51 protein-coding genes are annotated in these 52,127 nt (G+C 72.4%); 28 read left to right on the top strand and 23 right to left on the bottom strand.

Features of this window, described 5'->3' with window-relative positions:
• From ABEB28_RS35195 to ABEB28_RS35180, 4 genes are all read right to left on the bottom strand, one after another.
• Window positions 1–644: cellulase family glycosylhydrolase (locus ABEB28_RS35195; RefSeq protein WP_345732599.1), on the bottom strand; the 644-nt coding region annotated here is incomplete at its 3' end.
• A 163-nt stretch (window positions 645–807) separates the two neighbouring features.
• Window positions 808–933 carry a hypothetical protein gene (locus ABEB28_RS35190; RefSeq protein WP_345732598.1) on the bottom strand — a complete coding sequence of 42 codons (126 nt, stop codon included), beginning with the start codon at window positions 931–933 and terminating at the stop codon, window positions 808–810.
• A gap of 171 nt (window positions 934–1,104) precedes the next feature.
• Window positions 1,105–1,989, bottom strand: a complete 885-nt coding sequence (locus ABEB28_RS35185; protein ID WP_345732597.1) for an alpha/beta fold hydrolase — start codon at window positions 1,987–1,989, stop codon at window positions 1,105–1,107.
• Between the two features lie 54 nt (window positions 1,990–2,043).
• Window positions 2,044–3,462 carry an MFS transporter gene (locus ABEB28_RS35180; RefSeq protein WP_345732602.1) on the bottom strand — a complete coding sequence of 473 codons (1,419 nt, stop codon included), beginning with the start codon at window positions 3,460–3,462 and terminating at the stop codon, window positions 2,044–2,046.
• 98 nt (window positions 3,463–3,560) lie between these two features.
• Here ABEB28_RS35180 and ABEB28_RS35175 point away from each other — a divergent pair, with 98 nt between their 5' ends.
• From ABEB28_RS35175 to ABEB28_RS35160, 4 genes are all read left to right on the top strand, one after another.
• Window positions 3,561–4,058, top strand: coding sequence for a winged helix-turn-helix transcriptional regulator (locus ABEB28_RS35175; RefSeq protein ID WP_345732596.1), 498 nt, complete (start codon window positions 3,561–3,563; stop codon window positions 4,056–4,058).
• Window positions 4,059–4,103: 45 nt separating this feature from the next.
• Window positions 4,104–5,558: an alpha/beta hydrolase domain-containing protein gene (locus ABEB28_RS35170; protein WP_345732595.1), complete on the top strand. Its 1,455-nt coding sequence runs from the start codon at window positions 4,104–4,106 to the stop codon at window positions 5,556–5,558.
• 93 nt (window positions 5,559–5,651) lie between these two features.
• Entirely contained in the window at window positions 5,652–6,032 is a 381-nt protein-coding gene (locus tag ABEB28_RS35165) for a DUF1330 domain-containing protein (protein ID WP_345732594.1), read from the top strand.
• 69 nt (window positions 6,033–6,101) lie between these two features.
• Window positions 6,102–7,697, top strand: coding sequence for an FAD-dependent oxidoreductase (locus tag ABEB28_RS35160; protein WP_345732593.1), 1,596 nt, complete (start codon window positions 6,102–6,104; stop codon window positions 7,695–7,697).
• Here ABEB28_RS35160 and ABEB28_RS35155 read toward each other — a convergent pair.
• Entirely contained in the window at window positions 7,654–9,093 is a 1,440-nt protein-coding gene (locus tag ABEB28_RS35155) for an aldehyde dehydrogenase family protein (protein ID WP_345732592.1), read from the bottom strand. The two genes, ABEB28_RS35160 and ABEB28_RS35155, sit on opposite strands and share 44 nt — an antisense overlap.
• 255 nt (window positions 9,094–9,348) lie before the next feature.
• On the opposite strand from ABEB28_RS35155, the gene ABEB28_RS35150 reads away from it, so the two are divergent.
• From ABEB28_RS35150 to ABEB28_RS35135, 4 genes are all read left to right on the top strand, one after another.
• Complete coding sequence (locus ABEB28_RS35150) at window positions 9,349–10,539, top strand: hypothetical protein (RefSeq protein WP_345732591.1); 1,191 nt, start codon at window positions 9,349–9,351, stop codon at window positions 10,537–10,539.
• 85 nt (window positions 10,540–10,624) lie between these two features.
• Complete coding sequence (locus ABEB28_RS35145; protein ID WP_345732590.1) at window positions 10,625–11,728, top strand: peptidoglycan recognition protein family protein; 1,104 nt, start codon at window positions 10,625–10,627, stop codon at window positions 11,726–11,728.
• A 215-nt stretch (window positions 11,729–11,943) separates the two neighbouring features.
• Entirely contained in the window at window positions 11,944–12,840 is an 897-nt protein-coding gene (locus ABEB28_RS35140; protein ID WP_345732589.1) for an S-4TM family putative pore-forming effector, read from the top strand.
• On the top strand, window positions 12,837–16,355 hold the full coding sequence (locus ABEB28_RS35135; RefSeq protein WP_345732588.1) for an AAA family ATPase: 3,519 nt from the start codon (window positions 12,837–12,839) through the stop codon (window positions 16,353–16,355). Before ABEB28_RS35140 ends, ABEB28_RS35135 begins: the two co-directional genes overlap by 4 nt.
• Window positions 16,356–16,366: 11 nt before the next feature.
• On the opposite strand, the gene ABEB28_RS35130 is transcribed toward ABEB28_RS35135, so the two are convergent.
• Window positions 16,367–16,984 carry a LuxR C-terminal-related transcriptional regulator gene (locus ABEB28_RS35130; protein WP_345732587.1) on the bottom strand — a complete coding sequence of 206 codons (618 nt, stop codon included), beginning with the start codon at window positions 16,982–16,984 and terminating at the stop codon, window positions 16,367–16,369.
• A 180-nt stretch (window positions 16,985–17,164) separates the two neighbouring features.
• Here ABEB28_RS35130 and ABEB28_RS35125 point away from each other — a divergent pair, with 180 nt between their 5' ends.
• From ABEB28_RS35125 to ABEB28_RS35110, 4 genes are all read left to right on the top strand, one after another.
• Complete coding sequence (locus tag ABEB28_RS35125; protein WP_345732586.1) at window positions 17,165–17,461, top strand: hypothetical protein; 297 nt, start codon at window positions 17,165–17,167, stop codon at window positions 17,459–17,461.
• Window positions 17,462–17,614: 153 nt separating this feature from the next.
• The gene (gene glgX, locus ABEB28_RS35120; protein WP_345732585.1) at window positions 17,615–19,732 is read left to right on the top strand and encodes a glycogen debranching protein GlgX; all 2,118 of its coding nucleotides are present in this window, start codon (window positions 17,615–17,617) and stop codon (window positions 19,730–19,732) included.
• A gap of 86 nt (window positions 19,733–19,818) precedes the next feature.
• Entirely contained in the window at window positions 19,819–20,109 is a 291-nt protein-coding gene (locus tag ABEB28_RS35115) for a hypothetical protein (RefSeq protein ID WP_345732584.1), read from the top strand.
• Window positions 20,110–20,156: 47 nt separating this feature from the next.
• On the top strand, window positions 20,157–20,909 hold the full coding sequence (locus ABEB28_RS35110) for a DUF4184 family protein (protein WP_345732583.1): 753 nt from the start codon (window positions 20,157–20,159) through the stop codon (window positions 20,907–20,909).
• A gap of 5 nt (window positions 20,910–20,914) precedes the next feature.
• On the opposite strand, the gene ABEB28_RS35105 is transcribed toward ABEB28_RS35110, so the two are convergent.
• Window positions 20,915–21,508 carry a TetR/AcrR family transcriptional regulator gene (locus ABEB28_RS35105; protein ID WP_345732582.1) on the bottom strand — a complete coding sequence of 198 codons (594 nt, stop codon included), beginning with the start codon at window positions 21,506–21,508 and terminating at the stop codon, window positions 20,915–20,917.
• An 83-nt stretch (window positions 21,509–21,591) separates the two neighbouring features.
• On the opposite strand from ABEB28_RS35105, the gene ABEB28_RS35100 reads away from it, so the two are divergent.
• Complete coding sequence (locus tag ABEB28_RS35100) at window positions 21,592–22,608, top strand: oxygenase MpaB family protein (protein WP_345732581.1); 1,017 nt, start codon at window positions 21,592–21,594, stop codon at window positions 22,606–22,608.
• Between the two features lie 24 nt (window positions 22,609–22,632).
• On the opposite strand, the gene ABEB28_RS35095 is transcribed toward ABEB28_RS35100, so the two are convergent.
• Together ABEB28_RS35095 and ABEB28_RS35090 are read right to left on the bottom strand one after the other, a co-directional pair.
• Window positions 22,633–23,343, bottom strand: a complete 711-nt coding sequence (locus tag ABEB28_RS35095) for a GAF and ANTAR domain-containing protein (protein ID WP_345732580.1) — start codon at window positions 23,341–23,343, stop codon at window positions 22,633–22,635.
• A 38-nt stretch (window positions 23,344–23,381) separates the two neighbouring features.
• Window positions 23,382–23,744 (bottom strand): anti-sigma factor antagonist, encoded by a 363-nt coding sequence (locus tag ABEB28_RS35090; protein ID WP_345732579.1) that lies wholly within the window; start codon window positions 23,742–23,744, stop codon window positions 23,382–23,384.
• Between the two features lie 191 nt (window positions 23,745–23,935).
• Here ABEB28_RS35090 and ABEB28_RS35085 point away from each other — a divergent pair, with 191 nt between their 5' ends.
• Window positions 23,936–25,327 carry a M20/M25/M40 family metallo-hydrolase gene (locus ABEB28_RS35085; RefSeq protein WP_345732578.1) on the top strand — a complete coding sequence of 464 codons (1,392 nt, stop codon included), beginning with the start codon at window positions 23,936–23,938 and terminating at the stop codon, window positions 25,325–25,327.
• A 23-nt stretch (window positions 25,328–25,350) separates the two neighbouring features.
• Here ABEB28_RS35085 and ABEB28_RS35080 read toward each other — a convergent pair whose 3' ends face one another.
• The 4 genes from ABEB28_RS35080 to ABEB28_RS35065 are packed head-to-tail and all read right to left on the bottom strand — an operon-like array spanning window position 25,351 to window position 27,192.
• Window positions 25,351–26,226 (bottom strand): TIGR03619 family F420-dependent LLM class oxidoreductase, encoded by an 876-nt coding sequence (locus ABEB28_RS35080; RefSeq protein WP_345732577.1) that lies wholly within the window; start codon window positions 26,224–26,226, stop codon window positions 25,351–25,353.
• 50 nt (window positions 26,227–26,276) lie between these two features.
• Window positions 26,277–26,441, bottom strand: a complete 165-nt coding sequence (locus ABEB28_RS35075) for a hypothetical protein (RefSeq protein WP_345732576.1) — start codon at window positions 26,439–26,441, stop codon at window positions 26,277–26,279.
• A complete protein-coding gene (locus tag ABEB28_RS35070) occupies window positions 26,438–26,713 on the bottom strand; it encodes a helix-turn-helix domain-containing protein (protein WP_345732575.1) in 276 nt (91 codons plus the stop codon). Before ABEB28_RS35070 ends, ABEB28_RS35075 begins: the two co-directional genes overlap by 4 nt.
• The gene (locus tag ABEB28_RS35065) at window positions 26,713–27,192 is read right to left on the bottom strand and encodes a DUF2975 domain-containing protein (protein ID WP_345732574.1); all 480 of its coding nucleotides are present in this window, start codon (window positions 27,190–27,192) and stop codon (window positions 26,713–26,715) included. The genes ABEB28_RS35070 and ABEB28_RS35065 overlap by 1 nt, the downstream gene beginning before the upstream one ends.
• 98 nt (window positions 27,193–27,290) lie before the next feature.
• Here ABEB28_RS35065 and ABEB28_RS35060 point away from each other — a divergent pair, with 98 nt between their 5' ends.
• Window positions 27,291–28,367 (top strand): hypothetical protein, encoded by a 1,077-nt coding sequence (locus tag ABEB28_RS35060; protein WP_345732573.1) that lies wholly within the window; start codon window positions 27,291–27,293, stop codon window positions 28,365–28,367.
• 10 nt (window positions 28,368–28,377) lie between these two features.
• On the opposite strand, the gene ABEB28_RS35055 is transcribed toward ABEB28_RS35060, so the two are convergent.
• On the bottom strand, window positions 28,378–28,740 hold the full coding sequence (locus ABEB28_RS35055) for an MmcQ/YjbR family DNA-binding protein (protein WP_345732572.1): 363 nt from the start codon (window positions 28,738–28,740) through the stop codon (window positions 28,378–28,380).
• 159 nt (window positions 28,741–28,899) lie between these two features.
• Between ABEB28_RS35055 and ABEB28_RS35050 the strand changes: the two genes are divergently transcribed.
• Window positions 28,900–30,498 carry a methyl-accepting chemotaxis protein gene (locus ABEB28_RS35050; protein ID WP_345732571.1) on the top strand — a complete coding sequence of 533 codons (1,599 nt, stop codon included), beginning with the start codon at window positions 28,900–28,902 and terminating at the stop codon, window positions 30,496–30,498.
• A 71-nt stretch (window positions 30,499–30,569) separates the two neighbouring features.
• Window positions 30,570–31,214 (top strand): NUDIX hydrolase, encoded by a 645-nt coding sequence (locus ABEB28_RS35045; RefSeq protein ID WP_345732570.1) that lies wholly within the window; start codon window positions 30,570–30,572, stop codon window positions 31,212–31,214.
• Between the two features lie 63 nt (window positions 31,215–31,277).
• Here ABEB28_RS35045 and ABEB28_RS35040 read toward each other — a convergent pair whose 3' ends face one another.
• Window positions 31,278–31,994, bottom strand: coding sequence for a hypothetical protein (locus ABEB28_RS35040; RefSeq protein WP_345732569.1), 717 nt, complete (start codon window positions 31,992–31,994; stop codon window positions 31,278–31,280).
• A gap of 151 nt (window positions 31,995–32,145) precedes the next feature.
• Here ABEB28_RS35040 and ABEB28_RS35035 point away from each other — a divergent pair, with 151 nt between their 5' ends.
• Both ABEB28_RS35035 and ABEB28_RS35030 read left to right on the top strand, forming a co-directional pair.
• Entirely contained in the window at window positions 32,146–33,675 is a 1,530-nt protein-coding gene (locus tag ABEB28_RS35035; RefSeq protein ID WP_376981680.1) for an amidase, read from the top strand.
• Between the two features lie 315 nt (window positions 33,676–33,990).
• Complete coding sequence (locus tag ABEB28_RS35030) at window positions 33,991–34,938, top strand: aggregation-promoting factor C-terminal-like domain-containing protein (protein WP_345732568.1); 948 nt, start codon at window positions 33,991–33,993, stop codon at window positions 34,936–34,938.
• A gap of 33 nt (window positions 34,939–34,971) precedes the next feature.
• On the opposite strand, the gene ABEB28_RS35025 is transcribed toward ABEB28_RS35030, so the two are convergent.
• Together ABEB28_RS35025 and ABEB28_RS35020 are read right to left on the bottom strand one after the other, a co-directional pair.
• Complete coding sequence (locus tag ABEB28_RS35025; protein ID WP_345732567.1) at window positions 34,972–36,288, bottom strand: ATP-dependent 6-phosphofructokinase; 1,317 nt, start codon at window positions 36,286–36,288, stop codon at window positions 34,972–34,974.
• Window positions 36,289–36,356: 68 nt separating this feature from the next.
• Window positions 36,357–37,427, bottom strand: a complete 1,071-nt coding sequence (locus tag ABEB28_RS35020; protein ID WP_345732566.1) for an NADP-dependent oxidoreductase — start codon at window positions 37,425–37,427, stop codon at window positions 36,357–36,359.
• A 79-nt stretch (window positions 37,428–37,506) separates the two neighbouring features.
• On the opposite strand from ABEB28_RS35020, the gene ABEB28_RS35015 reads away from it, so the two are divergent.
• Window positions 37,507–38,343, top strand: a complete 837-nt coding sequence (locus ABEB28_RS35015; protein WP_345732565.1) for a helix-turn-helix domain-containing protein — start codon at window positions 37,507–37,509, stop codon at window positions 38,341–38,343.
• Here ABEB28_RS35015 and ABEB28_RS35010 read toward each other — a convergent pair.
• A complete protein-coding gene (locus ABEB28_RS35010; RefSeq protein WP_345732564.1) occupies window positions 38,340–39,017 on the bottom strand; it encodes a hypothetical protein in 678 nt (225 codons plus the stop codon). The two genes, ABEB28_RS35015 and ABEB28_RS35010, sit on opposite strands and share 4 nt — an antisense overlap.
• Window positions 39,018–39,082: 65 nt before the next feature.
• Between ABEB28_RS35010 and ABEB28_RS35005 the strand changes: the two genes are divergently transcribed.
• A complete protein-coding gene (locus ABEB28_RS35005) occupies window positions 39,083–39,781 on the top strand; it encodes an ArsR/SmtB family transcription factor (RefSeq protein ID WP_345732563.1) in 699 nt (232 codons plus the stop codon).
• Between the two features lie 38 nt (window positions 39,782–39,819).
• Here the strand turns inward: ABEB28_RS35005 and ABEB28_RS35000 are convergent, their stop codons facing one another.
• Window positions 39,820–40,704 (bottom strand): NAD-dependent epimerase/dehydratase family protein, encoded by an 885-nt coding sequence (locus ABEB28_RS35000; protein ID WP_345732562.1) that lies wholly within the window; start codon window positions 40,702–40,704, stop codon window positions 39,820–39,822.
• Window positions 40,705–40,754: 50 nt separating this feature from the next.
• Between ABEB28_RS35000 and ABEB28_RS34995 the strand changes: the two genes are divergently transcribed.
• Window positions 40,755–41,390, top strand: a complete 636-nt coding sequence (locus tag ABEB28_RS34995; RefSeq protein ID WP_345732561.1) for a TetR/AcrR family transcriptional regulator — start codon at window positions 40,755–40,757, stop codon at window positions 41,388–41,390.
• Between the two features lie 321 nt (window positions 41,391–41,711).
• Here ABEB28_RS34995 and ABEB28_RS34990 read toward each other — a convergent pair whose 3' ends face one another.
• Window positions 41,712–42,284, bottom strand: coding sequence for a TetR/AcrR family transcriptional regulator (locus ABEB28_RS34990; RefSeq protein WP_345732560.1), 573 nt, complete (start codon window positions 42,282–42,284; stop codon window positions 41,712–41,714).
• A gap of 85 nt (window positions 42,285–42,369) precedes the next feature.
• On the opposite strand from ABEB28_RS34990, the gene ABEB28_RS34985 reads away from it, so the two are divergent.
• Both ABEB28_RS34985 and ABEB28_RS34980 read left to right on the top strand, forming a co-directional pair.
• Window positions 42,370–42,966, top strand: a complete 597-nt coding sequence (locus ABEB28_RS34985) for a dihydrofolate reductase family protein (protein WP_345732559.1) — start codon at window positions 42,370–42,372, stop codon at window positions 42,964–42,966.
• A 132-nt stretch (window positions 42,967–43,098) separates the two neighbouring features.
• Entirely contained in the window at window positions 43,099–45,279 is a 2,181-nt protein-coding gene (locus ABEB28_RS34980) for an alpha-galactosidase (RefSeq protein WP_345732558.1), read from the top strand.
• Between the two features lie 2 nt (window positions 45,280–45,281).
• Here ABEB28_RS34980 and ABEB28_RS34975 read toward each other — a convergent pair whose 3' ends face one another.
• Window positions 45,282–46,490, bottom strand: coding sequence for a DUF418 domain-containing protein (locus ABEB28_RS34975; RefSeq protein WP_345732557.1), 1,209 nt, complete (start codon window positions 46,488–46,490; stop codon window positions 45,282–45,284).
• A 175-nt stretch (window positions 46,491–46,665) separates the two neighbouring features.
• Here ABEB28_RS34975 and ABEB28_RS34970 point away from each other — a divergent pair, with 175 nt between their 5' ends.
• Window positions 46,666–48,150, top strand: a complete 1,485-nt coding sequence (locus tag ABEB28_RS34970; protein WP_345732556.1) for a hypothetical protein — start codon at window positions 46,666–46,668, stop codon at window positions 48,148–48,150.
• A 21-nt stretch (window positions 48,151–48,171) separates the two neighbouring features.
• On the opposite strand, the gene ABEB28_RS34965 is transcribed toward ABEB28_RS34970, so the two are convergent.
• Complete coding sequence (locus tag ABEB28_RS34965; protein ID WP_345732555.1) at window positions 48,172–48,963, bottom strand: class I SAM-dependent methyltransferase; 792 nt, start codon at window positions 48,961–48,963, stop codon at window positions 48,172–48,174.
• Window positions 48,960–49,421 carry an Lrp/AsnC family transcriptional regulator gene (locus tag ABEB28_RS34960; RefSeq protein WP_345732554.1) on the bottom strand — a complete coding sequence of 154 codons (462 nt, stop codon included), beginning with the start codon at window positions 49,419–49,421 and terminating at the stop codon, window positions 48,960–48,962. Before ABEB28_RS34960 ends, ABEB28_RS34965 begins: the two co-directional genes overlap by 4 nt.
• Window positions 49,422–49,552: 131 nt before the next feature.
• Here ABEB28_RS34960 and ABEB28_RS34955 point away from each other — a divergent pair, with 131 nt between their 5' ends.
• The 3 genes from ABEB28_RS34955 to ABEB28_RS34945 all read left to right on the top strand — a co-directional run.
• Window positions 49,553–50,644: a thiamine pyrophosphate-dependent enzyme gene (locus tag ABEB28_RS34955; RefSeq protein ID WP_345732553.1), complete on the top strand. Its 1,092-nt coding sequence runs from the start codon at window positions 49,553–49,555 to the stop codon at window positions 50,642–50,644.
• The gene (locus ABEB28_RS34950; protein WP_345732552.1) at window positions 50,644–51,627 is read left to right on the top strand and encodes an alpha-ketoacid dehydrogenase subunit beta; all 984 of its coding nucleotides are present in this window, start codon (window positions 50,644–50,646) and stop codon (window positions 51,625–51,627) included. The genes ABEB28_RS34955 and ABEB28_RS34950 overlap by 1 nt, the downstream gene beginning before the upstream one ends.
• A gap of 23 nt (window positions 51,628–51,650) precedes the next feature.
• Window positions 51,651–52,127, top strand: a 477-nt coding sequence (locus ABEB28_RS34945) for a biotin/lipoyl-containing protein (RefSeq protein ID WP_345732600.1), incomplete at its 3' end; no start/stop codon positions are given.

Here is a 52,127-nt window from a genome sequence, read left to right as displayed (position 1 = left end):
TTCACCGCGCGCTGGTAGGCGTCCGCGATGCCGACGAACTCCCCGAGGTTCGGCTCGTTCCAGACCTCGATCGCGGCGATCTTCGCACCGTAGGTCCGGGCCAGGAACGTCAGCCACGGCTTGATCGCGTTCGGGTCGGTCGGGTACTGCTTCACGTCGCTGCCGGTGTTCGGGCGCGACCAGGCAGGCGACTGGTGCACGGTGAGGAAGATCTGCATGCCCCGCGCGCGGACCGCGTCGATCACGATCGACAGGCGCTGGTGGTACCACTGGCTCGTGCTCGGAGCCGCGTTCGTGGGCTGCGCCGACGACCAGCCGACGTCGCAACGGATCATCTGGATGCCCTGGGCGGCGAGCGTGTCGAGGTGCTTGTGGAACATCGAGTTCGGCGTCAGGCCGTTCCAGTACATCTCCCACGTGCCGTGGAACTGCGCGCCGACGACCGGGGGTGCCGGGTTGGTGGCCGGAACGACCAGCGCCTGAGACACGCCGACTTCCTCCGCGGAGCCGGAGACCGGCCGGGGATGGTCGTCCAGCGCAGTGCCCAGCCACGCCGCTCCGGCTACGGCGGGTACCGCGACCGCCGCGGTGCTCAGCAGCTTCCGGCGATTGATCGTCCGCGTCTCGTTCCTCGTGTTGCTCACGAACGGAACGTCGGCAGCCACGGCTGCCCGGGGCGGTGCGCCCCGGGTGCGGCTGGGGTGCGCGTCGACCGGGCCGCCGGGCGCTCCCGTCCGGATCCCGCCCGGTACGGCGAAGGGCCCGGAGTGCGGTGTGCACTCCGGGCCCGATGCGTTGTGCGGGGACTCAGCAGCCGTAGTTGTAGTCCCAGCAGTGGTCGTAGCGCTTCTTGTGGTGACGCCGCCGACGCCGCGGCTTGTAGCAGTCGTTGTAGTCGTAGTCGTGCTTGTAGCCGTAGTCGTAGTCGCTCATCTCGGTCAGCCTCCTGAGGTAGTTGGTCGTACCGGCTCGTTCCGGTGTGCCACTAGCGTGCGACCGGGGCGGCGTCGGCACGATCTCCGCGGGAACGGCCCGACCGTTCAGCTGCGGACACTCCAGGAGTTGCCCGGCTCGCGCCACGGCGCCCGGCACCCACCGATCGGCTCAGCTCGGCGGATGCACCCGGGCCAGGAAGCCCCGCATCAGCGACGCGACCTCGGCCAGGTGGGTCTCGAGCAGCCAGTGCCCGCCGTCGAGCAGGTGCAGCTCGGCGTCGGGCAGGTCGCGCAGGTAGGCGCGTGCGGCGCCGGCGGGCATGTACCCGTCGTGCACTCCCCAGACGACGAGGGTGGGCGGCCGGTGGGTGCGCAGGTACTCCTGCTGCCGGGCGAACCACGGCACCGTGCTGCCCTGATCGGTGAGCAGGTCGACGAGGCGGTCGCGGCGGTGCGGCTCGCGCTCGACCCCGGACCAGGACAGGCGCCACAGGTCCGGGCTGATCCGATCGGCCAGGTGGTCCGGCACCTCGCCGACGAACTCGCCGCGGAAGCCCTCCTCGGTCACGGCTGCGGCGATGCGGTCCCGGCCCTCCGGCGTGGGGTCGTGCCAGTACTCCTCGAGCGGGGCGTACTTGGGACCGTGCTGGTCTTCGTAGATGTCCCCGTTCTGGAGAACCAGGCCTGCGACCCGGTCCGGAGCGGCCATCGCCAGCCGCAGCCCGAATTGGGACCCGTAATCCTGCAGGTAGATGACGTAACGCTCGAGGCCCAGCTGGTCGGTGAACTCCCGGAGGAAGCGGGCGTAGCCGTCGAACGTGTAGGCGAACCGCTCCGGATCGGGTGTCTCGCTGTAGCCGAACCCGGGGTAGTCCGGCGCTACCAGCCGCCAGCGGTCCGCGAGGAGCGGCAGCAAGTGGCGGTACTGGAACGACGAGGACGGGTAACCGTGCGGGAGCAGGACGACGGGCGCGTCGGCCGCGCCCGCCTCCCGGTAGAACGTCCGGATGCCACCGACGTCGACGGTCCGGTGGCTGATCGAGCCAGGTGTCATGAGTCCATTCTCTCCGGTCCGCGGACGCCGGGCCGGCGTCCGCGGACCTCGTGGTCAGGCCGACGCCACGGCTTGCGGCTCCGGCGCGTCGGGCGCGTTCGGTGGCGTGCTGACGCGGCGGCGCAGGCTGAACGCCGTCACCAGGGCGGCGACGAGCACGGCGGCGATGGGGAGCAGCAGAGCGGTGCGGATGCCGTCCAGCGTGATCCGACCTGCCCCGCCCGCGACGACGCTGACCGCGGTCACGCCGGAGATGCCCAGCGCGGTGCCGAACTGGATCGCGGTGTAGAGCAGGCCGCCGGCCAGGCCGTGCTCGCGCTCGTCGACCTCGGCGGTGGACGCCATCGTCAGCGGCCCGTAGGCCAAGGCGAACGCCATGCCGACCAGCACGAAGCTCGGCAGCATCGCCGCGTAGGTCCAGTCCGGTGCGACCGGGAGGAACAGCAGGTAGGAGAGCGCCGCGGTGGCCAGGCCCGCGAACAGGACGCGGGTGTTGCCGAACCGGCCGACCAGCCACGGTGTCAGCGTCGGGGCCAGCACCGTGTCGAGCCCGACCACGAGCATCGCCAGACCGGTCTCCAGCGGGCTCCATCCCCGGATCTCCTGCAGGTAGAGCGTGACGAGGAACTGGAACCCGGCGAACGCGCCGATGAAGAGCAGCGCGGTGAGGTTCGTGCGCGCCAGCGCGGCGTTGCGCAGGATCTCCAGCCGGACGAGCGGGTCGGCCGCCCGACGCTCCACGGCCACGAAGACGCCGAGCAGCAGCAGACCCCCGGCGCCGACGAGCACCGTGGTGGCCAGTCCCGCGGTGCCGTGCTCGAGGCGGACCACGGCGTAGGCCAGCAGCAGCATCGCACCGGTGATGCTCAGCGCGCCGGCCAGGTCGAACCGGCCGGTGCGGGGAGCGCGCTGCTCCTCGTCGTCCTTCACCAGCACGAGCGCCGCCAGCAGGAGGACGGCCGCGAGGATCACCGGCGCGAAGAAGACCCAGCGCCAGCCGATCGTCACCAGCAGGCCGCCGGCGACCAGGCCGAGGGTGTAACCGCCGGCAGCGATTCCGGCGTAGATGCCGAGCGCCCGGGTGCGCAGCGGCCCGTCCGGGAATGCTGCGGTGACCAGCGCCAGCCCGGCGGGGGCGAGGAACGCGGCGGCGACGCCGGTGACGAACCGGGCGGTGAGCAGCATCCAGCCCTCGGTCGCCACTCCGCCGAGCCCGGAGAAGACCAGGAAGACCACGAGCCAGGTGAGGAACATCCGGCGCCTGCCCAGTAGGTCGGCGGCCCGGCCGCCGAGCAGCATGAAGCCGCCGTAGCCGAGGACGTAGGCGCTCACCAGACCGCTCAACGCCCCGGTCGAGAGGCCCAGATCCGTGCGGATCGCCGGCAGGGCCACGTTCAGCATCGCGACGTCGATGCCCTCCAGGAAGATCGCTCCGCACAGCACGAACAACACACTCAACGACCGGCCGTCCATGCGGCCGCTCGATGTCGCCACGACGATCTCCTCTAGTTCCGTTTCGTGAGTTGGTTCCTTCTTGTAACCGTGGGAATCGTCAGGCAGGCTCGGTAGGCATGGAAGACGGAACTTCTGAGACCCCTGGTTACTGCTCGGATACCGACACCGGTTACGACGTCTCGCAGTGGGACGCCCGGGCGGGCTGCGAGGTCCGGCAGATCCTCGATCGCATCGCCGACAAGTGGTCGCTGCTCGTCATCGCGCTGCTGGATCGGCGGAGCCTCCGCTTCACCGAGCTGCGGCGGGAGATCGACGGGATCAGCCAGCGGATGCTCGCCCGCACGCTGCGCCATCTGGAGCGCGACGGGCTGGTCAGCCGCACCGTCTACCCGAGCGTGCCGCCGCGCGTCGACTACGCGCTGACGCCGCTCGGCGTCACCCTGCACGCCACGATCCAGGCGCTGGTGACGTGGACCGAGGCGAACACCGACCAGATCGCGGCGGCCCGGGTCGCCTACGACCGGCGGGAGGCCGTCGACCGTCTGGACGCTGACCGGCGGGCGGCGGAGCGGGACGCGATCGCCCACGAGGTCCTCACCGGCGCGCGCGGCTGACACAACTCGTTGACGGGCGCGGCGCGGGCTGCGCACCATCGCCGGATGGAAACCGTGGCGGAGTTACTGGGTCCGAATGCCGGCCGGGTGTCGCTGATCACGACGTCGTTCCCGCTGGACGACGTCGGCTACCGGCAGGAGGAGTACGTGCTCGCGGGCCAGGCGACGGCGTACGAACCGGCCGGGAGCGCGGACGCCGACGGGCGGTGGTCGGTTCGCGAGTCCCGGTCGGCGCCGTTCCGCACCCGGATCGTCGTCTACCGTCCGTCCGACCCGGACCGGTTCACCGGCACCGTGCTGGTCGAGTGGCTGAACGTCTCGTCCGGCGCGGACGTGGCCGCCGAGTGGCTGACCACCCACCGGCACCTCGTCCGCGAGGGCTTCGCCTGGGTGGGCGTGTCCGCCCAGCGGGAGGGCGTCGACGGGCAGGGCACGTTCTCGCTCGCACGCAACGGAACCGGCGCGGACAGCGGCTGGTCACCGATGCTGCCGCCGCTGAAGCAGACCGACCCGGACCGCTACGGCGAGCTGGACCACCCCGGCGACCCGTTCGCGTTCGACGTCTTCACGTCCGCGGGGCGCGCGGTGCGGGACGGGCTGTTCCCGGGCGCGCGGGTGCTGGCCGCCGGTGCGTCGCAGTCGGCGTCCTACCTGGTCACCTACGTCAACGCGGTGGCGCCGCGATCCGGTGTGTTCGACGGGTACCTGATCCACGGGCGGCCGGGGAACCCCGCGTCGCTCACCGGCTGGGACGGCGTCCGCTCGGGCGCGGTGCGGATCCGGACCGACGGACCGGCGCCGGTGCTGGTCCTGCAGACCGAGACCGACGTGGTCGGCGTCCTGCAGTCGGCCGGGTCCCGGCAGCCGGACGCCGACCGGTTCCGGCTGTGGGAGATCGCCGGGGCCGCGCACGCGGACACCTATACGATCCGCGCCGCCTTCGGGGACTCCGGGGCGCTCGGCGCCGCCGAACTGGCGGCGCTGCTGGCGCCGACCCGTAACCCGTTCGGGCCCGAGTTCGCGGCTCCGATCAATTCCGGTCCGCAGCACCACTACGTCGCGCAGGCGGCGGTCGCCGCCCTGGACCGCTGGGTCCGCTCCGGCACGGCGCCGGCCGTGGCCCCCCGCCTGACGCTCCGCGCCGCCGACTCCGACGGTGCGGATCGCGCCCACCCACTGGAGCTGGACGCCGCCGGTCTGGCCCGCGGGGGCGTCCGCACGCCGTGGGTCGACGTGCCGACCGCGGTGCTGTCCGGGCTGGGGCAGGAGGCCTCCGGCGGCGGCGCGGTGCTCTTCGGCTCCACCTGGCCGTTCGCCGCCGACGTGCTCGCCGCCCGCTACCCCGGTGGCCACGACGAGTACCTGGCCGCGTTCGCGCGCAGCACCCGGGAGGCGATCGACCGGGGATTCCTGCTGGCCGAGGACGAGGACGAGATCGTCGCGGTGGCCGCGGCGTCCTACCCGGGCGACCGGGCCGGAGGCGGCGCCGCTCGAGCCTGACGAGCCTCCGAACACTGTTAGGAAACCGCCGGACCAGCGCGCCGGTGGTCAGTAGGGTGCGTCGGACGAGGCACCGAGCGGGAGGAGACATTCATGGCCGTCGACCCACGCGGCAGTGACCTGAAGGCGTTCCTGGCCGGCGACCCGGAGGAGCCGGTGGTCATGCTCAACCTGCTGCGGTTCGCCGAGGGTGGCCGGGAGTCCTACGCGCGGTACACCGAGGCGCTCCGCGGGACGTTCCTGGAGCGCTACGGCGCGCAGGTCCTCTACGCCGGTGACGGCGACACCGCGCTGGTCGCCGAGGACGGGCAGGAGTGGGACGCCGTGCTCCTGGTGCGGTACCCGAGCCGCCGGGCGTTCAGCGCGATGGTCGCCGACCCGGAGTACCAGCAGGTAACGCGCTGGCGTACCGAGGCGTTGACGGAGGCCGTGCTGCAGCCGACGCGTCCGTGGACGGCGGCCGGCGCGTCCTGAGTTTCCTTGCGCCGTAGCGGGCCGCGATGGGAGGGTAACTAGAACACGTTTCAGATTTGGGGTGGTCGTGTGACCGACGTGTTCGACGTGATCGTGGTGGGCTCCGGCGGCGGCGCGCTGACCGCAGCACACCTCGCCGCCAAAGCCGGGCTCTCGGTGGCCGTGGTGGAGAAGACCGACCTGCTCGGCGGCACCTCCGCGTACTCCGGTGGCGCGTGCTGGCTACCCGGCAGCGCGGTGCAGCAGCGGGCCGGTAACCCGGACTCCACCGAGTCCGCGCGTCGGTACCTGGAGGCACTGCTCGACGGCCGTGCGAAGGACAAGGTCGAGGCGTTCCTCGGCCACGCACCCGAGCTGGTCGACGCCCTGGAGGCCGACGACGGGTTCGCGTTCGAGTGGCTGCCGTTCCCCGAGTACTTCGACGCGCCCGGACGCGTTCCGGGTGGCCGCTCGATCCAACCCGTGAAGATCCGCCGGGATGCACTGCCCGTCGAGGTCGCGGGGCTCGTCCGGCCGCCGGTCGAGTCGGACCGGGCCGGTACGGCCGGACGCCGGACGCTGACCGGGGGACAGGCGCTGATCGGCCGGCTGCTCGCGATGATCGTCCGGGACGGCGGCACGGTGCGCACCGGACACCGGGTCACCGCGCTGCTGACCGACGGCGACCGGGTGGCCGGTGTCCGGGCCGAGACCGCCGCCGGGCCCGTCGAGCTGCGGGCGCGTCGGGGCGTGCTGCTCGCGTCCGGCGGTTTCGAGGGCGACCAGGTGCAGCGCGATCAGCACGGCGTGCCCGGCCGGGCGGCCTGGACGATGGCACCGAGCGGCACCAACACCGGCGAGCCGATCCGCGCTGCCGAGGCGATCGGCGCCGCCACCGACCTGCTCGACCAGGGCTGGTTCTGCCCCGGACCGGTGCAGCCCGACGGCCGGGGCTCGTTCGCGCTCGGCGTCCGCGGCGGGCTGATCGTCGACACGACCGGGAGCCGCTACGCCAACGAGTGCCTGCCCTACGACCGGTTCGGCCGGCAGATGGCGGCCGCGCCGGAGCGGATCCCGTCCTGGTTCGTCTTCGATTCGCGGGAGGGCGGACGCCTGCCGGCGATCGCGATGCCGGAGGGCGACCCGGAGGCCCACCTCGCGGCAGGCACCTGGGTGCGGGCCGCCACGGTGCCCGCGCTCGCCGCCGCGATCGGGGTGGATCCGGCGCGGCTCACCGCGACCGTCGACCGGTTCAACGGCTTCGCGGCCGCGGGCGTCGACGAGGACTTCGGCCGTGGTGCCGACGAGTACGACGGGTTCTTCGCCGGCGAGACCCGCTCGCTCACTCCGCTCGACGCGCCGCCGTACTACGCGGCCCGTTTCGTCCTCTCCGATCTCGGCACCAAGGGGGGCCTGGTCACCGACGCGAACGGACAGGTGCTCCGGGCCGACGGCACCGCGATCGACGGGCTCTACGCGACCGGCAACACCACCGCGAGCGTGATGGGGCCGGTCTACCCGGCGCCCGGCGTGCCGCTCGGCACCGCGATGGTCTTCGCGTCGCTGGCGGTCCGGCACCTGTGCGCCGCGACCGACGGCGGTGACCCGGGAACCGCCGACCGGCTCCCGGGTCCGCCTGCGCTCAGCGTCGGCGGGGAGGACCGGCGAGCACCTGGATCTCGGTGAACCCGTAGAGACCCCACGGGCCGTTCTCGACGCCGATGCCGCTGTGCTTGTGGCCGCCGAACGGCAGGTCCGGGGTGACCGCGCTGCCGTGGGCGTTCACGGTGACCTGGCCGGCGTCGATCTCGGCGGCGACGATCGCGGCCCGCTCCGGGTCGGCCGACCACACCGACGCGGTGAGCCCGTACGTGGTGCGGTTGGCGCGGGCAATCGCGTCCTCGAGGTCCTGGTAGGGGATGACCGGGAGCGCGGGACCGAACTGCTCCTCGTCCACGATCGCCAGGCCGTCGGAGACCCCGGACAGGATCGTGGGCTGGAAGAAGTAGCCGGGCCGATCGATCCGGTCGCCGCCGGCGGCGACCCGCGCGCCGCGGTCGACGGCGTCCCGCACCAGCCCGGTGACCCGCTCGAACTGCGGCGCGTTGTTGACCGGTCCGAGCTGGGCGCCCTCGGCCGTGCCCTCGTCGACCTGGACGTCGCGGGCGATCGCGGCGAGCGCGTCGACCAGTTCGTCGTGCCTGCTCTCGTGGACGTAGACCCGCTTGGCGGCCAGGCACGTCTGGCCGTTGTTGATGAACGCGCTCCAGAACAGCGTGTCGGCGATCTCGGCGATCGGAGCGTCGGGCAGGACGATCGCCGGGTCGTTCCCGCCGAGCTCGAGCGTGACCCGCTTGAGGTCGTCGGCCGCCGCGGCCGCGACCTTCTTCCCGGTCGCCGTGGAGCCGGTGAAGCTGATCTTGCGGACCAGCGGGTGGGTGGTGAGCGACGCGCCGAGCGGATCCGGCCCGGAGACGACGTTCAGGACGCCGGGCGGCAGCACGTCGCGCAGCGTCTCACCGAGGGCGAGCGTCGCGAGCGGGGTGAACGGGGACGGCTTGATCACGACGGTGTTCCCGGCTCGCAGCGCCGGGGCGATCTTCCACATGGCGAGCGTCAGCGGGAAGTTCCACGGGGTGATCGCCGCGACGACACCCACCGGCCGGCGATGGACCTCGGCGTAGCCCTTCTCGTCGTCCCGGACGATCTCCGGGGGCAGCTCGAGGCCGGCGTAGTAGCGCAGCCAGAGCGAGACCAGGAAGCACTCGGTGGCCGCGTCCCGCAGCGGCTTGCCCTGCTCCGCGGTGAGGATCGCGGCCAGGTCGCCTGCGGCCGCGTCGACGGCGTCCGCGGCAGCCAGCAGCGCCGCCCGCCGTGCGTCCTCGTCGCGGCGCCAGCTGCCGAACGCGGCGTCGGCGGCGCGGACCGCACTGTCCAGTTGGGCCGGTGCGATCGCGGGTGCGGTGGCGAACGGCTCGCCGGTCGCCGGGTTGACGACCGGGAACCGGTCCGCGGTCTCGACGGCCGCGCCGTCGATCGTCAGGGTGCGGAGAGAACTGAGGTGATCGACAGGGGTGGACATATCGGCTCCTGCTCCACGCTGGGCTGGGTCCGGACGCCCGGCCACGGTGGGGGTCGGCCGGACAGGTCGCTCACCGCGATCTTCGGCGACGACCGCGGTTCCCGGAACCGCCTGCGCCTCCGGAATCGATCCCGTGCGGCGGCGACGGGCGCGTCGGTTCGCCACTTCTGAACCGGTTTGGATGGTCGCTACGGCTGTCCTTCGTGGAGCGGCGCTGGCACACTCGCCACTCCAGTGCTCCCGAGGAGGTCACCGGTGCTGCTCCTGCGTCGTCCGAAGCGTGGTCCGGCTCGTGTGGGGACCGGAGCCGCGTGCGCGGTCCTCGCGGTCACCCTGATCGCACCGGCCGCCACCGCGGTCGCGGCACCGACCGTCACCGCCACCCGGCTGCCGGTGCCGGCGGGCGCGACGAGCTCCGAGGTCTCCGACATCAACAACGCGGGTGTCGCGGTCGGGTCGGCCGAGGTCGACGGCGTGTCCCGCGCGCTGCGCTGGCCCAGCACCGGCTACACCGAACTGCCGGGGACGCCCGACCACCCGGCGGCCGGGGCCTCCCGGATCACCGACGCCGGTCAGGTGGTCGGCTCCGCGAGCTCGGCCGACCTCACCAGCCGGGTGATCCTGCGGTGGCAGCCCGACGGTTCGTGCGGGGTCTCCGGTGCGTTCCCGCTCGGAGTCGCCGACCTGAACGAGCGCGGCGACGCGCTGGTGACCGCGGTGGCCGGGCCGCGCCGGTTCACCGCGGTGGTCTGCCACCCGGATGGCAGCAGCACGCCGACCGGCCTGCAGAGCGGGTACGGGATCGGAGCCGACGGCCGGGTCGCCGGTGCGTTCAGCGGCACCGTCGAGAACGGCTTCAACCACGTGCCTGCGGTGGTGTCCGCCGACGGCACCGCGACGCGGCTCCCGGTACCAGCGGGGCAGGCGGGCGTGGCCTACGACGTCGGGCCGCTCGGCGCGGTCGTCGGCGCGCTCGGCACCACCAGCCTGTCGACCGGCGTCCCGGTGTTCGTGCCGCGGGTCGCGGTGATCTGGGTCGGTGGTCGCACCGTCGAGCTGGGCACGCTCGGCGGCACCACGAGCCGCCCGGCCGACACCGGCCGGGCCGTCTCGCGGACCGGCGACGTGATCGGCACGAGCACCACCGCCACCGGCGAGACGCACGCGTTCCTGTGGCGGGCCGGCCGGATGATCGATCTGGGCACGCTGGGCGGCACGAGCAGCACGCCGACCGCCGTCAACGACCGGGGTCAGGTCGTCGGGTACAGCACGACGCGCTCCGGTGCCCAGCACGCGTTCCTGTGGAGCGGCGGACGGATGGTCGATCTCGGGGCACCCGGCGGCAACACGAGCCTCGCCCGGGACGTCAACAACGCCGGTCAGGTCGTCGGCTCCGTGACGACGCCCGGTGGTCAGCGGCACGCGGTGCGGTGGACGGTGCGGTAGGTACCACTGGGGAGTTTGACACGTCCTGTTGAGTGGGTGTCCGGAGTAGACACCCATGTCGTAGTCATACCGTGAAAGGGAAGCGATGCCGTCCCGTCGCACCGTTCTGACCGCCGCCGCCGGAGTGCTGGCCGGCTTACCCGTCGTCGGCTCGGCGACCGCCAGCCTGGCCGCACCGCCCGCCGGGGCCGGGAGCCCGATCCCGGACACGCTCGCCCGCCGGGTGGCGGTGAACGCGCGCGGAAGGGTCGACGAGTCGACGTTCCCGCTCACCCACCTCGCCGTGGGCTGGACCGGCGCGCCGGAGGGCGCCGCGGTCCGGCTGCGCACCCCGTCCGGCTGGAGCGACTGGCGGCCGCTGCACGGCTGCGACGGCGGCCGTGACGTCGGCGGGGACACCGGGCGGCGCGCGCTCCTGACCGTGCCCGGCGGCATCGGCTACGAGGTGACGCTGCCCGGCGCCGGAACCGTGACCGAGCTGAACACCGTCGACGGGCCGACCCGGACCACCGCCGCCGCGACCGGCTCGTCGCTCACGCTCTCCACCCGGAGGATCGGCCGGCCGTACCTGAGCCGCGCCGCCTGGGGTGCGGACGAATCGCTCCGGTTCACCGCGGACGGGACCGAGCGGTTCCCGGCCGCCTACTTCCCGGTCCAGACCGTCACCGTGCACCACTCCGCCGGCATCAACGACGACCCCGACCCGGCCGCGACGATGCGGGCCATCTACTACGACCAGACCATCACCCGGAACTTCGGCGACTTCGGGTATCACCTGGCGATCGACGAGGCCGGCCGGGTCTACGAGGGGCGCTGGTCGGGGAGCGACCGGGTGCCGATCTACGGCGGCCCGCTCGGCCCGGACCGCCGGCCGCAGATGAACAACGCGGCACACGTCGGAGGCTTCAACGCCGGAAACGTCGGCATCGTCCTGCTCGGCGACTTCACCAGCAGGCAGCCGACCGCAGCCGCGCGGCAGTCGCTCGTCTACGTGCTGGCGGCCGTCGTGGCGCTCGGCGGCCTCGACCCGCTGGGCACGACGAACTACGTCAACCCGATCAGCGGCGCGACCAGGACGGTGCCGACGATCCCGGGGCACCGCGACTGGCTCGCCACCCTCTGCCCTGGTGACCTGTTCTACCCGCAGCTGGCCGGCGTGCGGCAGGACGTGGCCGACCTACTGGGCTGACCGGGCGCCCCGAACGTACCCCGGACAAGCGCGAACACGGGCGCGGCGTCGTCGGCGTCACGCAGACAAGGAGCCCTGTACTGCCGCGAACCGGCTCGCGCTGGGTCCGCGCTCCCTCCGCTGACGATTGATGGGCTTTCCTGCGGCGCGGACCGCGCAACGCCTACGCTGGGTGTGTGGGGTAACTCGGACTGTGGGGATCCGAGGGGGCGAGAGTGGCGTCGCTCATCGAGCGTCAGAACGATCCGAGACTGCTGGACCTGCTTCGGGCCAGCGCGGTGGCGCATCGCCGGGTCCAACACATCGACCTGTTGCGACTGGCCGTCTCCGTGCTCGTCGCGGCCATCGGGCTGGTCTCTGCTTTCGTGAGCTCCCTCGCCGGGCTCGCCGCAGTCCTCGGTGGAGTGTGGGCGGCTCTCTACAGCCTGGGACTGGCGGGCTGGAGCAATCAGGAACTCCGGAAAGCCTCGGTCCTCCAGGAGATGTTCGACGTCGAGTTGTTCGATATGACGTGGAACGCGGTGGTCGCGGGGGATCCGGTCCAGCCGCACGAGGTCCGCCGGTTGAGCAAACAGTACCGGGGGCCGGACGAGCTGATCGTGGACTACTACGAGGTCCCCGACGTGCCGTCGCCCTACGACGTGGTCGCCTGCCAGCAGCAGAGCCTCGCCTGGGGGGCGCGCCTCCGCAGACGGTATGCCCACGCCGTGCTCACCGGGGCCGCGGCACTGGCCGTTGTCGGTCCGATCGTGGCGGTCGTGAACAGCCTGACGCTCGTCGCGATGGTCACCCGGTGGTACGTGCCCGCGCTGGGCGTCCTGTTGCTCTCGATCGACACGTGGCGCGCGCACCGTGCGGTCGCCGAAGACCGGGAACGGGTCCTCAAGCTGCTGAGCGAGTCCGTCCGGCGGTCCGTGCGGGACCGCGAGGTGGAGGCGGTGCTCCCGCAGCTCACCCGCGAAGTGCAGACCCTCCTGTTCTTGACGCGGGTCCGGGTACCGCGGGTGCCGAACCTGTTCTTCCTGCGGCACCGGGAGTCGGACCGCGAGGACTTCGGGTCGATCATGAGGGAGCTGGAGGCGGTTCTGCGGCAGAAGCCGGCGTCGTCATGACTGCGTCGGACGGGTTGGTTCGGGTGTTCGGCGCTGCGCGTGCCACGGTGCTGCGGGAGGCCTTGGAGGCGCGCAGCCTCTCGGCGAAGTGCGACGAGTCGTGGCAGGGGAAGGGGTACAGCAGGGCCATTCTCGCCGCGGTGATCCTCCGGGAGATCGATACCCTGGCGGAGAATCCGCGCTTGTGCATTGTCAAGTGGTGCCCAGCGTCCCGCACGCAGCGGGAGAGCCAGCGGCACCACCAGGCGTGGCTAGATGCTGCAAGCACCTTCCGAGAGCACCTGGTCCGGCCGTTGGACCGGATCCGGTGCGGAGACGGCTCCTTCCTGCTTCAGGCACTGGCCGGCACCAACCCGACCGACATGCGGCCGCTCGCTGGATTGCCGCGGACGACCTGGGCGGCGGCAGCAGCGGAGGTCCGGGCCGGCCTCTGGGAACGGTGGAACGGGGGGCCGCGCCGTCCGCAAGTCGGCGAGCCTCGCGGAACGATCGAGCTGCTGCGCGTCGAACTGTCGGCCAACGACGACACCGAGGTGCCGTCGGACAGGTGGGCAGGGCGCGTCGAAGGGCTCGCGTCCAGGATGGCGCCGGAGGAGCGCCCCTCTCTGCTGACGCTCGCGCACGCGCTGCGATCGACCATGTCGGAGCGCAAGGATCATGACGTGGTGGGGTACGCGCACGGAGATCTGCACGGAGGGAATGTGCTCGTGCCCGCCCGACCGGACGGCATGCCCGACCCCAGTGGCTTCCAGCTGATCGACCTGGCGAGTTTCGCACCGGATGCGCCGTTGAGTCGCGACCCGGCGACGCTGCTGATCTCACTCCTGGTCGAGGACGTGCGGTCGATGAGCGAAGCGGCGGGCGACGCGCTGATCGGCCAACTGCTACGCCGGGCCGGACCGGAGATCAGGCTTCTGCCGCCAGTCGTCGTCGACCTCGTCGATGCGCTGAGCGGGCCGTACACGAGAGACGGTCTCGGCAAGTACTGGGATCGCCAGTGGCGCGTCTCCCTGCTCGCGCAGGCGTTGCTCCACTCAACGTACGACTCGACCGGCGCGCGTGGACAGCGATGGTGCGCGCGGCTCGCCGCGGCGCTCACCCGCGAGCTCCTTCCGCGCTCCGGTCCTGCATCGGTGCGGTACCGCGTGGCGGCCGACGCTCAGGGCGAGCTGATCGGCCGGGACGACGAATGCCGGCTCCTCACCGAGGCGCTCCGGGACGAGGAACGTGCCGGCGTCATCCTCGTCACCGGAGAAGCGGGGATAGGGAAGTCACGCATCGTCGATGAGGTCCTCACGAACTTCCGGCCGGAGAGCAGTGCGGCTGTCCATGTCGTCACGCACGAGGCAAGCCCGTGGCGTCATCCGGACATCAAGACGCTCATCGACGCGATCGTGGAGAACCCCACGGCCGGCGTGCCGCGGGTCAACTGGCCACCGCTGCCCTGGTTGGCGGCGGCGATCGAGTCGCTAGGCGACACCCGCGTGGTCGTCGTTCTCGACGCCGCCGAGCACCTGATTGACGGTGGCACGATCGACGTGAGCCTGAACGCGGCACTCGAAGTGATCGAGAATCGAACACCGAAACGCGTGAAGGTTCTGCTAGTCGGGCCGCCGGAGCTGTTGTCGCTCTCGGACGCCCCCTGGCTGGGCGAGGCTGCACGTGTCGAGGTCGCCGGCCTCGACTTGACCGACTTCGAGGAGTACGTCGCACACCTCGCCCCGGGCGGTGATGGTCTCCGGGAGCTGGAGCCGTCCGCGCTACGGGCCGTGCATTCTCTGCTCGGCGGCAACCCGCGTCGCACTGCGCTGCTGCAGCTGGTCCTCGCCGACACCGAGATCGACTTCTGGCCCGACAACGTCGCGCAGCGCCTGTCCGGGCTGTCGACCAAGGAGATCGATCGGACGCTCATCGAAGACCTGGTGACTCCCTCCCGTGTCGTACGTCGACAAGTGCTGTGCGCACTCGCTGCGCTCGGCACGCCGGTGCCGATCGAGGACGTGCAGAAGCTGGTCGATCGGCCGGCCCGATCGACGCGCGAAACACTCAACTACTTGACGAAGCACCGCGTGGTCCGCCACGTCGACGGGCGATACCACCTGGCCCCCGCTGACGCAGCGAACATCCTGGATTACCTGCGGGACCGTCCACAGGACGACTTCCCGTTCGGCGAGCGCTCCTTGCACGATTACCTCGCGCGCGCCGCCCTGGTCCTCCTGGCGCGACGCACCCGGACCATCCCCACCGACGTACCCGGACTCCAGATCCATTTCGCCGAACTCTCGCTGCTCCTCCGCCTGGGACAGTTCGCGGAGGCGAAGAACCTGGTCGACGCCCTCGACGAGGTCTACCTGCAGGGCTGGAACCACCGCGAGTTGCTGCTCGCCCAGCGGCTGGCGCTCGTCGAGCACCTGGACGACTTCCACGAAATGTCCAACCACCTGGCGCTCGCCGACATCCACGGTTCCCGTGGTGACTTCGACAGCGCGCGGCCGGCGTACGCGGCCGCGCTCCGGCACAGCGAGCCCAAGTACCGGCAGTTCCAGGGAACGATCCTCGGCAACCAGGCGGCGATGGACTGGGACGAAGGGCAGACGAAGCGCGCCTGGGAGACGTACCAGCAGGCCCTTTTGCTCGCTCGAGAGAACGGCGATCGCCGGTGCGAGATGGCCGTCCTGTCCGGCCTGGCCGCCTGCGAGCGGCGGTGGGGACGGTACGGCGCGGCCGTGGACCTCGCGGAGCAGGCACTGGCCGTCGCCGGCGCCCTCCGAGAAGCGGGCTGGCCCGGTCCGCCGGAAGCGGTGGGCATCGCCGTGCGGGCGGCCCGTTGGAAGGCGGAACTCGGTGAGATCGATGCCGCCTGGAGCTACCTCGGCCGGGCTGAGGGCTACGCGCTCGACCAGGCGGACCGGTCCTCGCGCGCGCAGTGCTGGGATGCGCGCGCCGATCTGATCCTGGCGACGACGAAGGACGTCGAAAGGATAGCGAAGGCTGTTGACTACGCGACGCGTGCGATCGACTGGGTGCGGTCCCTCGGCGATCCGGTGGTCGCGCTGCAGGCGCGTACGACATTGTGCCTTGCCTACCTCTATCTGGATCGACCCGACGCCGCCAACCAGGAGATCACGCGCGCCGGGCGGCTGCGAGTGCCGGGCCGCGCGTTTCTCGTCCTCGCCTTGCAGGCGATTCTCGCGCGCGAGAACGACGAAGCGACGCGGGCGGACGAGCTGTTCGAGACGCTCTCCAAGGAAGCCGGTGCGCAACTCGTGCGGGACCCCGAGGACCTCGCCGCGTGGGACTACGCGGCTCTAGCGCGGTGCCGTGGCGGTGACCCCGCCGCGCTCGCCGAGGCGGCCGAGATGTTCTGGCGAGTGCGCGGCGAGAACGCTGTTCCGACGCCGGGAACCAACGCGCGGCTGAGTGTCCTCGTCACGCGGCTCGCCCAGATCTCGGCGAAGCCGGAAAGGTACTCCCCGGTGCTGGACGCGATCAACGGCGGTGCTGCCGCGTTCTGATCCGGCTATGGTCAGTCCGGATCGGCGAACCAGCCCTGCTCCTGCGCGCGGAGGATTGCCTGCGTCCGGTCGCGGACGCCCAGCTGCTGGTAGGTGTCGCGCAAGTGACGGAACATCGCTCGCTCCGAGTAGCCCACCCGTCGGGCCAGGCGAGCGACGGTCGTGCCGTCAGCGAGTTCGCTCAGCCACGACACCTGCTCGCGGCTGAGCGGCGATCCTGTTGACGTACGCGGCGCGGCACTCTCCCGTAATGCGGCCAGAACCTCGGCGGGCAGCACGGACTGTCCCGCGACGGCCGCGTCCACGGCGCGGGTCAACGCCTCGGCGGTCAGCTGCCGAGGCACGACGGACTGAGCGCCGGTGTGCACCGCACGCAGAGCGAGTTGCACAGCACCACCATCGACCACCGCAATGACCGATCGGATGGGGTGGAGCCGAGTCACCTCGCCGAGGAGGCGCCACGCGTCCTCACCGTCGAGCGTGAGTAGCACGACGCCGCGCTGCACGCGCCGGGCCCACGCCAACGCGTCGTCCGGCGTCTCCACGACGTAGCCGGCGGCAGACAGCAGCGCCTCGGCCCCCCGCCGGAACATCGGCAGCGGGTCGAGCACCGCGACCTGAACCCCCACGGCCGGTGTCGATCCCTTCCGAACGGCGCGGACGGACTGCTTTCGACCGGCGAAACAAAAGCACAGCCTAAGCACCGGCCGGATCGGGAGGTTCGGCGGCAGTACGGCAGGGTCCTGCCACCAACTCGGCGGGTGTCCGACGACCGGCGTCAGAGGCCTCCGGCGCGGTGGCTCCCTAGCGTGGAGCGAGGGGATGGACTCGGCCTGGGGGTGCTGATGGGCGACGAGCAGATGGGAAGCGCTATCCGGATGGCGATCTATGGCACGGATCGTCCGCTTCCCGCTCAGGAGGATCCCGGCCTCGAAGCTGAGGTCGCAGCGGCGGTGCCACTCGTCGAGAAGGCGTGCGGTGACTATTGGCACGGCGACTACCGCGCTGCGGCGAAGGAGCCGGACCGAGTACGGCGAGTGGTCGGGCAAGCGGTCTCGCTCGACGTCGTTCGGCTCGCGCTCCTCGCGCTCGAGCACGACTGCTAGCCGGACTCACCTCTTCCTCCGGTCGGTGTGTGCCGCGCGCCGGATCGGCAGGGTCGGCCTTCCAAGTGTCCCGCTGCGTCGTTTGACGCGCGTCTCGTGGGGAAGCCGTTCCCAGGCGCGGTCCACGCGCTTCTTGAGACGAGTAGGAGCACGATGACGATGTGGCCGGGCTCTCCTTATCCGCTCGGTGCCTCCTACGACGGCGGCGGCACGAACTTCGCGGTGTTCTCCGAGGTCGCGGAGCGGGTCGAACTGTGCCTGTTCGACGAGTCCGGCAAGGAGACCCGGATCGATCTTCCGGAGCGGGAAGCGCTGGTCTGGCACGGCTACCTCCCGAGGGTCGTGCCCGGCCAGCGCTACGGCTACCGGGTGCACGGGCCGTACGACCCGGCGGCCGGTGCTCGGTGCAACCCGAACAAGCTGCTGCTCGACCCGTACGCCAAGGCGATCGACGGGGAGTACGAGTGGGGCCAGGAACTCTTCTCCTACGACTTCGGCGACCCGACGTCGTTCAACGCGAGTGACTCCGCGCCCAAAGCCATGCGGTCGGTGGTGATCAACCCATTCTTCGACTGGGCCAACGACCGTCCGCTACGCATTCCGTACCACGAGTCCGTGATCTACGAAGCCCACGTCAAGGGCATGACGATCCAGCACCCGCGGATCCCCGAGGACGTCCGGGGCACCTACTCCGGCCTGGCGCACCCGGTGATGATCGACTACTTCCGGCGCCTGGGCGTGACCGCGGTCGAGCTGATGCCGGTCCACCAGTTCGTCCACGACAGCGGGCTGCGCGAGCGCGGGTTGTCGAACTACTGGGGTTACAACACGATCGGGTTCTTCGCGCCGCACAACGGCTACGCCTCGTTCCGAGGTCACGGCGGTCAGGTGCAGGAGTTCAAGTCGATGGTCAAGACCCTGCACCGGGCCGGCATCGAGGTGATCCTCGACGTCGTCTACAACCACACCGCGGAGGGCAACCATCTGGGTCCGACGCTGAGCTTCCGCGGCATCGACAACGCCGCGTACTACCGGCTCGTCGACGGCGACCGGCAGCACTACTACGACACGACCGGCACCGGGAACAGCCTCAACGTCCAGCATCCGGAGTCGCTGCGGCTGCTGATGGATTCGCTGCGGTACTGGGTCACCGAGATGCACGTCGACGGCTTCCGGTTCGACCTGGCCTCGGCGCTCGCCCGCGAGTTCCACGAGGTCGACCGGCTGGCGGCGTTCTTCGACCTGGTCAACCAGGACCCGGTCGTCAGCCAGGTCAAGCTGATCGCCGAGCCCTGGGACGTCGGTGACGGCGGCTACCAGGTCGGTGGCTTCCCGCCGCTGTGGACCGAGTGGAACGGCAAGTACCGCGACACCGTGCGGGACTTCTGGCGCGGGGAGCCCGGAACGCTCGGCGAGTTCGCGTCCCGGTTCGCCGGCTCCTCCGACCTCTACGAGATCGACGGGCGCCGCCCCGTCGCGTCGATCAACTTCGTCGTCGCCCATGACGGGTTCACCCTCACCGACCTGGTCTCCTACAACGAGAAGCACAACCAGGCCAACGGCGAGGACAACAACGACGGCGAAAGTCACAACCGTTCGTGGAACGGCGGCGTCGAGGGGCCGACCGACGACGCCGACATCCTTGCGCTCCGCGAGCAGCAGAAACGCAATTTCCTGGCCACGCTGCTGCTCTCCCAGGGCGTGCCGATGCTCGCCCACGGCGACGAGCTCGGCCGCACCCAGCGCGGCAACAACAACGTCTACTGCCAGGACAACGACCTGTCCTGGGTCAACTGGGACACCGCCCGTGACCACGAGGTGCTGACCCGCTTCACCGCCGCGCTGGTCCGGCTACGCGCCGACCACCCGCTGTTCCGGCGGCGGCGGTTCTTCCTCGGCGAACCGGTCGGCGACGGAGGGATCGCGGACATCGCCTGGCTGCGCCCGGACGGCGAGCCGATGACCTCGGCGGACTGGAGTGCGGACGGGACCAGGGCGATCGTCGTGTTCCTCAACGGAAACGGCATCCACGAATCGGACCCGCTCGGCGAGCCGATCACCGACGACTCGTTCCTGCTGCTGTTCAACCCGTCGGCGGAGACGACGCCGTGCCGGCTGCCCGGCGGTGCGTACGGGCGTGCGTGGGAGATCGTCGTGGACACCGCCGACCCGCTGCTGCTCGCGGCGCCGGACGTCGCGGCGGACCTGAAGGCCGGGGGAGAGCTCGAGCTCGGCGCGCACAGCGTCGCGGTGCTGCGCTGCAAGTACTGACCCGTTCCACCGAACCGGGCGTTCTTCTTACTGTCATACTTCTCGAACCGTTATGTCACTTGTCGGATTCGAGAGGACCAAACCCCGTGCTCCTCCGTGCCTCGGCGCAAGGCGTCATCCTCGACGCTGCGCGCGACTTCACCACGCTCTCGCTGATCCTCGAAGGGCCGGACGGCGAAGCCGCCGCCGCTACGGTCGGGACCTGGATCGACCGGGACCACCTCGTGGTGCCCGCGCAGACGCTCGTCGACCTCGCCGGTCCGGTCGTGACCGAGATCGGCTGGCGGTCGGGTTTCGACACGATGATGGCGCACGCCACCGAGAGGGGATTGGTCGACGAGACCGGCGGCGTGCGGATCCACGTCGAGCAGCGCTGATCCGGTAGCACGCGAGGCAGTGGCGGCGCTGTCGCATCATGACGTCCGTGCCGCTGACCTACCTCGCCTACCAGGTGCCCGCGTTCGCCCTCAAACTGGGGCGCCCCCGGTGGTTCGACGGCACGGCGCTGGCGCTGGGTTCGATGGCGCCCGACTGGGCCTACGTGCTGGTGGGCTCCCGGTTCGCCGTCGACGCGCACGCGCCGGCCGGTCTGCTGCTCCTGGCCGTACCGGCGGCGGCGGTCGCGGCGGTCGTCACCCGTCGGCTCGCACCGGCGGTCGCCGACTGTCTTCCCGAGCCGCTCGGGCTGCCGTTGCGGCGGCTGCGGGCGATCGGCGCGCGGCGTCCACCGCTCGTCCTCACCGGCGTCAGTGCCCTCTTCGGGGCGCTGACGCACGTCGGCTGGGACTCGTTCACCCACGCCGGTCGCTGGGGCGCACGGACGGTGCCGTGGCTCCGCGACTCGCACGAGATCCTCGGCGCCACGTTCACCGGCGCGAAGCTGGCGCAGCGCGGCAGCACCGTGCTCGGGCTCGTGCTCGGCCTCGTTCTGCTGGGCCTGGTGCTGCGGACGCTGCCGGACGTGCAGAGCACCGGCACCGCGCCGCGGGCCGCCGTCGGGCGCTTCTGGGCCGCGGTAGGAGTCGGTGGGCTCGTCGGCGTGCTCTGGGGCCTCGGCGCCGGGTCGTTCGTCGCCGGCGCGGTGATCCGCGTCAGTTTGGGCGTCGCGGCCGGGGTGGTGATCGGGGCCTTGCTCGTGCGGAGCGCGACGCCGGCCGAGGCGCCGACGGCGCGGTGAGGCCGCTACCGCCTCGTCGACTGCAGCGCCAGCGAGAGTTCGACGGCGCTGTCGACGACGGCGTCCAGGTCGTCGCCGAGCCGCCCGTCCGCCCACTGCCGGGCCAGTTCGGTCATGGCCCCGGTGAACATCGTCGCGGCGACCCGCATCGAGAGTGACGGGCTCCGCGCACCACTACTGGCGATGAGGCTCTCCAGCAGCGCCGTCTCCGCCTCCCGGCGCCGAGTGGAGACGGTGTCGGCGAACAGCACGCGGCCGCGGCGGGGATCGTCGCTGATGAATCGGAGCACGCTGCGGATGCCGGCGCGGACGCGGGACTCCGGGCCGAGGCCGGCCGTCGCCAGCGCGCCGGCGAGGACGTCGCCGAGTGCCGCCGCCTGCTGGTCGTAGACGGCCGCCAGGAGCGCTCCGGTGTCGGCGAAGCTCTCGTAGAAGTAGCGGGTGTGCAACTCCGCTTCCCGGCACACGGCGCGCACGGTCAACGCCGCTTCGCCGTCCGCGCCGAAGAGGCGAAATCCGGCCTGGACCAGCATCGTGCGGCGCTCGGCCTTGCGACCGGCCGCCGGAACGCCTGCCCATCGCGTCGAGAGATTCGCCATGCGGTCACGGTACCGGAGTCTGGACACGGTCGTAGCCAGCTGGCTAGTCTGGTTACGGTCGTATCCAGAACTGGAGGATGCCGATGTCGAACTTCGTCGCCGCCCGCGTCGCCACCCGCTTCGAGCGGAGCTTCGACACCGATATCCGGTCGAAGTTCTTCCGGGGCATGGAGTTCCGGGAGCCCGAGGGTGACCCGGGCTGGTTCGGCCCGGACAGCGCGGTCTGGTACGTGCACTCGCACCTCCCCACGGTCGTCCTCGGCCTGGTCGCCGCGGCCTACATCGAAGGGCTCGACCCGAGCATCAGCTGGATGGGGTACGACCACTCCCGTTTGGTCGAACGGGTCGACGGGGTGCCCACCGGCAACGTCGACCCGGAGGGGGCCGCCGTACGGCTCGGGCACTCGATCGCGTTCTTCATCGGCACGGCCTACGGCTCCACGCGCACCGCGGAGAACCTGGCGCGGACGGTGCGCGCGATGCACCACACGGTCAAGGGCGTCCGGCCCGACGGTCTGCGCTACGACGCCGACGACCCGGACTGGCTGCGCTGGAACTACGCCACGGTCGTCTGGGGCTTGGCGACCGCGCACGAGCGTTACCACCGCAGCCCGCTCCGCGGCCCGGCTCTCGACCGCTACTACGGCGAGTTCGTCCGGGTCGGCGAAGCGCTCGGCGGCACCGAGCTGCCGGCCACCAAGGCCGAGGTGGCCGAGTGCCTGGAGTCCTACCTGCCGAAGCTGGCGCTCACGCCGATCAAAGCCTTCGGCACCGGACCGAACCTCCGGGACAGCACCGTGCCGCCGTGGCAGCCCGGGAGCGCGTTCATGGACTGGGCGGCCCGCGACATGCTCCCGCGCTGGGCCCAGAAGCTGGCGCTGTACCAGCCGCCCAACCGGGCGACGCTCCACGCCCGCCGGACGTCGTTGTGGCTGGCGGTCAACGGCCTGCACCGGGCGACCGGTCCGTTACGCGAATTCCGGGAGGCGCAGGCCCGGGTCGCGGCGGGCACCGTGCCGCTCGCGGCACCGGTCGCGGTCACCCGACCGGCCGGGCCCGATCCGGTCCGGACGCGGAGCGAGATCGAAGCCGCGCTCTGACCGAACGGTCGGCGCGACCGGCGATCAGCCGCGGCCGGGCAGCGTGCCGGTGTCGACGACCTCCTGCGCCACCAGGCGAAGCTTGACGTTCCGGTGCTGGGAAGCGTCCCGGAGCAGCCCGAACGCGGCGTCCGCGGTGATCTTGCGCTGCGCCATCAGCACCCCCATCGCCTGGTCGATGACGCTGCGGGAGCGGATCGCCTCGCGCAGCTGCTCGGCGAGGTCGCGGTGGCGGAAGAACGCGGCGGCGACCAGGCTGGCGTGGCCGGCCTGGCCGGCGAGGACCTGGGCGAGCGCGACGGCCTCACCGGTGAACGCGTCCGGCGTCCGGGAGTAGAGGTTCATCGCGCCAAAGTTCCCGACCTCGGAGTGCAGCGGGATCGACACCGCGCTCCGGGCGCCGTGGCGGGTCGCCCGCTCGGTGTAGGCGGGCCAGCGCGTGTCCGCTTCCAGGTCCTGCATGCGGAAGAGGTTGCCGGTGCGGGTCGCGTCGAGACAGGGGCCTTCGCGCTCGTCGAACTGCAGCTCGTCGAGCTCTTTCGCCCACTCGTCGCTGAACGCGACGGCGGTGGGGCGGCCGTCCTGGAACGTCGTGATCGAGACGGCGTCGGTCCCCGGCACGATCCGGGCCGCGATCCGGGTGATCTCCTGCAGAGTGCCCACGAGGTCGTCCTGGCCGAGCACCGCCCCGGCCAATGCCGTGATCTCGCGCAGCTGGTTCTCGGTCAGCTCCATGCGACCATCCTGGCGCATGCTCGGTGCGCGGTGCGGCCCTACCCTTCGGCTGGTGCATCCCGCTGGATGTGGAAGTACCGGACGTCACCGGTCGCCCGAAGGACCGTGCGCGCGATGGGGGAGGGGGCGCACAGAACCAGCGGCGTCGCGGTGGACTCCACCGCCCGGCGGGCGAACAGCAGCGCCCGGACACCGGCGGCGGTCATGAACGTGACCCCCGAGAGGTCGAGGACGACGCGGCGCGGAGCGGACTCCTGCAGCACGCGTTCGACCAGCTCCGGAAGGCGGGGTGCGTTCCGCTCCTCGAGCTCGCCGCGGATCTCGATCACCGGCACGCTCTCGTGGCCACGGATCGTCAGCGACAACGGGCGGTCGGGCGGGAGCAGTTCGTCGATGGACACGGCCGTTCCCTCGAGGGCAGGGAGGAGCGCCGATCGAGGCACTCCAGGCTCATGTCCGAACCGCCGTTCACTCTACCCGCTGGTAGTCGGAGCTGCAGGGGGAGACGCGCCCTTCTGTGCTGTTAGTGACGTTTGGGTGCCGGTGGGGTGGGAATCGCGGCGGTCCCTCGCCGCACCGAACAGGAGCCCGGATGACCACCGCTTCGGACTATCTGGACGCCCACCGCGCGCGCTTGATCGAGGAGTTGATCGGCTGGGTGCGCCTCCGCTCCGTCGCCGGAGTCCCGGAATACGAGATCGACCTGCGCCGCTCCGCGAATTGGCTGGCCGGAGCGCTGCGCGACACCGGGTTCCCGCTCACCGAGGTCTGGGGCCCGCCGGACGCTCCTGCGGTGTACGCGGAGTGGTGCGCGGCGCCGGGGGCACCCACGGTGCTGGTCTACAGCCACCACGACGTCCGGGCGGCGAAGGACGGCGAGTGGGAGGAGACACCGCCGTTCGAACCCGCGCTGCGCGACGGCCGCCTCTACGGCCGCGGCACCTCCGACGCCAAGGGACAGGTGCTCGCCCACCTCTGGGGCATCCGCGCGCACCTGGCCACCACCGGACGCGACGCACCGGCCGTCAACCTCAAGTTCCTCGTCGAGGGCGAGGAGGAAGCCGGGAGCGCGCAGCTCGAGGGCCTGATCGGGGAGCACCGCGAGCGCCTCGACGTCGATCTGATCGTCTTCTCCGACACGATGCTCTGGCGGGCCGACCACCCGGCGGTCTGCACCAGCGTGCGCGGCCAGCTCCTGGCCCAGCTGCGGGTCTTCGGACCGCTCCGGGACATCCACGCCGGCGCGGTCTCCGGGCCGGCGCCGAACCCGATCCTGGCCCTCTCCGAGCTGCTGGCGAAGCTCCTGGACGACAAAGGTCGGATCGCGCTGCCCGGCTTCTACGACGACGTCACCGACCCGTCCGAGCAGGTCCGGGAGGCGTACGCCGCGCTGCCGTTCACGGTGGAGGACTGGCTGCAGCGGACGGAGAGCCGCGCGATCGCGGGCGAGGAGGGGTACACGGTCCTCGAGCGGCTCTGGGCGCGCCCGGCAGTCGAGGTCCTCAGCATCATCGGCGGCGACCCGATCGGAGTGCCCCGCGGCGCGATCCCGGCCGAAGCGACCGCGAGCCTGAGCTTCCGGACGGTCTCCGACCAAACCGGCGCGGCCGTGGCCGAGCAACTGCGCCGCTGGGTCGCCGACACGATCAGCGACGCCGTCGAGTACGAGCTCACGGTGGCCGAGGAGGCCGCCCAGGAGCCGTACCGGATCGCCGACGACCACCCCGCGGTCCGGGTACTGGCCGACGCGATGGAGGACGGGTTCGGAGCGGTTCCCGGCCGGATGGGCAACGCGGGCGGTGGCCCGACCGAGCTGCTGGGCCGCGCGCTGGACGCCCCGGTGATCCTGTTCGGCACCGGGCTGCCCGAGGACCGGTGGCACGACAGCGACGAGCGGGTGTCGATCGACGTCCTGCTGGCCGGTGCCGCCACCCTGGCCTCACTCTGGTCGCGGCTGGCGTCCGACCAGCCGGGCGGGGAGTGACCCGCCCGGCGCCGGGCGGGTCGTCAGTAGCGGGCGATCACCTCGTCGGCGAAGCGACGCGTCGCGTCGATCAGGCCGGCGTGGTCGTCGAGCGGAACGCCGTACTGCCACCAGGGCGCGGCCTGGCACTCGGTGACCCCGGCGTCCTCCAGGCGCCGGTAGTCGTCCCGGCTGACGTCGCCGACCGGACCGGCGATGATCTCGAACGGCTGGTCGGCCCGGCCGTGCTCGGCGCGTAGCTCGGCGAGCCGGGCGCACGCGTCGATGATCTTGTTCGGGGACGTGTTGACGGAGATCCAGCCGTCGCCGATCCGGGCGGTGCGGGCCAGTGCGGGCTCGCTGTGACCGCCGACGTAGATCGGTACCGGCCGGTCGGGTGCGGGGGCGATCATCAGCCGGTCGAAGTCGTAGTGACGGCCGTGGTACTCCACCCACTGCGGCCCTTTACCGGCGCACACCGCTTTGATGATCTCGATGGCCTCGTCGGTCCGGGCGCCGCGGGTGCGCATCTCGGTGTGGGTGAACGCGAACTCCTCCGGGATCCAGGAGAGCCCGACGCCGAGCGCGAACCGGTTGTCCGACATCACCGCGATCGACGCGACCTGCTTGGCGGTGAGGAGCGGGTCGCGGAGCGGGAGCTTGTAGACGTTGGTGTGGAACTCCAGGCGGGTGGTGACGGCGGCCATCGCCGGGATCGCGACGAACGGATCGATGAACTCCGTCTCCGCGGGCCAGAACCGGCTGCCGTCCTTGGTGTACGGGTACTTGGCCGAGACGTGCTCGGGGTAGAACACCGAGTCGGGTAAGGCCAGGGAGTTGTAGCCGTTTTCTTCGGCCGTGCGGGCGAGGTCGAGAAGGTGGCCGGCCGGCACCAGCGCCGCTGCCAGTGTCCATTTCACGGGCGTTGACGTTACCGGCTCGGCCGCATTCTGGAACGTGTTCTAGGAAACTAGCGGCTGCGACGGAGGGTTCGGATCCCGAAGACGAGCGTGCCGGCGACGATCAGGACCCCGAGCAGCTGGAGGCCCGGCGAGTCGTCGGCTTCGCCGTACACGACGCCGAACGCGCCGATCGCGATCCCCAGAAGCGCGAGCAGGACCAGGATGAACTTCACGAGAGCTCCGTTTCGGCGTCGAGGGCTGGGTCGTTCTGAATGGCTGGGTCGTTCGGGATGGCTTGGCCGTCCTCGACCCATTCGAGGAGGTCACCGGGTTGGCAGTCGAGTACCCGGCACATGGCTTCGAGGGTGCTGAACCGGACGGCTTTGGCCCGCCCGTTCTTGAGCACCGCGACGTTCGCGGGCGTGAGTCCGACTCGTTCGGCGAACTCTCCGACGCTCATCTTGCGTTTGGCCAGTTCGACGTCGATCCGTACGACGATGGGCATCAGATCACCGCTTGCATGTCGCTGTGCAGGTTCGTGGCCTGGCGCAGCAGCGCTCGCATGACGACCATCAGCAGCCCGACGATCGCGACGCCGACCAGGAGAAGGAACAGCACCAGCGGCAGGCCCGGGTCCGTCGCGTTGAACCCGACGTAGAGGAAAACGCCCAGCAGGACGACCCAGCCGGCGGCGATCGCCCCGAGGATCGCGTTCACCCACCGGAACGAGTCCTCGCTGAAGATGCGGTCGTTCTTGACCCGGGTCAGCAGGTTCCAGATCGCCACGATCACCACCTGGACGCAGAGCAGCCAGAAGGCGGACACGGCGGTCGCCGGCCATCTCAGGTAGGCGAAGTCCGGGTCCTCCTCCGCCATGTGCGCGAATTGTCCGGGCAGCGAAAAGGTCTGAAACATCACCAGGATGCCGAACAGGACGACGAGGAAGACGCGGAGCGCGGCAACCGCTCGATGCTCTGTGATCATGGATCGACTATCACTAGCTACCTATCGAAAGTCAATAGGTAGCTATCGAATGGTTACTATCAGGGTGATCAGTGAGGCGGATGCGGTAGAACTTGCGGGTGTCCGAATTACCCGTGAGGCCCTTCTCGGTCCGGCTGGCCGTCGTCGCGTCCTACGTCTCCGCCGCCACTGGTCTCGTCGCGTACCTGGCCTACTTCGCGTTGCTGGTGGTGAGGGCCGGCGAGGACGGCGAGTTCGAACTCAGCGCCGGGGTGTACCCGCTGATCCTCCTGGCGCCGGTGCCGGTCGCGATCGGCCGGCTCCTCGTCGTCGCGGCCGACGGCAAGCCGACTGCGCACACGGTGGCCAGGGTGCTCGTGTCGGGCTGGGTGTTCGTGCAGTTCGTCCTCGTGGTGACGGCGATCGCCGCGTTCACCGACGACGGCGGCGCCCCCGCAGTGCGCGCGATGAATCTGCCGATCGCGGTGGTCCTCTTCCTGCACGTCCTCGCGCAGTTCGGCGCGTTGATCGCGCTCGTGCTGCCGGACGCGCGCCGTTACCGGAACGCCCGGATCGAAGCCCGCCCCGCGCCGTCGCTCACCGCCGGACGCCGGTGGATCATCGTCGCGATCGTGCTGTTCGCGTTCGGCATCGTGCTGGGCGGCGTGCAGGCCGGCGTGTGGGCGGCGATCCGGTCGGGAGCGAAGGCGTTCGCGGCCGGGTACTACGGCGGGGTGGACGACGAGGCGACGATGCTGCTGATCTACGGGGTCGTCGCCGCGGTGGGCGGGCTGGTCTTCGTGGGCGGGACCGCGCTCGCGCTGCCCGGCTGGAACTGGGCGCGGCGGCTGGTGTTCTTCTTCGGGCGGTGGGGCGTCGTGACCGCGACGGTCCTGCTCGGGGTCGCGCTGCTCACCTACTACGACAGCATGGAGCTCTACCTCGACGAGGACGCGACGCTGAACGCGATGGGGCAGGCGTTCCTGGCGCTCGGGTTCGTGCAGACGGTGCTGTTCTCAGTGGCGGTGGCGCTGGTCGGCAGCGAGTCGGCCACCGCGTGGGTGAAGCGCAAGGCGGGCGGTTCGCCGAGCGCGCCCGGTGCGGCGGCTACGGGTGGCGCAGGGGTGCCCGCGTTCGCGGGTCAGCTCCCGCCGCAGCCCTCACCGGGGTATCCCGGGGCGTGGCCGCAGCGCTGACCCGCGGCGCTCACGCCAGATCGTCGGCGAGTTCCTCCGGGGCGCGCATCCGCCACGCGTCGGTGATCAGCTCCTCCAGGCGATCGACGTCGACGCGCTCCAGCCGCACCATCACGAGCGGCAGGCCGTCGTAGGCGGGGGTGGTGAAGAAGAGTTCGGGCTCGCCGAGCAACAACGCCTGCTTCTCCGCCTCGTCGCCGACGAAGAGCACCGCGACGTCGGTGCGGATGCGGCGGGGGCCGCCCGGCGCCCGCTCCGGGTAGGACCAGACGAACCCCTTGTTGGCGACCCGGAAGTCGAAGCCCTCGCTGTCGATCTCGACGACGTGCGGCAGCGCCATTGCGATCCGCCGCACGTTCTGCGCGTCAGCCATCGACGTCCTCGTGCGCCGCCCTGTCCCGCATGCGGACAGGGTAGCGACCCGGTTCGGACGCCTGTGCGATGCCCGGTACGCACATTTCACCGCCTGAAACTCTCCGATCAGCCTCGTTTTGGCCGAACAGGCAGGCAGTGTCGATCGAAGGGAACCGTAGTGGCCGGACAGCGCGGGGTATGGGCGATCTTTGACGACCGCTCACTGCGGACGAAGATCGCGTCGGCGGTGCTGGTCGCGACAGTCATCGGCGTGATCGTCGGCGGGTTGGCGATCAAGACCGTGCGCGACCTCAACAACACGGCGGCGGCCACGCAGAGCCGCAGCATCACTGTGCTCAGCGCGTCCGGGCAGTTCGCCAAGAGCATCGAGTCCTACGGCGGCGGCGTCTCCGCGCTGCGTCTCTACCCGTCGCAGGCCGCCACGATCCGCGAGGGGATGACGGCGAACCAGGAGCAGATCACCGCCGCGCTCGACACGCTGGCGGCGAACCTGACCGACTCCGCCGGAGCGCAGCTGGTCGAGAAGACCAGGGCCGACTGGGCGGGCTTCCTCGAGTTCATGAGCGGCGTCACGTCCAGTGCCGTGTCGACCGACCCGGCGGCGTTGGCCGCCGGCTTCGCCAAGTACGCCGAGCTCTACGGCGCGCTGGGAGAGGACCAGGCGGCGCTCCAGGAGAAGGCCACGGCCGACGCCCGCAGCGCGATCAAGGAGGCGAAGGACGACGCGGCCGCCGCGACCCGGACGATCCTGATCTTGCTGGTGGTCGGCGTCGTGCTCAGCCTGTACCTCGGCCTGCGGGTCGCCAACCGGGTCCGGAAGGCGGTTGCCGGGGTGGCCCACGTCGCGGAGGGTCTCGCCGTCGGCGACCTGACCCGCACCTCGGGCGTCACGGTCCGGGACGAGGTGGGCCAGATGGCGTCCTCGCTCGACCGCGGCATCGGCCGGCTCCGGCAGGACATCGTGTCGCTGGCCGGCAACGCCACCACGCTGCAAGGTGCGGCGGAACGGCTGACGTCGGTGTCCGGCGCGGTCGGCTCGGCGGCGAACGAGGCGTCCAACCAGGCCGACGCGGTCGCCGCAGCAGCGGACGTCGTCTCCGGGAACCTGCAGGTCGTCTCCTCGGGGTCGCAGGAGATGGGGGCCGCGATCCGGGACATCAGCCAGTCGACAGCCGAGGCCAGTGAGGTCGCCGCGCAGGCGGTGCAGGTCGCCGCGGCCACCAACGCGACCGTCGCCCGGCTCGGCGAGTCGTCCACCGAGATCGCGACCGTGGTCAAGGTGATCACCTCGATCGCGGAGCAGACCAACCTGCTGGCGCTGAACGCGACGATCGAGGCCGCGCGCGCCGGTGAGGCGGGCAAGGGCTTCGCGGTGGTCGCGAACGAGGTGAAGGACCTCGCCCAGGAGACCGCGAAGGCCACCGAGGACATCGTCCAGCGGGTGCAGACGATCCAGTCGGACACGTCGGGTGCGGTCGAGGCGATCGATCAGATCTCGTCGATCATCGAGCGGATCAACGACATCCAGCTGACGATCGCGTCCGCCGTCGAGGAGCAGACCGCGACCACGCAGGAGATGAACCGGACGCTGACCGACGCGGCGGACGGCGCGGGCAACATCGCCGCGACGATCGCCGGGGTCTCCGACGCCACCCGGCGGACCACCGCCACCGTCGACGACACCCGCTCGGCCGCGACCGAGCTCGCCCAGATGTCGTCCGAGCTCCAGGGCCTGGTGGCTCGCTTCACCTACTGAGACGACCGAGTCCGCAGCGGCGCCCGCTTCTCTCGGCCGGGAAGCGGGCGCCGCCGTGTGACGATCGCGCCATGACCACCGCGCTCGCCCCGACGCTGCACCGAATCGCCATCGAGCTCGCCGCGATGGCCCAGAACGGGCTCACCTACGCCACCGACCACTACGACCAGGACCGCTACACCCGGATGCGTGCGCTCTCCGCGGAGCTGATGGGCTTGATCTCCGACGGCGTACCGGCGGAGGTCGAGGCGGTGCTGGCGCTGGAGGCCGGTCACGCCACGCCCAAGGTGGACGTCCGCGGCGCGCTGTTCGAGGACGGCCGCGTGCTGCTGGTCCGGGAGGCCCGGGACGGCCGCTGGACGCTGCCGGGCGGCTGGGCGGACGCGCTCGACCGGCCGGCGTCGGCCGCCGAACGTGAGTTCGCGGAGGAGGCCGGGCTCGCGGTCCGCGCGGTGAAGCTGGCCGCCGTCCACGACGGCAGCGTCCACAACGGGCACTCGCCGGCGGGGCCGTGGCACATCTACAAGCTGTTCTTCGTCATGGAGCGGCTCGACGACGGCGTGCCGGTGGCGGGTCTGGACGGGGAGACCAGCGACGTCGGGTTCTTTCCGCTCGACGCGCTTCCGCCGCTGTCAACGGGGCGGACCACCGCTGAGCAGCTGGTGCGGATGCACGTCCACGCGCAGGACCGGACGGCGCCGACCGACTTCGACTGACTCGCCGGTCGCCGGTCGCCGGTCGGCCCGGTCGGACCATTCGGCCGCGGCGACCGAGAGGGCTCAGTCGGCGGGGCGCCGGGGTGCAGCGCGCTCCGCGACGCGTCGCAGGCGGATGGTCTGGTCGGCCGGGTCGAGCCGCCGGGGCTGCGGATCCGCGTACTTCGGCGGCTCCCGCTCCTCCAGTGCCTGGCGCAGCGCCTCGACGGCGGACAGGCCGGCGTCCCCCGTCGGGAAGACGATCGAGACCCGGCGCCGCGCGCCGCCGGCCAGCACGAACCCGGCGAGCGTCAGGCCGAGTCCGCTACCGATCAGCCAGGGGACGGCCGGGTTCTTCCCGGTGACCGGCAGGTAGCCGTGGTCCGTCGTCGCGGCGTCCGGGTCGGCCGTCGCGGACTCGGTGGCGTGGGCGGTCGCCTCCGCCTGTGCGGTCTCGGACGCCTCCGCCTCGGCGGTGGCCGACTCCTCCGCGTGCGCCGACTCCTCCGCGTGCGCCGACTCCTCCGCCTCCTGCGCGGCGGACGCGGCCGTCTCGCCGGGAACGGCCGCGGGTGCTGACGGCGCCGGTGCCACCGGCTGCGCCGCGGCGGACGCGTCCGGCGTGCTGGGCGACGCCGACGCGGTGCCGGCCGCGAGCGTGTTGCCGTCGGATCGCGCCCGCCAGAGCATCAGGCTCAGCGCGACGGCCAGCGCGAGGAAGATCGCGGTGGCGGTGGCCAGCAGGATGACCGCGGTGTCCCGGCCACTGCTCGCCAGCAGCGGCAACGCGGACGGGGGCACGTGCTCGGTCCGTTCGTGCGCCGAGTGTCTGGGCGAAGGATCCGGGTGATCCGCCATGGTGCCGCCTCTCGCCATGTTCCGTTTTAAGTATTCACAACCAGAAAGTCCGTTAAACGGCGTCTGTCGGTCTCCTCGCTGCCGCGGAGCGCCGATGTCTGGTACTCGGCGGTACCGGCAGCTATCCTGTCCGCTCGCACACCGACGAGAGGCGGCCGGGTTGGACGAGTACGCGTCGTACGATGCCGTCGGTCTCGCCGAGCTGGTCCGCGCCGGCGAGGTGTCCCCGGCCGAGCTGCTCGACGCTGCCCGGCTCCGGGCCGAGAAGGTGAATCCCCAGATCAACGCGATCGTCGCCGACGTCGAGCCGCCACCGACTTCGGTCGCGAACCCGCCGCTGGGCGGCGTCCCGTTCCTGATCAAGGACCTGCACCAAGACCTGGCGGGGTACCCGACCAGCAACGGGTGCCGGGCGCTGGCGCAGACGTCGGCCACGACGAGCTCCACCGTCGTGCGGCGCTTCATCGAGGCGGGCCTCGCCATCTTCGGCAAGACCAACACCCCCGAGTTCGGCGCCAAGGGCATCACCGAGCCGCTCCTCCACGGCCCGGCCCGCAACCCCTGGAACACCGACCGCACGCCGGGCGGGTCGTCCGGCGGTGCCGCGGCCGCGGTGGCCGCCGGCATCGTGCCGGCGGCCGGAGCCAGCGACGGGGGCGGCTCGATCCGCATCCCCGCCTCCGCCTGCGGCCTGTTCGGTCTGAAGCCGTCCCGCGGTCTGGTCCCCGCCGGTCCGGTCCGCGCCGAAGGCCTCGGCGGTACCGCCACCGACGGCGTCATCTCCCGGTCGGTGCGCGACACCGCCGCTCTGCTCGACGTCCTGGTCGGACCCGCCGACGACGCCCCGTACCTGGCGGCGCAGCCCACCGGTCCGCTCCTCGACGAGGTCGGGCGCGAGCCGGGGCGGCTGCGGATCGCGGTCTGCACGGCCAGCGGGATCAACCCCGCGCCGCACCCCGAGGTGATCGCCGCGGCCCAGGGCGCCGCCGCGCTCCTCACCGGGCTGGGTCACGAGGTCGTCGAGCTCGACCGGCAGCCGGTCGACGACGGTGCGCTCGCCGCGGACTTCCTCACGACCTGGTTCGTCGCCTGCGCCCAGACCGTGGAGGACGTCCGAAAGGTCACCGGTGCGCCGAACGCGCTGTTCGAGCCGGACACGCTGCTGATGGCGGCGATCGGCCGGGCGACGTCGCCGGTCGTGTTCGCCCGCGCGATCGAGCGGCGGCACGAGCACACCCGGCGGCTCGCGACGTTCCACGCGTCCTACGACCTCCTCCTGACGCCGACCACCGCGACGCCGCCGCCGCGGATCGGTTTCTTCGACATCCCCGCGCCGCTCCGCGCCGGACAGCGGTTCTTCCTCGCCACCGGCACGGCAGGGCTGCTCCGGCACACCGGGATCGTCGACCGGCTGGTGGCGGAGAACCTGAGCTGGGTTCCGTACACCCAGCTGGCGAACCTCACCGGACGCCCGGCGATGACCGTGCCGCTGCACTGGACGCCGGACGGGTTGCCGATCGGCGTCCAGTTCGTCGGGCGGCTGGGCGCGGAGCCGCAGCTGCTGCGGCTCGCCGGGCAGCTGGAGGCCGCCGCCCCCTGGGCGGATCGGCGCCCAGCCCTCTAGTCCGGCACCTCGGCACGCTCCTCGCGCCGCTCCGCCCAGATACGTCAAATCCGCTTCCACGGAGCTCGTGGAAGCGGATTCGACGTGAATCAGCGCGGAAGGCTTCCGCGCAGACCCGCGAACTGACGGGACGGGCGTTTCCGCGCGTGATCGGAGTTCGGTACCGTCGCGCGGTGCGCGCGAGTGACGCCGGACGAATCCCGGGGTCGGAGTGCTGACGCGCGCCGGACGCGAAAGGTGCGCCATGTCGGGCACAGACGTACTGCCGACCGGATCTGCGGTGCCGGGACGCTCGTTACGGGCGGTCGGGCGCCCATGACCTACCGCGATCCGTCGGGTTCGGACGGTTCGGTCGGTCCGGTCGCGGACGAGACCGCGCGGCTGCGTCCGGTCGCGGAGACCGGCGCCGCCGATGCCACCGCGCAGTTGGCGGCGGTGACCAGCGCACCACCCGTCGGCGGTCCGGAGTCTCCGGCGTTCGCCGCCCCCACCGGACATACCGCGCCGAGCATGTCCCCCACCCCTGAGGGCGCCGACCCCGCGGTGCCCGTGCGCCGTCCCGGCCGCGGCAAGCACGTGCGGCCGGTCACGCACTTACCGCTCCGGATCGCCGCCGTCGTCCTGCTGGTGCTCGTCGTCGTGGTCGGCGTGACGGTCACCGTCCTCCGGGACACCGACCCGGACACGGTCCAGGTCGAGAACGAGGTCCAGGCCGACACCCCGGGCCGGGTCGCGACCCCGGGCACCCGCGCCGAGGACCAGGAGGACGCCGCCGCGCTCGCGCGCCAGCGGGAGGAGACCCTGGCCGCTGCCCGGAACCGCGCGGCCGACAAGGCCGCGTCTGCCCAGCAGGCGGCGGCCGAGACCGCCGAGCGGGCCGCGGAGGCCCGCGAAACCCGCGCCGAGGAAGAAGGAACGAGCGGCGCTCCGGTGCCGACCGCACCGGTCGACTGTGGAACGTACTCCGGTGCGAAGAACACCGGGTGTGCGCTGCTCTCCGAGTACGGCTTCCCGACCAGCGAGATGACCTGCCTGGAAAAGCTCTGGATGAAGGAGAGCGGCTGGCGGTTCGACGCCGAGAACCCGTCGTCGGGCGCGTACGGCATTCCGCAGGCGCTGCCCGGCGACAAGATGTCCTCGGTCGCCGACGACTGGCGGACGAACCCGGCGACGCAGATCCGCTGGGGGCTCGGCTACATCAAGAACCGGTACGACACCCCGTGCGGGGCGTGGAACTACTTCCAGAACAACGGCCACTACTGACGCGGGGCCCGGGCGTCGTCCCCCGGCCCGTCGTCAGAGTGAGAGCGGCTGGCCGGTCGTCTCCAGGACCGCCATCCAGAGGTCGCCGTGCGGGTCGACATGGTTGCTGGTCGCCGTGGCCAGCGCTATCGGCAAGTTGATGAACCGGCCGCGACGGCTGCCCACCATCACCGACGTGAAGCCGGCCATCGCCGCGTGCGTGGCCGCCTGCGCCAACCGGGTGCAGTACACCGCGTCGAACGCGTTGGCCGGCACCGACCGGATCGCGTACCCGGGGTCGATGTAGCGCAGCGACAGCGGCAGGTCGCTCAACCCCTCGGTGAGCTGCTCGCGCAGGAACGCGCCGATGTCGCCGAGCTTGCGGTTGCCGGACGGGTCGGTGGCGGTGGACGGAGGCAGGAGATCCTGCCCCGCGCCCTCGGCGACCACGACCACCGCGTGTCCCTGGTTCGCCAGCTTCTTCCGGACGCCGTCGAGCAGCCCGTCGAGCGTGAACGGCACCTCGGGGATGAGCGTGAAGTCCACGCCCTGGGCGACCAGCGTCGCGTGGGCGGCGATGAAGCCGGAGTGCCGGCCCATCAGCTTGACCAGCCCGATGCCGTTCACGCCGGAGCTGGCCTCGGTGTGCGCGGCCTGGATCGACTCGGCGGCCCGGGCGTAGGCCGTCTGGAAGCCGAAGCTGTGGTCGATCCACGGGATGTCGTTGTCGATCGTCTTCGGGACGCCGACGACGGCGATCGGGAGGCCGCGGCGGGCCGCCTCGGCGGCGAGCATCTGCGCGCCGCGCAGCGTGCCGTCGCCGCCGACGACGAACAGCGCGTTGACCTTGTGGGCCACGAGCGTGTCGATCATCGTCGCCGGGTCTTGGCTGCCCCGGGACGTGCCCAGGATCGTGCCGCCACGGGTGTGGATGTCGCGGACCAGGTCCGGGGTGAGCCGCAGCGGCTCCGATCCGTCGGCCAGCCCTTGGTAGCCGTTCCGGAACCCGAGGACGTCACGGCAGCCGTACGCGTGCCGCAGGTGCAGCACCAGTGCCCGGATGACGTTGTTCAGACCCGGGCACAGCCCGCCGCAGGTGACGATCGCGGCGGTGACCTCGGACGGGTCGAAGAACAGCTGGCGCCGTGGCCCGCCGGGGTTGAACGCGGGAAGGTCGGCGGCGTCGACTCCCCGGTTCTTCGCCATGCCCAGGGTGTCGTCCACCAGGACCCGGTCGGTCTCGGTGACGTAATGCACCGATTCCTGCCGGTTCCCGAGAAGTTCCTGTAACGGCGTCTCCACGGTCCGTGGCCCCAACCGGGTGATCAACAGGTCTTCGTGGGTGATCGCCTGCAAGTCACTCAGTCGCACTGTTCTTCCTCACCGGTACTCAATCGCCGTTAAGCACGGTAGCGCACGGGATTAGGTACGGGAATCGATCAAGAGGGCGGGTTGTCCGCGAGTCGCACCAGCATCTTGCCGGTGTTCGCGCCGCGGAGGACGCCGAGGAACGCCGCCGGCGCCTGGTCCAGGCCGTCGACCACGGTCTCCTCGGTCCGCAGCGTCCCGTCCCGCAGCCAGCCTGCGGCCAGCCCGATCCACTCCGGGAACGTGTGCAGGTAGGAGGTGACGAGCATGCCGCGCAGCGTCACCTCCCGCCAGTACGTCCGGAACAGGTTCGGCGGACCGGGTACCGGCTCGGTCGCGTTGTAGCCGCTGATCGCGCCGACCAGGGCGAACCGCGCACCGATCCGGGCGGCGTCGATCGCGGCGACCAGGTGGTCACCGCCGACGTTGTCGAGGTAGACGTCGATGCCGTCGGGGGCGGCCCGGTGGAGCTGCTCGGCGATCGGGCCGGACCGGTAGTCGAGCGCGACGTCGAAGCCGAAGTCCGCGGTCAGCTTCCGCGCCTTCTCCGGACCGCCGGCCGAGCCGATCACCGTGCCCGCGCCGAGGTGGCGGGCGACCTGGCCGGCGACGCTCCCGACCGCGCCGGCGGCGCCGGAGACGAACACGGTGTCGCAGGGCCGGACCGGTGCGACCTCGGTCAGCGCGGCGTAGGCGGTGAGCCCGGTCGTGCCGAGCGCGCTGAGGTAGGCCTGCGGGGGAGCGAGCGCGAGGTCGACGACGGTCGCGGCGCCGGCGTCGACCACCGCGTAGTCCCGCCACCCGAAGAAGTGGGTGACGGTCGCGCCGATCGGGATCGACGGTGACCGGGACTCGACGACCTCGCCGACCGCGCTGCCCTCCAGCGGACCGCCGACGCGGAACGGCGGGAGGTAGGACGGGACGTCGTTCATCCGGCCCCGCATGTACGGGTCGACCGACATCCACGTGTTGCGGACGAGGATCTGCCCGTCGGCGAGGGCCGGAACGTCGACGTCGACGAGGTCGAAGTGCTCGAGGCCGGGTTCGCCGACCGGGCGGCCGGCGAGCCGGAGCTCCCGGCCGGTGAGCGGGGCATTCCGGCCGTCCGCGCGGGACTCGGGTGCGGTGTGCTGTGTCGTCATGCCGACCAGCCTGCGATCGGCGTCCGTTCGCAGCCAGGACCGTGCGTTGGGTACCCACGCCGTGGCTACCCTTGGTCCGGTGGACACTCGTGCGGAGTTGAGCACGTTCTTGCGGTCGCGGCGGGCCCGGTTACACCCGGAGGCCCTCGGCTTGCCCCGCTACGGCGAGCGTCGGCGCGTCCCGGGCCTGCGCCGGGAAGAGCTGGCCCAGCTCGCCGGCGTCAGCGTCACCCACTACACCCGGCTGGAGCAGGGCCACGCGGGAAGCGTGTCCGGCGAGGTCCTCGACGCGGTCGCGCGGGTGCTCCGGCTCACCGCCGACGAGCGGGAGCACCTGGGCAACCTGGTCCAGCCGCCGCGGCCGACCGGCGAGCCCGGCCCGGAGCAGGTGCGCACCGATCTGCTCTGTCTGATCGAGGGCATGGCGCACGCACCGGCGTTCGTGCACTCCCGGCTCGGCACGATCCTCGCCCGCAACGACCTCGCCGATGCGCTCTTCGGCGACCTCGACGCGCTGCCACCCGACCGCCGGACCTGGCCGCACCAGGTGTTCCTGGACGGGCCGTTCCGGTCGTTGGTCGAGGGGGAGGACCGCGAGCGGCTGGCCCGGCAGCACGCGGCGTACCTGCGGCTGTGCCTGGGCCGCTACCCGCACGACCCGGCCGTCGACGCGCTGGTCTCGTCACTCGTCGCCGAGAGTGCCGACTTCCGGCGCGTCTGGGCGGAGCATCACGTCGCGGACTGGGCGCCGCTCGTCACCCGGCTGCGTCACCCGCGGGCCGGGGAGATCGTCGCGTCCATCGACGTGATGAAGTCGGCCGGTGAGCCGGACCAGTGGCTGGTCACGTTCACGACCGAGCCGCGATCGGTCTCCCAGCAGCGTCTTCTCCGGCTGGCCCCGCAGACCACCGGCTAGCCTGCGCCCCCGTCGGCGCCGAGGGCTCCCTCGACCAGGGCGAGTGCGTGGGCGCGGCCGGGGCAGCGGTGTGGGCCGGCGCCGAACGCCAGGTCCCCGGCGAGCGGCACGGCGACGACCTCGCCTGCCTCGATCGTTACGTCGCCGACCCGGGCCGCGACGAGCGCCTGCCGCTTCGTCGTCGGCGCCGGCGGCCGGTCGCGCAGGACCTCGTCGATGGGGGCGGATCGGCACCGGTCGATCAGGTCCGCGGTGGCCCGGCACGCCTGCACGAGCAGCCCGATGCGCGCGGCGGTCGTCTCGTCACGGACGCCGCCGCAGAGCGTCACCAGCCGCTCGACGGCCGCGTCGGCCCGCCCCTCGTCCCCGGTGCTCGGCTGGTAGGCCTGCGCGACGTCCTCCACCAGGGCGACGACCGGGGCGTCGATGCCGAGCGCCGGTGTCCGCGCCGCCACCGGGTGGTCCGCCGCGGCGTCGCGGAGCGACTCCGGCGGGATCGCCGCCAGCAGCGCGACGGCCAGTGCCCGCCGCCGAGCGTGGGCGTCCCCGGTGCCGAACCGGGCGACGGTGGCGCGCAGCCAGGCGACACCGCTGGTCGCGGCGGCGACGGGCGGTACCACGAAGGTCGGATCGGTGAGTACGGCAGCGGCGTCGCTGCTCCGGATCTGCTGCATGCCGCCGACGCTAGGGCCACGACCGTTCGGTGCCCGCCGAACCGTGGACGGCACAGAATGAAGCGGTGACCACCGCCCGCGACCTCGCGTCCTTCGTGACGCTGCTCGCCGACGAGACCCGGGCCGCGATCTGCCTCGCGCTGCTCGACGGCCGCGCGTGGACCGCGGCGGAGCTGGCGGCCCACACCGGCGTGGCCCGCTCCACCGCGACCGAGCACCTGCACCGCCTGGTCGGCGGCGGCCTCCTCGCCGAGCGACGGCAGGGACGCCACCGGTACGTCCAGCTCGCCGATCCGTCCGTCGCCTACCTGCTGGAGGACCTTGCCGCGCGGGTCGAACCCCGTGCCACTCCGGTGCGCGGCCTGCGGGCGGTCACCGCGGACGCCGCGCTGCGCCGCGGCCGCACCTGCTACGACCACCTCGCCGGACGCCTGGGCGTCGCGGTGACCGACGCGATGGAGACGTCGGGACTGCTGGACCGGGCCGCGGGGTTCGCGCTCACCCCCGCCGGGGCCGCCTGGCTGACCGGGACCCTCGGCGTGGACCCGGCCGCTCTGCGCTCCGGCCGCCGTCCACTCGCCCGCGGCTGTCTGGACTGGACCGAGCGGCGCGAGCACGTCGCGGGCGTGGCCGGCGCCCGGGTGTGCGAGGCGTTCTTCGCCCACGGGTGGGTGGCCCGGATCGGCTCCGGGCGGGCCGTGCGGCTCACCCCGAGCGGCCGGACGGCCCTGTCCGACCTCCTCGGGCTGCCCGACGTCGGCTGACCGGACGCGGTTCTCCGGCCGGACCGGGTGATTCCGGTCTACGCGGTCACCCGCGCGTACGAGCCGGTGGCCAGGTCGTCCACCGCGGACGGCCGGGTCGGCACCCAGCCCAACGCCCGGGCGCGCTCCGCGGTCACCACCTGGTCGAGTCCGAGCGCCTCGGCGAACGGCGCACCGAGGTCGGCGGCCGCCTCCGCCTCGGGCCACGCCACCGCGGTCGGCTCGACGCCCGCCCCGGTGGCCGCCGCGCGGGCCAGCGCCTCCGCCGGGACACCCGGCTCGGCGATGCCGTGCAGGACGGTTCCGGCGCTCGCGCCGGTGCTGGCCAGGACGTAGAGCTCGGCGAGGTCCTCGACGTCGACCAGCGGCCAGCGCGGGCTGGTGGCCCCGCCGACCCAGCGGCCGTGGCCCAGCGTCCGGGCCCAGTCGACGAGCATCGCCGGGATGCCCACGCCCCGCCCGTGGACGACGCCCGGCCGCACGACGACGGCGCGGACGTCCCGCTCGGCCGCCGCGAGCACCCGGGCTTCGATCCGGGCCCGGGGGCCGGTGATGGCGATCGGCGCCACCGGCGAGTCCTCGTCGGCAGGCGTGTCACCGGTCCGGCCCAGTACCCAGACGCCGCTGGTCCACAGCAGCGGACGGCCGCTGCCCGCGAGCGCGTCGGCCAGCGCGTCGATCAGCGGTAGCTCGGCCTCACCGAGCGGGGCCGCGGTGTGCACGACCGCGTCGATGTCGTCCGTGACCAGCGCGGCGATGGCCTGCGGGTCCTGCAGGTCGCCGGGGACGGCGACGACGCCGGTCGGCAGCGCGGCGCCAGCGGCCGAGCGGGAGACGGCGGTGACGCGGTGACCGGCGTGAACCAGCCGGTCGACGACCGCCGAGCCGATGTAGCCGGTGGCGCCGAGGACGAGGACGTTCATGAGGTGCTCCCGAATAGCGAGGTGACGCGTAACCGGACTAGAGTCCGGATATGGACGACATTAGCGGACTCAAGTCCGGTTCTGCAACGGGGCGGCGGGATCTGCCGGTGCTCGGCGCTCCCGTGCCCGAGCGTGCGGACGCCGCCCGGAACCGGCGACGAGTGCTGGACGCCGCCGCCCGCCTGCACGCCGAGCGGGGGATCGCGGGCCTGAACATGGACGACGTGGCCGCCGCGGCCGGGGTCGGCAAGGGCACGGTCTACCGCCGCTTCGTCGACAAGGCCGGGCTGGCCGGCGCGCTACTCGACGACCGCGGACGCCAACTGCACGAGCGGCTGCTCCACGGCCCGCCGCCGCTCGGCCCCGGAGCGCCCGGGGAGGAGCGGCTCGTCGCGTTCGTCGCGGCCTATGTGGAGCACACCGTCCGGTCGCTGGACCTGGTGCTGCTGTCGGAGACCGGCACACCGGGCGGGCGCCTGGCCAAGCCGGTCTACGGGTTCTGGCGGCTGCACGTGGAGGTGCTGCTGACCGACGCGGGCGCCCCGGACCCCCGCACGCGTGCCGAGGCGCTGCTCGCGGTGCTCTCGGCCGAACAGCTGCGGCAGTGGACCCAGGTCGACCGGCGGACGGTCGAAGAGTTGTCCACGACGCTCGGCCGCCTCGGCCGCGCCCTCTGCGGCGCCTGACCGACCCGCTGTCGGGGGGATTGGTTGTCGCCGAATCCGGATGCCCCCGAGATGGCTGTCGCGCTTCCCGTGCCATGGTCCGGATAGCGCGACAACCAGTGCGCGCGCCGCCCGGAATGGGCGACAACCATGGTGCGCGCCGCCCGGAATGGGCGACAACCACTGCGTGTGCCGCCCGGAATGGGCGACAACGACCGCACCGGCCGCACCGAAACCACGACAGCCACTACGTGCGTCGCCCCGAGTGGGCGGCAACCACCCGGCGCCCTGACCCCGGCGGCCCTCAGTAGGTGTCGCGGGAGCGGACGAGGACGCGCAGGCTTACTCCGCAGGCCAGTGGTGGAGGAGGGCGTCGAGCGCGTCGAGGATTCGCGGCCAGGTCTGCTCGGGGCCGGGGGCGCTGTGGTCGAACCCGCCGGCCAGCTCCAGGCTCACGTAACCGTGGAAGACGCTGCCCAGCAGCCGGACCGCGTGCGTCCGGTCCGGCTCGCCGAGGTCGTACCCGCGCAACACCGCCCGGGTCAGCTCGGCGAGGCGGGGACCCGCGCTGGCGGCGGCCGTCTCCGAATCCAGCCGCATCCGGGCCGCGTCGTACCGGCCGGGGAACTCGCGGGCGTAGTCGCGGTAGACGCCGGAGAGCGCGTCCAGGGCGTCCTTGCCCGCCCGCCCGGCCAGCGCCGCCGCACCCCGGTCGGCCAGCTCTTCCAGGGCGAACAATGCGATCCGCGTCTTGAGGTCCTGCGAGCTCCGCACGTGCCCGTAGAGACTCGCCACCGTCACCTGGAGGCGCCGGGCGATCGCCGAGAGCGTCACCTGGTCGAAGCCCGTCTCGTCGGCCAGGTCGACGCCGGCCCGCACCACGCGGTCCAGCGTCACCCGCGCTCGCTGCTGCATGCGCCGGAGCTTAGGCCGCCGGCCGGGCCTCGCAGCGAGCGAGATCCGCGGTTTCCCCGCGGCGAACGAGGGGGACGCGCAAGGGATGACGAAGCTGATCCTGCAGACCCAGGTGTCCCTCGACGGCTACATGGGAGCGCCGGACGGCGACCTGGAATGGCTGCTGTGGCACTGGCAACAGGAGTGGCCATGGGATCCACAACTCCGGGCCTACCACGAGCAGCTCCTCAGCTCCTGCCGCGTCGCGTTGCTCAGCGGCAAGATGGCGGTCGGGCCCGGCTTCCTCGACCACTGGCACGAGGTGGCCCAGCAGAAGGGCAACCCCCAACAGAGGTTCGCCCAGTCGATCGTCGACGCCGACAAGGTGGCTTTCTCCCGGTCCGGTGGCGGCGACATCGGCTGGCCGAACACTCGCTACGCCACTCGTCCGCTAAGCGAGGAGGTCCACGCGCTCAAGCGTGCGGCGAAGACCGACCTGATCGCGTGGGGCGGTTCGGAGTTCGTGCAGTCGTTGCTGCGCGAGGACCTCGTTGACGAGGTGCACCTGCTGGTCAACCCGACGGCGCTGGGAGACGGCCTGCCGGTCTTCCCGGCGGACGGGAAGCGGCGCACCTACCACCTGGTGCACGCGACCGCGTACTCCTGCGGGGTCACGGTGCAGCGCTACGCCGTCCGGTCCTGAGCGGTCGGCGGACCCGGGCGGGCGGTGCGCACCGCGGTTCTCGGCGTGGGATACGGTACGTGCCCGTTTAGGCCTCGGAGTCGGGTTAACCACCGCGATAGCGTGGCCCCAACTGACCTTGGGAGAGTGTCGATGTCACCGCAGGAACTCCCCGTGCATCTCCGCGCCGCCGGCGTCTCGCTCGTCCTGGACGTGACCGGGCCGGTGCCGTCGGTGCTGCACTGGGGCGCCGACCTGGGTGACCTGGACGCTGCGGACCTCGAGGCCCTGCGCGCCACGGACCTGACCGAGGTACCGAACAACGCGCCCGACGATCCGCGCCGGCTGACGCTGCTCCCGACCGAGCGGGACATGTGGTCCGGTACGCCCGGTTTCGCCGGCCATCTCGCCGGCAGCCGGACGACGCCGCGCCCGTGGCTCGCGGCTCCGGTGCGGGTGACCGAGGCTCCGGCGGGCGGCGGCACGCTCGAAGCAGACCTGGTCGACGACGTCACCGGCCTGGAGATCGGGCTGGTCGTGGAGCTGACCCCGGAAGGTCTGGTGCTGGTCCGGCACACGGTGCGGCGCCCGACCGACGACGCCGACGCGGCGCAGCCCTTCGACGTCGGCGGTGTGCTGGCGCTGCTGCCGCTGCCGGCGCGGGCCACCGAGATCCTCGACTTCACCGGCCGGTGGGCCCGGGAACGGCAGCCCCAGCGGCTGCCCGTCGTCGACGGCGCCCACCGGCGCGACGTCCGGCGCGGCAAGCCGGGGGCGGACTCGCCGCACGTGCAGATGGTCGGCACCGCGGGCTTCGCGAACCGGTCGGGTGAGGTGTGGGCGCTGCACGTGGCCTGGAGCGGCGACACGTCGTGGCTGGTCGAGCGCCTCCCCGAGGGCGCGGGTACGTACCGCGCGGTGCTCGGCGGCGGCGAGCTGCTGCGCGCCGGTGAGATCCGGTTGCTGCCGGGGGAGGAGTACCGGACCCCGACCGCGTACTTCGCCTGGTCCGACCGGGGCGCCGACGGGATCGCCGATCGGTTCCACCGCCACCTCCGGGCCCGCGCCGTGCACCCGGCGCGTCCGCGCCCGGTCATCGTCAACACCTGGGAGGCGGTCTACTTCGACCACCGGCTGGAGCCGCTGCTGCAGCTCGTCGACCGCGCCGCCGAGGTCGGCGTCGAACGGTTCGTGCTCGACGACGGCTGGTTCGTCGGTCGCCGGAACGACTCGGCCGGGCTCGGCGACTGGACCGTCGACCGGGTGATCTGGCCGGAGGGCCTGCGGCCGCTGGTCGACCACGTCCGGGCACGCGGCCTGGAGTTCGGCCTGTGGTTCGAGCCCGAGATGGTCAACCTCGACTCCGAGCTGGCCCGGACGCACCCCGACTGGCTGCTCGCACCGGCGCCGGGCGTCGGCCCCGCGTCCCGGCACCAGCACGTGCTCAACGTCGCCCACCCGGACGCGTTCGAGTACCTGCTGCGGTCGATCAGCGACCTGGTGACCGAGTACGACATCGCCTACCTGAAGTGGGACCACAACCGGGAGCTGCACGAGGCGGTCTCGCGGGTCGACGGCAGGCCCGGCGTGGCCGCGCAGACACGGGCGGTCTACGCGCTCCTCGACCGGCTGCGGGAGCGCCACCCGGGCCTGGAGATCGAGTCGTGCTCGTCCGGGGGCGGCCGGGTGGACCTGGGCATCCTCGCGCGGACGGACCGGGTCTGGGCCTCGGACTGCATCGACCCGGTGGAGCGGGTGATGATCGACCGCTGGACGATGCAGCTACTGCCGCCCGAGCTGGTCGGCATGCACGTGGGCGCGCCCCGCTCGCACACCACCGGCCGGGTCACCGACCTGCCGCTCCGCCTGGCGACCGCGCTCCTCGGCCACGTCGGCGTCGAGTGGAACCTCAACGAACGCAGCCCGGACGAGCTCGCGGTGCTGCGGTCGTGGATCGAGTTCCACAAGAACATCCGGCCGCTGATCGCGTCCGGCACCGTCGTCCACGCCGACCTCGCCGACCCGCACACCACGGTCACCGGCATCGTGGACGCCGAGCGGAGCCACGCGGTGTTCGTCTGGTCCCGTACCAGCACGTCGGCGGCGACGCAGGCGGGCCGGGTGCCGCTGCCCGGCCTCGCGCCCGACCGGAAGTACGTCGTCCGCGTGGTGTCCGAGCTCGGCGAGCCGCGGTTCACCGCGCGGGTCGCCCCGCCGTGGACCGGGCAGCCGTTGGTCGTGGCCGGTGCGGTGCTGGGCTCGGTCGGGCTGCCGATGCCGACGCTCGCGCCGGCTCAGGCGATGGTCGTCGAGCTCCGCGCGGCCGACGCCTGACGTCACCCGCCCGGCCGCACCGGCGCACCGGCCTCGGAGGGCGCCGGCGCGGTGCGCCGGTAGGTGACGCGGCGGAGGAGCACCTCGAACGGTCCACGGTGTCCGGTGCGTCGCATCGTCTCGGCGAGGGCGACGGTGGCCAGCCAGGTCGTCGTCGCCAGCAACGCCGTCGAGGCGACGGTCAGCGTGCCGGAGAGATCGAGCAGGAACGGGGTGAACGCGACCGTCCAGACGACCGACTGCGCCAGGTAACACGTCATCGACCGCTGTCCGGTGGCCGCGATCGCGTCCACCAGTGGCCGGGAAGGACCGGCGTCGAGCCGGAGCGCGACCAGGCAGAGCAGCGCGGCGTAGCCGCAGCCGCCCAGGACGCCGGTCGTGTCGTGCAGCGGGCCCAGCAGTTCCAGCGTCGGCCGGTCCGGCACGCCGACCGCGCCGGCGAGGACCAACGCGACCGGCTGGGCCCCGAGCACCGCGGCGGGGATCCCGACCGCCGCCGTGACGCGGAGCAGCGTCCGGTGCCGGTCCGGCTGCTCGAGGATGCGCCGCCGTCCCGCCCACAGGCCGAGGGCGAACGGGGCCGCGAAGCCGAGCGGACCCAGCAGCGCCACGTACGCGGAGATCGCCGGCCGGGCGGTGAGCATCGTGAGCAGGTCCGGCGGGAGCATCGTGACGTGCGGCGGGTCGGCGCTGATCGACAGCGAGCCGTCGCCCGGTAGCGCACCGAGGGCGAAGAACACCCCGGCCGTGATCAGCAACCGCCGGTCCGGCCAGCGCACCAGCCAGGCACCGAAGAACAGCAGGACGCCGTAGGCCGCCAGGATGTCGCCGACGTAGAGCAGCACCGCGTGGAGGAACCCGACCACGACGAGCCCGGCGCTGCGCCGCCACAGCAGTCGACGCACGGCACGCGGACCGAGCCGCTCCTGCCTGGCCGCGATCCGGGCGACCCCGTACCCGAACAGCAGCCCGAACATCGGAAACGCCCGTCCGTCGACGAACGTCGCGATGAACCAGGTGACGGCCGCGTCGAGGCCGTCGGTGCCCTGGGGGTAACCGCCGAGGACCGACGGGGCCCGCAGGAAGTAGTGCGAGTTGGCCAGCGCGATGCAGAGCAGCATCACCCCGCGGGCCAGATCCGGACCCAGGGCCCGGGAGACGACCGGAACGGGGCCCTGCGTCTGCGGAGTCGGTGTCTTCTGCGCGGTCATGCCACCAGCGAATCGGCTCGCGAACCTCGCCCGCTGCGGGCATTGGTCGGGGCGGCATCGACTCAAGTCGATCCCGGCCATGAGACGCGGCCATGAGACGGCGCGACCCCGCTAGTGCGCACCGACCTGATGATGACGAGACTGGGAGTTGTCAGCAGGCGACGAAGGAGGTCCGATGGCGGACGAGCGCGGAGGGGTCCGGTTCCCCGAGGTCGACGGTCGGCGGAGTTCGTCGCGGACCGGCGCGGACATCGTCGCCGACTCGCTCGCCGGTGTCGACGCCGAGCTCGCCGCGCAGGTCCGCGCCGCGTCCGACTGGCGCCGCCGCTACCTGGAGTTCTTCGCCGCCTCCACGCGAGCGAGCGCGCGCGCCAAGGACTCGGTGGCGATCGCCGAGCAGGGGCTGCAGGCGGCGTGGGACCGGATGGTGTACCGCGCGGCGGACGGCACCGAGACGTCGCTCGCCACCTGGTTCCGCGAGACGCCGGACCCGGCACCGGCCGCGCTGGGGACCGAGCGGATCGACGGCACGGACACCGCGCTGACCCGGCTGGAGGTGCCGTACCACGGCGAAACGTTGCACGGCGTCGCGCTCGAGCGTCAGCTGCGGGAGTGGGTGCGGCGAGGCGTGGTCGAGCCGGGCTTCGCCGAGGCGGTGCAGCACGTCCTCGACGCACCGGAGTTACTGTCGCTGCCGGGCCACGAGGTCGTCCTGGTCGGGGCCGGTGCGGAGATTGGCCCGCTGGAGTGCCTACTGCGCTGGGGCGCTCACGTGGTCGCGATCGACGTCCCGGGGGAGCGGGTGTGGGATCGCATCCGCGGGCTCGCGTCGGCCGGAACGCTCACGTTCCCGGTGGACGCCACGAGCGGCGCGTCCGGCGTCGACGTCGGGGCCCAGGTCGCCGAGCTGTCCGGCTGGCTCACCGCGCGCCTGCGCGACGACGCGGTGCCGGTGCTCGCCGGTCACGCCTACGCCGACGGCGCCACGCACGTAGAGATCACCGTCGCCGCCGACGTGCTGGCCCACACGCTGACGACCGCACGGCCGGACGCGGTCCTCGCCTACCTGCACACCCCGACCGACAGCTTCCTGGTGCCGGCCGACGCGGTGGCGCAGGCGCGCGACCGCGGACGGTCGCGGCGATGGAACGGGCCGGCCCACCGCGCCGCCGCGGTGGCGACCGGACGGCGCCTGTTCCAGCCCGCCTACGAGGAGACCTACGTCGACGACACCGGCCGCACCTGGGGACTCTCGGACACACTCGTCGACATCCAGGGGCCGAACTACGCGCTGGCCAAGCGGGTGCAGCGGTGGCGCGCGGTGGCGGCGAACCACGCCGGGCGCCGGGTCTCCAGCACGGTCGCCCCGGCCTCGTGGACGCGCTCGGTGACGAAGAACCGCATGCTGGCCGCCGCCTACGCCGGAGCGGGGCTCTTCGGCGTCGAGATCTTCCGCCCGGAGACGGCCCGCGCGCTCGCCGCGGCCAAGCTGGTGGCCGACACGTTCCGGCCGCAGGCACCCGCCGACGCCCACCCGGAGAGCGTGTTCTGCGACGCCGCACACGGCGGGCTCTGGCGGCAGCCGTTCGAACCGCGCAGCGCGTTGACGGTCGCCGCGCTCCTCGGCGGCCCGAAGACCCTGCTGAAGCGCGCGCGCTGAGCTCCGGGCGCCCACCCGCGGTCAGCCGACCCGGCCGCGGACGGTCCAGGCGCCGCCGGTCAGCGTGACCGGACCGGCGCCCAGCTGTTCGGCCAGCATGCCCCGGAGTGCCCGACGACGCTCCGGGGACAGCGTCCGTACGTAGCCGGGTGCCGGGCCCTGGCCGCCGAGGAACGGCTCCCAGTAGTCGTCGAACGAGACGAATCGCAGCGGGACGTCGATCGGGGTGACCGTCACGTCCGCGAGCCCGGCATCGGTCCACAACGCACCGAGCGGCTCGGGGTGGCAGAGCGGGAACCGTCGCGCTTCGTCCTGCGGCGCGGCGTCCGGATCGAGGCCCACCGCGGCGTCCCAGAACGTCCGGATCATCGTCATGCGGTCGGCGTAGTCCCAGACGTAGGCCGCCACGGTTCCGCCGCCGACGGTGACCCGGGCGAACTCGGCCACCGCGCGCCTGGGGTCCGGGACGAAGTTGAGCGCCAAGCCACTGACCACGGCGTCCACCGAGCGCGCGGCGACCGGGAGCGCCTGTGCGTCCCCGACCAGGAAGCGGGCCTGGTCGCCCGCGGTTTGCCTCCGGGCCGTGCCGAGGAACTGCGCCGAGGGATCGAGACCGACCACGCCTGCCGGGTCGGTCAGCGCGAGGATTCGGGAGGTCAGCGCGCCGGTGCCGCAGCCGACGTCGAGCCAGCGCAGGCCGGGTGCGAGCGCGAGCCGGCGCAGGAACTCCGCCGCGACCGGGCGGCTCCACCGGCCGACGTACGCGTCGTACGCCGCCGCGACGGCCCAGGTCTCCGGGGGGATGTCGCTCACCCGTTCCGGGGTTGGCGCGGCACCGGCTCGAGCTCCTCGAAGACCAGCCAGGTCCGGGTGCTCAGGACGCCGTCGATGGCTTGGATCTCGTCCAGCACCAGGCGTCGCAGCTCGGCGTTGTCGCGGGTCCGTACCAGCAGGATCACGTCGAACTCCCCTCCGACCAGACCGATGTGGATCACGCCGGGCAGCGCCTGCAGGCGGCCGCGCAGCGTCCGCCACTCGTGTTGGCTCAGGTTGAGGGTGACGTACGCGGTGGTCCCGAGCCCGACGGCGACCGGATCGACGTCCGCGGAGAAGCCCCGGATCACCCCGGTGTCCCGGAGCCGCTCGACCCGCGCGTAGGCGTTTGCCCGGGAGATGTGGACGTGTTCGGCGAGCGTGCGCATCGAGAGGCGACCGTCCGCGGTCAGGGCGGCCAGGATCCGCCGATCGACGTCGTCCAGGTCCGTTGCCATGTGTCTCGCAGGCCTCCTCGGATCGCTGCCGGTGATGGACGAATGGCCTCCGGATCGCCTCGAAGAAACGACCTTTTCTCGTCCTCACCGGCCCAGGCTCCACCGTTTGTCGCCGGGAGGAGCATCAGTTCATGACACGTGATCCTGCTCACTTTCTGCCCTCGGCGGAGCCGGTCGCGCTGATCGACGCGTCCGGGATCCCGACCGGGTCGCGCCAGGCGGAGCTCCCCGCCCCGGCCGACCTCCTCCGGGCCTACGCCGGCCTCGTGATCGGCCGCCGGTTCAACGAGCAGGCGGACGCGCTGGCCCGGCAGGGCCGGCTGGCCGTCTACCCGTCCTCGTACGGACAGGAGGCCTGCCAGGTCGCGGCGGCCCAGGTCCTGGCGCCCGAGGACTGGCTGTTCCCGACCTACCGGGACGCGGTCGCGGTGATCGCGCGGGGCGTCGACCCGGCCGCGACGCTGACGCTGTTCCGGGGCGACTGGCACAGCGGTTACGACCCGCACCGGCACCGCGTCGCCCCGCAGGCCACGCCGCTCGCCACCCAGCTGACGCAGGCGGTCGGCGTCGCCCACGCGGCCCGGCTGCGCGGTGAGCCGACCGTCGTCCTCGCGCTCTGCGGCGACGGCGCCACCAGCGAGGGCGACTTCGCCGAGGCCCTGAACTTCGCCGCGGTGTTCGCCGCCCCGGTCGTGTTCTTCGTGCAGAACAACCAGTACGCGATCTCGGTGCCGCTGTCCCGGCAGTCGGCCGCCCCGTCGCTGGCCCACAAGGGCGTCGGCTTCGGCATGCCGAGCGAGCGGGTCGACGGGAACGACGTCGCGGCGCTGCTCGCGGTGGTCGGCGCGGCGGTCCGGCGGGCCCGGGCCGGCGAGGGCCCCCAGCTGATCGAGGCGCACACCTACCGGGTTCAGGCGCACACCAACGCCGACGACCCCGGCCGCTACCGATCCCCCGAGGAGGAGGCGACCTGGGCCGCGCGGGATCCGCTGACCCGGCTGGCGGCCTACCTGCGGGGGGCCGGGCTGCTCGACGACGACGCCCAGGTCCGCTTCGACACCGAGGCCGAGCGGGTCGCGACCGCGCTGCGCACCGGGTCGGCCGAGCGGCGGACACCCGACCCGACGCGTCTGTTCGCCTCGGTCTACTCGGTGCCGACCCCGCAGTTGGAGGAGCAGGCAGCGCTGGTGCTCGACGAGCTGAGCCGGGAGGTGGAGGTCTGATGGAGAAGCTCTCGATGGCCGGTGCGATCAACCGGGCACTGCGGGACGCGATGGCCGAGGACGACACGGTGGTGGTGTTCGGCGAAGACGTCGGTCCACTGGGTGGCGTCTTCCGGGTCACCGACGGGCTGAGCGCGGAGTTCGGGCCGGAGCGGTGCTTCGACACCCCGCTGGCCGAGTCCGGCATCGTCGGAATGGCGGTGGGCATGGCGATGAACGGGTTCCGGCCGGTCGTCGAGATGCAGTTCGACGCGTTCGCGTACCCGGCCTTCGAGCAGATCGTCAGCCACGTGGCGAAGATGCGGAACCGGACCGCGGGGGCGGTCACGTTGCCGCTGGTCATCCGGGTCCCGTACGGCGGCGGGATCGGCGGCGTCGAACACCACTGCGACTCGTCCGAGGCCTACTACGCGCACACGCCCGGCCTGCGGGTCTTCACCCCCGCCACGGCGGCGGACGCGTACGGGCTGCTGCGATCGGCGATCGCCGGATCGGATCCGGTCGTCTTCCTCGAACCCAAGAAGCTCTACTGGACGAAGGAGGAGCTCGATCCGTCGGCCGCGGTGCCACCCGCCGGGCAGGCCGTCGTGCGGCGGCCGGGAACCGACGTCACGCTCGTCGCCTACGGGCCGTCGGTGCCGGTGGCGCTGGACGCGGCGGAGGTCGCGGCCACCGAGGGGCGGAGCATCGAGGTCGTCGACGTGCGGACGATCGTGCCGTTCGACGACGCAGGAGTGTGCGCGTCGGTCGAGCGTACCGGCCGGGCGGTGGTCGTCGCGGAGGCACCGGGGTTCGCCAGCGTCGCGTCGGAGATCGCGGCCCGGGTCTCCGAGCGGTGTTTCCCGGCGCTCGCCGCGCCGGTGCGGCGGGTGACCGGCCTGGACATCCCGTACCCGCCACCGGCGTACGAGGCGTTCCACCTGCCGAGCGTCGACCGGATCCTCGATGTCGTGGACGACCTGCAGTGGGAGGACGAGCTGTGAGTGCGTCGGTGGCGCAGTTCCGGATGCCCGACCTGGGCGAAGGGCTGACCGAAGCCGAGATCGTGCGCTGGCTGGTCGCCGCGGGCGATCACGTGCGGATGGACCAGCCCGTGGTGGAGGTGGAGACCGCGAAGGCCGTCGTGGAGGTCCCAACGCCGTTCGCCGGCACGGTGACCGCGGTGCACGCGGCGGCCGGCACCGTGCGGGTGGGGGAGCCGCTGCTCTCGGTCGCGGTGGGGGAGGAAGCCGTGGCCGCGGCTCCCGGCGCCGGCTCGGCTCCCGGCGCCGGCTCGGCCGCCGGCGCCGAGTCGCGGGGCGGATCGGGGAGCGTGCTCGTGGGGTACGGCACCGNCCCGGCGCCGGCCCGACCGCCGGCGCCGAGTCGCGGGGCGGATCGGGGAGCGTGCTCGTGGGGTACGGCACCGGCGCGGCGACCGGGCCGCGGCGCCGCCACCGCCCCCGCACGCGCCGCGCGCCCGCTCGAACCGCCGGGAGCGCCG

It is taken from the genome of Cryptosporangium minutisporangium (assembly GCF_039536245.1).
Taxonomy (GTDB): domain Bacteria; phylum Actinomycetota; class Actinomycetes; order Mycobacteriales; family Cryptosporangiaceae; genus Cryptosporangium; species Cryptosporangium minutisporangium.
This window is presented reverse-complemented; position numbering and strand designations above follow the sequence as displayed.

Bases quoted from the DNA above. Each gene is read 5' to 3' on its own strand.
- ABEB28_RS35145 (WP_345732590.1), top strand. From the start codon at position 10,625: ATGCCGTCCCGTCGCACCGTTCTGACCGCCGCCGCCGGAGTGCTGGCC.
- ABEB28_RS34960 (WP_345732554.1), bottom strand. From the start codon at position 49,421: ATGGCAACGGACCTGGACGACGTCGATCGGCGGATCCTGGCCGCCCTG.
- ABEB28_RS35000 (WP_345732562.1), bottom strand. From the start codon at position 40,704: ATGAACGTCCTCGTCCTCGGCGCCACCGGCTACATCGGCTCGGCGGTC.
- ABEB28_RS35170 (WP_345732595.1), top strand. From the start codon at position 4,104: ATGGAAACCGTGGCGGAGTTACTGGGTCCGAATGCCGGCCGGGTGTCG.
- ABEB28_RS35035 (WP_376981680.1), top strand. From the start codon at position 32,146: ATGTCTGGTACTCGGCGGTACCGGCAGCTATCCTGTCCGCTCGCACAC.
- ABEB28_RS35135 (WP_345732588.1), top strand. From the start codon at position 12,837: ATGACTGCGTCGGACGGGTTGGTTCGGGTGTTCGGCGCTGCGCGTGCC.
- ABEB28_RS35055 (WP_345732572.1), bottom strand. From the start codon at position 28,740: ATGGCTGACGCGCAGAACGTGCGGCGGATCGCAATGGCGCTGCCGCAC.
- ABEB28_RS35045 (WP_345732570.1), top strand. From the start codon at position 30,570: ATGACCACCGCGCTCGCCCCGACGCTGCACCGAATCGCCATCGAGCTC.
- ABEB28_RS35100 (WP_345732581.1), top strand. From the start codon at position 21,592: ATGTCGAACTTCGTCGCCGCCCGCGTCGCCACCCGCTTCGAGCGGAGC.
- ABEB28_RS35030 (WP_345732568.1), top strand. From the start codon at position 33,991: ATGACCTACCGCGATCCGTCGGGTTCGGACGGTTCGGTCGGTCCGGTC.
- ABEB28_RS35070 (WP_345732575.1), bottom strand. From the start codon at position 26,713: ATGCCCATCGTCGTACGGATCGACGTCGAACTGGCCAAACGCAAGATG.
- ABEB28_RS34985 (WP_345732559.1), top strand. From the start codon at position 42,370: ATGACGAAGCTGATCCTGCAGACCCAGGTGTCCCTCGACGGCTACATG.
- ABEB28_RS34990 (WP_345732560.1), bottom strand. From the start codon at position 42,284: ATGCAGCAGCGAGCGCGGGTGACGCTGGACCGCGTGGTGCGGGCCGGC.
- ABEB28_RS35180 (WP_345732602.1), bottom strand. From the start codon at position 3,462: ATGGACGGCCGGTCGTTGAGTGTGTTGTTCGTGCTGTGCGGAGCGATC.
- ABEB28_RS35020 (WP_345732566.1), bottom strand. From the start codon at position 37,427: ATGACGACACAGCACACCGCACCCGAGTCCCGCGCGGACGGCCGGAAT.
- ABEB28_RS34975 (WP_345732557.1), bottom strand. From the start codon at position 46,490: ATGACCGCGCAGAAGACACCGACTCCGCAGACGCAGGGCCCCGTTCCG.
- ABEB28_RS35105 (WP_345732582.1), bottom strand. From the start codon at position 21,508: ATGGCGAATCTCTCGACGCGATGGGCAGGCGTTCCGGCGGCCGGTCGC.
- ABEB28_RS35085 (WP_345732578.1), top strand. From the start codon at position 23,936: ATGACCACCGCTTCGGACTATCTGGACGCCCACCGCGCGCGCTTGATC.
- ABEB28_RS35010 (WP_345732564.1), bottom strand. From the start codon at position 39,017: ATGCAGCAGATCCGGAGCAGCGACGCCGCTGCCGTACTCACCGATCCG.
- ABEB28_RS34970 (WP_345732556.1), top strand. From the start codon at position 46,666: ATGGCGGACGAGCGCGGAGGGGTCCGGTTCCCCGAGGTCGACGGTCGG.
- ABEB28_RS34950 (WP_345732552.1), top strand. From the start codon at position 50,644: ATGGAGAAGCTCTCGATGGCCGGTGCGATCAACCGGGCACTGCGGGAC.
- ABEB28_RS35190 (WP_345732598.1), bottom strand. From the start codon at position 933: ATGAGCGACTACGACTACGGCTACAAGCACGACTACGACTACAACGAC.
- ABEB28_RS35185 (WP_345732597.1), bottom strand. From the start codon at position 1,989: ATGACACCTGGCTCGATCAGCCACCGGACCGTCGACGTCGGTGGCATC.
- glgX (WP_345732585.1), top strand. From the start codon at position 17,615: ATGACGATGTGGCCGGGCTCTCCTTATCCGCTCGGTGCCTCCTACGAC.
- ABEB28_RS34980 (WP_345732558.1), top strand. From the start codon at position 43,099: ATGTCACCGCAGGAACTCCCCGTGCATCTCCGCGCCGCCGGCGTCTCG.
- ABEB28_RS34995 (WP_345732561.1), top strand. From the start codon at position 40,755: ATGGACGACATTAGCGGACTCAAGTCCGGTTCTGCAACGGGGCGGCGG.
- ABEB28_RS35095 (WP_345732580.1), bottom strand. From the start codon at position 23,343: ATGGAGCTGACCGAGAACCAGCTGCGCGAGATCACGGCATTGGCCGGG.
- ABEB28_RS35175 (WP_345732596.1), top strand. From the start codon at position 3,561: ATGGAAGACGGAACTTCTGAGACCCCTGGTTACTGCTCGGATACCGAC.
- ABEB28_RS35165 (WP_345732594.1), top strand. From the start codon at position 5,652: ATGGCCGTCGACCCACGCGGCAGTGACCTGAAGGCGTTCCTGGCCGGC.
- ABEB28_RS35155 (WP_345732592.1), bottom strand. From the start codon at position 9,093: ATGTCCACCCCTGTCGATCACCTCAGTTCTCTCCGCACCCTGACGATC.
- ABEB28_RS34955 (WP_345732553.1), top strand. From the start codon at position 49,553: ATGACACGTGATCCTGCTCACTTTCTGCCCTCGGCGGAGCCGGTCGCG.
- ABEB28_RS35065 (WP_345732574.1), bottom strand. From the start codon at position 27,192: ATGATCACAGAGCATCGAGCGGTTGCCGCGCTCCGCGTCTTCCTCGTC.